Raw genomic sequence first — 57,671 nt, 5'->3', positions numbered from 1 at the left:
CGCGTGCGCCACGGTCGCGGATTCCGCCTCATCCGATCGGGTCGGGCGGACGGACGGCGGTCGGCCGCGGGCGGTGACCAGGGGATTACTGATACCCTGGTAGCCCGTGGAGCGGAGGGCCGGCCGGGCATGTGGCGGCGGCGCTCGCCGAGCGACCCACCTCGATCTGGGGCACCCCGCCACGCACCTCATCAGCGACCACGGGAGCCCCTCTTGGCCATGCCATCCACGACGTCAAAGCACATCTTCGTCACGGGAGGCGTCGCCTCCTCGCTCGGCAAGGGGCTCACCGCCTCCAGCCTGGGTGCCCTGCTCAAGGCGCGCGGGCTGCGGGTCACGATGCAGAAGCTCGACCCGTATCTGAACGTCGACCCCGGCACGATGAACCCCTTCCAGCACGGCGAGGTCTTCGTCACGAACGACGGCGCCGAGACCGACCTCGACATCGGGCACTACGAGCGCTTCCTCGACGTCGACCTCGACGGCTCGGCGAACGTCACCACCGGCCAGGTCTACTCCTCGGTGATCGCCAAGGAGCGCCGCGGCGAGTACCTGGGCGACACGGTGCAGGTGATCCCGCACATCACCAACGAGATCAAGTCCCGGATCCGGCGCATGTCCTCCGACGACGTGGACGTGGTGATCACGGAAGTCGGCGGCACCGTCGGCGACATCGAGTCGCTGCCGTTCCTGGAGGCCGTCCGCCAGGTGCGGCACGAGGTCGGCCGGGACAACGTGTTCGTCGTCCACATCTCGCTGCTGCCGTACATCGGCCCGTCCGGCGAGCTGAAGACCAAGCCGACCCAGCACTCGGTCGCCGCGCTGCGCAGCATCGGCATCCAGCCGGACGCGATCGTGCTGCGCGCGGACCGCGAGGTGCCGGCGGCGATCAAGCGGAAGATCTCGCTCATGTGCGACGTCGACGAGGCCGCCGTCGTCGCCGCCATCGACGCCAAGTCGATCTACGACATCCCCAAGGTGCTGCACGCGGAGGGCCTGGACGCGTACGTCGTCCGCAAGCTGGACCTGCCGTTCCGGGACGTGGACTGGACCGAGTGGGACGACCTGCTGCGCCGCGTGCACGAGCCGGCGCACGAGGTGACGATCGCGCTCGTCGGCAAGTACATCGACCTGCCCGACGCCTATCTGTCGGTCACCGAGGCGATCCGCGCCGGCGGCTTCGCCAACAACGCCCGCGCCAAGATCAAATGGGTCACGTCCGACGACTGCCGCACGCCGCAGGGCGCCCGCAAGCACCTCGCGGACGTGGACGGCATCGTCATCCCCGGCGGCTTCGGCGAGCGCGGTGTGGAGGGCAAGATCGGCGCGGTCACCTACGCCAGGGAGAACCGGGTGCCGCTGCTCGGCATCTGCCTCGGCCTGCACTGCATCGTCATCGAGGCGGCGCGGAACCTCGCGGGCATCGGGGGCGCGAACTCCACGGAGTTCGACCAGGCCGCGACCGACCCGGTGATCTCCACCATGGAGGAGCAGCTCGACATCGTCGCCGGCGAGGGCGACATGGGCGGCACGATGCGCCTGGGACTCTACCCGGCCAAGCTGGCGGAGGGTTCGGTGGTGCGGGAGGCGTACGCGGACCAGCCGTACGTCGAGGAGCGCCACCGGCACCGCTACGAGGTCAACAACTCCTACCGCAGCGAGCTGGAGAAGAAGGCCGGCCTCTCGTTCTCCGGCACCTCCCCGGACAACAAGCTGGTGGAGTACGTGGAGTACCCGCGCGAGGTGCACCCGTACCTGGTCTCCACCCAGGCCCACCCCGAGCTGCGCTCGCGGCCCACCCGGCCGCACCCGCTCTTCGCCGGGCTGCTGAAGGCCGCCGTCGCGAGGCACGAGGCGGCGAAGGAAACGGGAGCACAGCAGCAGGGCGGCGTGCAGCAGCAGGCCGGCCCGCACGGCGCGCACGCGGGTGCGCAGAAGCCGGTGGCCGCCGTGCGCGAGGGGGGCAAGTGATGGCGGAGCAGTTGAAGGACACCGCGGCCGAGTGGAAGATCGTCGCCTCCGAGACGCCGTTCAAGGGCGCCAAGACCTCCGTGCGCACGGACGACGTGGTGATGCCCGACGGCACCGTGGCCCGCCGCGACTACCAGGTCCACCCCGGCTCGGTCGCCATCCTCGCCCTCGACGACGAGGACCGCGTGCTGGTGCTCAACCAGTACCGCCACCCCGTACGGCACAAGCTCTGGGAGATCCCCGCGGGACTCCTCGACGTGCCCGGTGAGAACCCGCTGAGCGCCGCCCAGCGCGAGCTGTACGAGGAGGCGCACGTCAGGGCCGACGACTGGCGCGTGCTGGTCGACGTGTACACCACGCCGGGCGGCTGCGACGAAGCCGTGCGCGTCTTCCTCGCCCGCGGGGTGACCGACGCCGACGGAGAGCGCTACGCCGCCCACGGCGAGGAGCTGGACCTCGTGATCGACCGCGTGCCTGTGGCCGATCTGGTGCGCGGCGCCCTCGCCGGGGACCTGCACAACAACTGCCTGATGCTGGGCGTGCTGGCGCTCCAGGCGGCCCGCGCGGACGGCGGTCTGGACGCGCTGCGCCCGGCGAACGCCCCCTGGCCGGCCCGCCCGTTCACGCCCTGAACAGCGCAGGTGGGGGGCCGCCGGGCGGTTGATCCGATGCGGTGATTTTCGTTCCGGCGTTCGGCCATGTGCCGTCACGTGACCCGGCCTTCACGCTGGGTGAATTACGCTCACCGGCGTGACGGAACAGGCCGCCCCCCACCGGTTCGTCGGCAGGACCCGCGAGCTCGACGCCCTGCGCGCCGACATCGCCCGCGCCGGGCTCGACACCCTCGCCGGCCGCCCCGCCCCGCGCAGCCGGGTGCTGCTCATCGCCGGGCGGCCGGGCTCCGGGCGCAGCGCGCTCGCCGCCGAGCTGGCCCGCGGCGTCGCCGGCGACTACCCGGGCGGGGTGCACACCGCGCGGCTCTCGGGACCGGGCGGCGAGGCGGTCCCGCTGGAGCGGGCCGTACGCGACCTCCTCGACGCCCTCGGCGTCCCGCCGGTCGCCGGGGCGGGCCCCGACCACCTCGCCGGGGAGCTGCGCGCCGCGCTGGCCGAGCGCTCCGCGCTGCTCGTCCTCGACGACGTCACGGCCCCCGAGCAGTTGCTCGAACTGGTCCCCGAGTCCCGTGACTGCCTCGTCGTGGCCGTCGCCGAGGGCCCGCTGAAGGGCGTGCCCGACGTCCGGCCGTGCACCCTGGGCGGGCTGGAGCCCGCGGCGGCGCTGGCGCTGATCGCCTCGTACGCGGGGGAGACACGCATCGCCTGCGACCCCGAGGCCACGCACGTGCTGGCCGAGGAGTGCGCGGGACTCCCCGCGGCGCTGGTGCTCGCCGGCGGCTGGCTCGCCGGGCACCCGCAGGCGTGCGTCGCCGACGCCGTGCGGGAGCTGCGCCGCAAGGGCGACAGCACCGAGGGGTCCGCCGGGCGGCCGTCCGGGCCGAAGGCGCTGGCGCGGGCGTTCCGGCTCGTATACGAATCGCTGCCGCCGTCCGTCGCGCAACTGCTGCGGCTGCTGCCGCTGGCGCCCGCCGGCGCCGTCGACGCCCACTCCGCCTCCGCGCTCGCCGGCTGCACCGTCGCCGCGGCCCGCACCACGCTCGCGGACTGCGCGGGCCAGGGCCTGCTGCGCGAGGTGCCGCAGCAGGACCAGGTGAACCTCACCCAGTACGAGGTGCCCGGCTGTCTGCAGCCGCTGCTGCGCGGGGTGCTGGAGGCGGGCGTGGGCCAGGAGGAGATGCTGCTCGCGCGGGCCCGGATGCTGGAGCGCTACGTACGCCTGCTGCAGTCCTGCCGCGCCGTCACGGAGCCCGCGGGATCCGCGGTGCACACCCGGCTCGCGGGGCTGCCGCGGGCGCTGCGCTTCCCGTCGCCGGAGGCCGCCGCCGCGTGGCTGCGCAGCCGGCTGCCCTCGCTGCTGGCGGCGGCCCGGATCGCGGTCGCCGACGGAGAGCTGGACACGCTGGCGCGGCGGCTGGTGGCCGCGCTGTCGCGGGCGCTGGGCGCGCACCGGGGCGAGGCGGAGGCGGCGCCCGAGCAGTACCGGCTGCACGAGCTGGTGCTGGGCGTCGCCGAGCGGCGCGGGCTGGTGTGGGAGAAGGCGGCGGCGCTGCTCAACCTGGGCGACCTGGACCTGCGCGCGGAGCGGCCCCACGAGGCGCTGGGCCGGTACCGGGGGGCGCTGGCGGCGGCGCGCGAGGCGCGGGACCCGCAGCCGGTGGGGCGGGCGCTGGAGTCGGTGGGGGCGGCGTACCAGGCGCTGCGGGACTGGGGCCGGGCGGCGGACTGGTTCGGGCGGGCGCTGGCGCTGCGGCAGACGCGCGGCGAGCTGGCCGACGAGGCGCGGCTGCGCGCGCGGCTGGGCGCGGTGCACACGTACGCCGGGGCCTGGGGCTGGGCGCTGCGCGAGTGGCGCGCGGCGGCGGCGGCCCACCGCAGGCTCGGGGACGTCGGCGGGCACGCGCGGGCGCTGGGCGAGGTGGCCCGGGTGCAGCAGTACGCGGGGCGCCCGCGGGAGGCCATCAGGACGTGCACGCGCGCGGTGGACGTGGCGCGGCTCTCGGGCGACACCGCCCTGCGGGCGGCGGTGCAGTTGCGGCTGGCGGACCTCGTCGACGGCGTGGGCGATCCGGAGGCCGCGGAGCTGCACCGGGCGGCGGCGGGGCGGCTGGCGGAGCAGGTCCCGGAGGCGGCCGCGATGCGGGCCGCCGCCGTGGCCGTAGCGGAGTCGGAAGCGGAACGTGCGGACGATCCCGGGCCCGCGCCCGCGGGCGGGTCCGCGGGCGGGTCCGCCGCGGAGCCCGTACCGGAGCCCGCCGCCGGGCCGGGGAGCGCGGACGGTGACGCTCCGGACGACGGGGAGCGTGCCCCCGGTACCGGCCCCGCGGCCGTTCCGGAGGACTCCGCGGAACCCGTGCCGCAGCCCGTGGAGGCCGCCGCCGAGACCGTCCCGGCGGAGGGCCCCGAGCCCGCCGCCGGGGAGGGCCCGAAGGCGGGGCCGGCGCCCCGACCGGCCGCCGCGGACCTGTGAATCCATCGACACATCGCAGAAATCTGCCTGTTTCAAAGGCTGGACTCAGAGGATTCCTTCATTAAGAATGACCAAGCCGCGGCGGGCACCCCGACCGCGGCCTGACGAGTTCCCTCACCCCAAGGACCGTGATCCATCGTGAAGGTCGGCATTCCACGCGAGGTCAAGAACAACGAGTTCCGGGTGGCCATCACGCCCGCCGGAGTCCACGAGCTGGTCCGCCACCGCCACGAGGTCGTCGTGGAGCAGGGCGCGGGCGCCGGCTCGTCCATCCCGGACGAGGAGTACGTGGCCGCCGGGGCGGAGATCCTGCCCACGGCAGACGCCGTGTGGGCCGCGGCGGACCTGATGCTGAAGGTCAAGGAACCGATCGCGGAGGAGTACCAACGCCTCCGCAAGGGCCAGGTGCTCTTCACCTACCTCCACCTCGCCGCCTCCCGCCCGTGCACCGACGCGCTGCTGGAGTCCGGCACCACCGCCATCGCGTACGAGACGGTGGAGACGGCCGACCGGCAACTGCCGCTGCTCGCCCCGATGTCGGAGGTCGCCGGCCGGCTCGCGCCCCAGGTCGGCGCGTACCACCTGATGCGCTCGCAGGGCGGCCGCGGCGTGCTGCCGGGCGGCGTGCCCGGCGTGGTGCCGGGGCAGGCGGTCGTGATCGGCGGCGGCGTCTCCGGCTGGAACGCCACGCAGATCGCCGTCGGCATGGGCTTCCACGTCACGCTGCTCGACACCGACGTGCGCAAGCTGCGCGAGGCGGACAAGGTCTTCGGTACGAAGGTGCGCACCCTCGCCTCCAACGCCTACGCCCTCGGGCAGGCGGTCGTGGAAGCCGACCTGGTCATCGGCGCGGTGCTCATCCCGGGCGCGAAGGCGCCCAAGCTCGTCGACAACGAGCTGGTGTCGCGGATGAAGCCGGGAAGTGTCCTTGTCGACATCGCGATCGATCAGGGCGGCTGCTTCGCCGATTCGCGTCCGACCACGCACGCGGAGCCGACTTTCCGGGTGCACGAATCGGTCTTCTACTGCGTCGCCAACATGCCCGGCGCAGTGCCCAACACGTCCACGTACGCGCTGACCAACGCCACGCTCCCGTACATCGTCAAGCTCGCGAACCTCGGCTGGCGGGGCGCGCTGCGCGCCGATCCGGCGCTCGCGCTCGGCCTCAACACCCACGAAGGGCAGGTCGTTTACGGTCCCGTAGCGGAAGCGCACGGTCTTCCGGCGACCGAACTCGCGCGCGTACTTGGCTGATTTCGCGCAGGTGCGCGGCACGTCGACCACATCGGCGACACTGTCAACTCCGGTTCACCAGCCGAACCTTGTCACCAGCGGTTCGGCCGGCCGCCGTACCGCCACGAAGGGCGCCCGAAGTGTTGTTCCACACCCGACACATCGTGCTCTGTCTGCGGGATTGTGTTGCTGCGGGACCCCGACACGCCATAGAGTCGCCAATCGTCGGCATGGTGCCACGCTGACCAATCGAGAAGTGCCCTGGTCACCAAGGAGGTAGGACGACTTGTGAATGAGTCGACATTTGCTCCCGGGGGTGGTCGTCCAGGCACGCCTGCGCGGGGCCACGGCCCCTCGGGGGTGGAGGCGCCTGTCGGCTCCGTCGCCGTCCACACCTTCTCGGCACACGCACACCAGGGCGGAAACGTATACCAGAGCATGGACGGTCATCACGTGAACGCCATGACCGGCAGCCAGAGCGGCGGCGAGGACACCACACGTCTCGCCGCATCCGCCACCTCCGACTTCGAGGACCTGTCAGAAGGTCACTTCTACGATCCGGACGCGGACTACGAGCCGGATCCCGAGTACGCCGCGACGCTCGCCCCGGACGCCGCCCGGCAGCGCCGGGAGCGCATCGGTCCCACGGGCCGCCCGCTGCCGTACTTCCCCATCCCGGGCCCGGTCACCGACCACGGCCCGGCGAAGGTCATCGCCATGTGCAACCAGAAGGGCGGCGTCGGCAAGACCACGTCGGCCATCAACCTGGGCGCGGCGCTGGCCGAGTACGGCCGCCGCGTGCTGCTCGTGGACTTCGACCCGCAGGGCGCGCTCTCCGTCGGCCTCGGGGTCAACCCGATGGAGCTGGACCTCACGGTCTACAACCTGCTCATGGAGCGGGGCATGTCGGCCGACGAGGTGCTGCTCAAGACGGCCGTGCCCAACATGGACCTGCTGCCCAGCAACATCGATCTCTCCGCCGCCGAGGTGCAGTTGGTGAGCGAGGTGGCGCGGGAGCAGACGCTGCAGCGCGCGCTGAAGCCGCTGCTGCCCGAGTACGACTACGTCGTCATCGACTGCCAGCCGTCGCTGGGTCTGCTCACGGTCAACGCGCTGACCGCGGCACACAAGGTGATCGTGCCGCTGGAGTGCGAGTTCTTCGCGCTGCGCGGCGTCGCGCTGCTCACCGAGACGATCGAGAAGGTCCAGGAGCGGCTCAACCCCGACCTGGAGCTGGACGGCATCCTCGCCACGATGTACGACTCGCGGACGGTGCACAGCCGCGAGGTGCTGGCGCGCGTCGTCGAGGCCTTCGACGACCACGTCTACCACACGGTCATCGGGCGCACCGTCCGGTTCCCCGAGACCACCGTGGCCGGCGAGCCCATCACCTCGTACGCCTCGAACTCCGTGGGCGCGGCCGCCTACCGCCAGCTCGCCAGGGAGGTGCTCGCCCGGTGCCACGCCGAGTGAGCCTGCCCGGGGCCGACGAGCTTTTCCGCACCACCGGGGGGACCGCGCTCCAGTCGTCCACGCCGCAGTCGGACCGGCAGCGGGCCAACGGCGAGGCGCCCGGGGGCAGTCCGCGCGTACCCGCGCCGGGCCGCGAGGCCGACGCGGAGGCGGCGGGCCAGCAGGCGGAGTCCGGCGCCGGCGCCGAGGAGGCGGGCCCGGACGACGCGGGCGGCTCCGGCGGTACGGGCGAGGACCCGCGGGCCCGCACGGGCACCGGCGGCAAGGCAGGACCGGCGGCTCCCGGCGGCAAGCGCACCGCGACCACCCCCGCGGCCCGGCGCGACCCCGAGGCGACCGAGCACGGCGGCCGGGAGGCCGGCACCGAGGCCGCCCCCGGCGGCAGGGCCCGGCAGGGCGAGCGGGAGCCCGCGGCCCAGGCGCGGGCGAAGTCCGCGCGGCAGAGCGGCGGTTCGGCCGCGGCGGCCCAGCCTAGGCGCGGCCGGGGCCGCGGCGCGGCGCGCCGGCCCAGCGGCCGGGAGCGGCACGACGAGAAGATCACGGTCTACGTCTCCGCCGAGGAGCTGATGGACCTGGAGCACGCCAGGCTCGTGCTCCGTGGCGACCACGGCCTCGCGGTGGACCGCGGCCGGATCGTCCGCGAGGCCGTCGCGGTGGTGCTGGCCGACCTGGAGTCGCGCGGCGACGCGAGCATCCTCGTACGCCGCCTGCGCGGCCGCTGACGCCCCCGCCCGTACGGTCCGGCCGAGCGAGTCCCGGCGGCCCGTAACGGACGACCTGGGCGCCGCCACGACGTTCCCGGCAACCGGGCGGGCACCGCTCCGAGCGATACGCTGCGAGCGATGGACGACAGGCACGACGACCCGCAGCGCCCCGCGCGTACCGCCCGGCGCTCCCTCGGTCGCGGCCCCGGGGTCGCCGCGACGCCCACCAAGCCCGCACCGCGGCCCGTGGAACCGGATCCGGTGCGGGAGCCGTACCCCGAGCCGATGCCCCTGCCGCAGCCGGAACCGCCGCCCGTGCCGGGGCCTCCGGTGCCCATCCCGGGCCCCGCCCCGCGGCCCGACGAGCCGGGCCCGGCGCCGGACCGGCCCGACCCCGAGCCGGAGACCGAGCCCGCACCGGCGGGACCCGGCGGCGCGGACCCGGCGGAGGAGCCGGCCCCCGAACCCGACCGGGACCCCCAGCCCGAATCCGACGGCGAGCCCGAACCCGGTCCCGCACCCGGCCCCGTACCGGAACCGGACAGCGCCCCGGAGCCCGGCACCGAGCCCGCCGCCGACTCCCGCCCCGCGGCCGACCCGGGGAGCGCCCCCGAACCCGGCACCGAGACCCGCGACGACGAGCCCGACGACGGTGCCTTCCGGGTCCGGCTCGCCAACTTCGAGGGCCCCTTCGACCTCCTCCTCCAGCTCATCTCCAAGCACAAGCTGGACGTCACCGAGGTCTCCCTGCACCGCGTCACCGACGACTTCATGGCCCACATCCGCGCCATGGGCCCCGACTGGGACCTCGACCAGACCACCGAGTTCCTCGTCGTCGCCGCCACCCTCCTCGACCTCAAGGCCGCCCGCCTGCTGCCGTCCGCCGAGGTCGAGGACGAGGAGGACCTCGCGCTGCTGGAGGCCCGCGACCTGCTGTTCGCGCGGCTGCTGCAGTACCGCGCGTACAAGGAGATAGCGGGCATCTTCCACCGCCGGCTGGAGGAGGAGTCGCAGCGGCACCCCCGTACCGTCGGGCTGGAGCCGCACCACGCGGAGCTGCTGCCCGAGGTGGTCATCAGCATCGGCCCGGAAGGCTTCGCCCGGCTCGCGGTCAAGGCGATGCAGCCCAAGCCCGTGCCCCAGGTCTACGTCGACCACATCCACGCCCCGCTCGTCAGCGTCCAGGAACAGGCGCAGATCGTCGTCTCCCGGCTGCGCGAGCACGGTTCGGTCAGCTTCCAGGAACTGATCGCCGACGCCCCCGACCCGCTGACCGTCGTCGCCCGGTTCCTGGCGCTGCTCGAGCTGTACCGGGAGCGGGCCGTGGCCCTCGACCAGGAGGGCGCGCTGGAGCCGCTGACGGTGCGGTGGACGGGGCGGGAGGATGTGGTGCCGGTGGTCACCGACGAGTTCGACACGGCGACCGGCGACGCGGACGCGGCCGGCGGGAACCAAGGCGAAGGCGAGGACGAGCGATGAGCGACGCAGTGGCGGACGTGTCTGAGACGGCCGACGTGTCTGACGCGGCCGGCGCGGCTGACGTGCCGGAGACGGCAGCCGCGGCCGGGCAGCCGGAGAAGGAGGCGAAGGCGGAGGCGGAGAAGGAGGCGGAGGCGAGCCCCACCGCCGGGCTCCCTCTGCGCCCGGCCCTCGAAGCCGTCCTCATGGTCGTCGACGAGCCCGTCACCGCCGAGCACCTGGCCAAGGTCCTCGACCGCCGCCCCCGCGAGATCACCGACGCCCTGCGCGAGCTGTCCGACGAGTACACCGTCCAGGGCCGCGGCTTCGACCTGCGCCACGTCGCCGGCGGCTGGCGCTTCTACACCCGCGCCGCGTACGCCCCCGCCGTCGAGGGCTTCGTCCTCGACGGCCAGCAGTCCCGCCTCACCCAGGCCGCGCTGGAGACCCTCGCGGTCGTCGCGTACCGCCAGCCCGTCTCCCGCTCCCGCGTCTCCGCCGTCCGCGGCGTCAACTGCGACGGTGTCATGCGCACGCTGCTCCAGCGCGGGCTTATCGCGGAGGCGGGCACGGAGGACGGAACAGGTGCGATCCTGTACAGGACGACGAATTACTTCCTGGAGCGGATGGGCCTGCGCGGTCTGGACGAGCTCCCCGAGCTGGCCCCGTTCCTTCCGGACGCGGACGCGGTGGAGGGCGAGTCCCAGGAGGGCGTCCCATCGTTCGACGTGGACGACGAGACCTGACCAACCAACGGACTGACGGTAGATGCGAAGCAGCGGCGGCAGGAACAGCAGGAAGCCCTCGGGCTCCGACCCCCGGGGGGCGGGCGGCAAGCGCGACGCGCAACAGCGCCGGCAGGGCCGTCCCCGCTCCGAGGAGCGGGGACGGCCCCGCCCGGAGGAGCGGCGGTACGAGAAGTCCGGCGTCCCCCAGGGCGAGCGCCCGGGCGGCCCGGGGAAGGGGGGCCGGGGGCGCGGCGGCGCGCCCGCCAGGCCCGCGCGCTCCCGTGAGTACGACGCGCAGTTGGAGGAGCGGGCCAGGGCCCGGCACACCAAGCCGCAGCGCGCGCTGCCGAAGACGTTCGGCGAGCCCGAGGGCGAGCGGCTGCAGAAGGTGCTGGCGCGGGCCGGCATGGGGTCGCGGCGGGCCTGCGAGGAGCTGATCGACCAGGCGCGGGTCGAGGTCAACGGGCGCATCGTCACCGAGCAGGGGCTGCGCGTCGACCCGGAGAAGGACGAGATCAAGGTCGACGGGCTGACCGTGGCCACGCAGTCGTATCTCTTCTTCGCCCTCAACAAGCCCGTCGGCGTGGTCTCCTCCATGGACGACCCGGAGGGTCGGCAGAACCTCGGCGACTACGTGGACAACCGGGAGACCCGGCTCTTCCACGTCGGCCGCCTGGACACCGAGACCGAGGGCATCATCCTGCTCACCAACCACGGCGAGCTGGCCCACCGCCTCACCCACCCCCGCTACGGCGTGAAGAAGACCTACCTCGCCGCGATCCAGGGCCCGCTCCCGCGCGACCTGGGCAAGCGGCTGAAGAACGGCATCCGGCTCGACGACGGCTACGCCAAGGCGGACGACTTCCGGGTGGTGGAGAACACCGGCAAGAACTACCTCGTCGAGGTGGTGCTGCACGAGGGGCGCAAGCACATCGTGCGGCGGATGCTCGCCGAGTCGGGCTTCCCCGTCGACAAGCTGGTGCGGACCCGCTTCGGCCCGATCGCGCTGGGCGACCAGAAGTCGGGCTGGCTGCGCCGGCTGACCAACACCGAGGTCGGGATGCTGATGAAGGAGGTCGGGCTCTGACGGCCCGGCCTGCCCGGTCCGTACGCCCGTAGCACCCGCCCGCCCGCGGCGCCCGTACGGCCGCGGAGCTGCGCCCGGCGGCCTCCCCGCGCCCCGCGGGGCGGCCGCCGCGTATCCTTGCGCCGTGCGTACCGCCCTCGTCATCGGCACCGGCCTCATCGGCACCTCCGCCGCCCTGGCGCTGTCCCGCAGAGGTGTCACGGTCCATCTCCAGGACGAGGACGCCGACCAGGCCCGTACCGCCGCCTCCCTCGGGGCCGGCACCGACCAGCCGCCCGCCGGGCCCGTGGACCTCGCCGTCGTCGCCGTGCCGCCCGCGCTCACCGGCCGCACCCTCGCCGACGCCCAGCGCCGCGGCGCCGCCCGCGGCTACCTCGACGTCGCCAGCGTCAAGGGCGGCCCCCGCCGCACCCTCGAAGAGCTGGGCGGTGACCTCACCAGCTACATCGGCAGCCACCCCATGGCCGGCAGCGAGCGCTCGGGACCGCTGGCCGCCTCCGCGGAGCTGTTCGAGGGCCGCCCCTGGGTGCTGAGCCCGGCGGAGACCACCGACACCGAGGTGCTGAACCTCGCGCTGGAGCTGGTCGCGCTCTGCCGCGCCGTGCCCGTGGTCATGGACGCCGACGCCCACGACCGCGCCGTCGCCCTCGTCTCGCACACCCCGCAGCTCGTCTCCAGCATGGTCGCCGCCCGGCTCCGGGACGCCGAGGAGGCCGCGGTCCGGCTGTGCGGGCAGGGCATCAGGGACGTCACGCGCATCGCGGCCTCGGACCCGGCGATGTGGATCGACATCCTCTCCGCCAACCCGGGCCCGGTCGCCGAGGTGCTGGCCGAGGTCGCCGCCGACCTCGACGAGACGGTACGGGCGCTGCGTGCGCTGCAGGCCGCGGACGACGCCAAGCGCCGCACCGGCGCGGCCGGCATCGAGGACGTGCTGCGCCGCGGCAGCGCCGGCCGCGAGCGGGTGCCCGGCAAGCACGGCGCCGCCCCCGCGGACTACGAGACCGTCACCGTGCTCATCGGCGACCGGCCGGGCGAGCTGGCCAGGATCTTCGCCGACGCGGGCGCGGCCGGGGTCAACATCGAGGACGTCCGCATCGAGCACGCCACCGGCCAGCAGGCGGGGCGGGTGCAGCTCATGGTCGAGCCCCCGGCCGCCCACGCGCTGACCGCCGCGCTGCGCGAGCGCGGGTGGCCGCTGAGGCAGTGACCAAGGCCCGTTCAGGTAGCAGTAACCTAGTGCCGCACACGTTCGGCTTCACCTCGTCGTAGACCTCAGGAAGGGTGTCGTACGCCCCGTGGACAGCGCTGCCAGGGCCCAGCGGGCCCCCGTGATCGTCGCCATCGACGGCCCCGCCGGTACGGGCAAGTCGAGCACGTCCCGGGCCGTCGCCGCCCGGCTCGGGCTGCGCTACCTCGACACCGGCGCCCAGTACCGGGCCGCCGCCTGGTGGATGCTGGGCAACGGGGTGGACGTGGCCGACGCCGCCGCGATCGCCGCCGCCGCGGAGAAGCCGCAGATCGTCTCCGGTACGGACCCGGGGACGCCCACCATCACCGTCGACGGCGCGGACGCCGCGGGCCCGATCCGTACCCAGGAGGTCACGGCCGCGGTCAGCGCCGTCAGCGCGGTCCCGGAGGTGCGATCGCGGATCACCGCCCTGCAGCGGTCGATCGCCGCCGAGTCCGTGAAGAGCGGCGGGATCGTGGTCGAGGGCCGGGACATCGGCACGACGGTGCTGCCGGACGCGGACGTGAAGATCTTCCTCACCGCGTCGGAGGAGGTACGGGCCGCGCGCCGCAGCGGCGAGCTGAAGGGCAAGGAGGCCCGCGACCTGGCCGCCACGCAGGCGTCCCTGGCCCGGCGCGACGCCGCGGACGCCGGCCGCAAGGTCTCGCCGCTCGCCAAGGCCGCGGACGCCATCGAGGTGGACACGACGGAGCTGACCCTGGAGCAGGTCATCCAGTGCGTCGTGACCCTCGTCGAAGAGAAGCAGCAGGGTCGGTGACAGAACCGGCCGGCGCGGTGCCGGAGACACGGGGTGCGCTCGTCGGGCGGCGGATGTCCGCGCCCGTCATGCACGGCTACTTCAAGCCGCGGATACTGGGCGCCTGGCGGATGCCCGCGAGCGGGCCCGTGATCCTGGCCGGGAACCACTCCCACAACGTCGACGGCCCGCTGCTCATGGGCACCTCGCCGCGTCCCGTGCACTTCCTGATCAAGCAGGAGGCGTTCGTCGGGATCGTCGGCTGGTACCTGCGCAACATCGGCCAGGTGGCCATCGACCGCACCACGGTCGACCGGGGCGCGATCACCCGCGCGCTGGGTGTGCTGGACGAGGGCGGGGTGCTCGGGATCTTCCCGGAGGGCAGCAGGGGAGAGGGCGACTTCTCCTCGATCCGCGCGGGCCTCGCGTACTTCGCGGTGCGCTCCGGCGCCCCGGTGGTGCCGGTCGCGGTGCTGGGCACGGCGGAGCGGCGCAGCCGCGTGGTCAAGGCGCTGCCGCCGGTCCGCTCGCACGTGGACATCGTCTTCGGCGAGCCCTTCCAGGCCGGGTCGCCGGACGGGCGGCGTACCCGCAAGGCGATGGACGAGGCGACGCTGCGCATCCAGGACCGGCTGACCGCGCACCTGGCCGCCGCCAGGCGCGACACTGGCCGCTAGAGCAGACTTGAAGGCCGCTGCCCGGCCGACCGGGCCGTACGCGGCCGAGAACGCAAGGACGAGGAACGTGATGAGCGAGACCGGCATCTCCCCGGAGGAGGGCCCGGACGGCGCGGCCCAGGGCGACGAGCACGGGGAGCTGGGCGACGCCGAGTACGCCGAGTTCATGGAGCTGGCCGCCGAGGAGGGCTTCGACCTCGACGAGGTCGAGGGCGACCTCGCGCGGGCCGGGCACGGCCCGCTGCCCGTGGTGGCCGTCGTGGGCCGGCCGAACGTCGGCAAGTCGACTCTGGTGAACCGCATCATCGGCCGCCGCGAGGCCGTCGTGGAGGACCGCCCCGGCGTCACCCGCGACCGGGTGTCGTACGAGGCCGATTGGGCGGGCCGCCAATTCAAGGTCGTCGACACCGGCGGCTGGGAGCAGGACGTCCTCGGCATCCACGCCTCCGTCGCGGCGCAGGCCGAGTACGCGGTGGAGGCCGCGGACGCGGTGGTCTTCGTCGTGGACACGCAGACGGGCGCCACGGACACCGACGAGGCCGTCGTGAAGATGCTGCGCCGGGCCGGCAAGCCGGTGGTGCTCTGCGCCAACAAGGTCGACGGGCAGTCGGGCGAGTCGGAGGCGGCGTACCTGTGGTCGCTCGGCCTCGGCGAGCCCCACCCGGTCTCCGCGCTGCACGGCCGCGGCACCGGCGACATGCTCGACGCCGTGCTCGACGTGCTGCCGGACGCGCCCGCGCAGTCGTTCGCCCGCGGGCTCGGCGGGCCGCGCCGGGTGGCGCTGATCGGGCGGCCGAACGTCGGCAAGTCGTCGATGCTCAACAAGCTTGCCAAGGAGGACCGCGTCGTCGTGGACGACGTCGCGGGCACCACCCGGGACCCGGTGGACGAGCTGATCGAACTGGGCGGGAAGACCTGGCGCTTCGTCGACACCGCGGGCATCCGGCGGCGCGTCCACCTCCAGGAGGGCGCCGACTACTACGCCTCGCTGCGCACCGCCGCCGCGCTGGAGAAGGCGGAGGTCGCGGTCGTCCTCGTGGACGCGGGCGAGACGCTGACGGTGCAGGACACCCGGATCATCTCCATGGCCGTCGACGCCGGGCGGGCGCTGGTCATCGCGTACAACAAGTGGGACCTGCTGGACGAGGAGCGCCGCTTCTACCTGGAGCGCGAGATCGAGCGCGACCTGGTGCAGGTGCAGTGGGCGCCGCGGGTCAACGTCTCGGCCCGTACCGGACGGCACATGGAGAAGCTGGTGCCGGGGCTGGAGACGGCGCTGGCGGGCTGGGAGACGCGGGTGCCGACCGGCAGGCTCAACGCCTTCCTCGGCGAGCTGGTGGCCGGGCAGCCGCACCCGGTGCGCGGCGGCAAGCAGCCGCGGATCCTCTTCGGCACCCAGGCGGGCACCCGGCCGCCGCGGTTCGTGCTCTTCGCCTCGGGGTTCATCGAGGCGAACTACCGGCGCTTCATCGAGCGGCGGCTGCGCGAGGAGTTCGGCTTCGAGGGCAGCCCGATCCGGATCTCGGTACGGGTGCGGGAGAAGCGGGGCCGCAAGAAGTAGCGGCCCCGGCTCCCGGGGGCCGCGGGTGCCGCGTACGCGCAGGGCGGCGCACGCGGCACGGGACGGCGGGCCGGGGGCAGGCTGACCGGCCGTTGGGCTAGTCGTCGGCCGCGCGGTGGCGGTGCACGTGGAAGTGTGGCCGCAAGCCCCCCGTGGGCGGCAGTGACGGGCGGGAGTTCATGATCGCGTCGAAGCGGAGCTGCTCTTCGCCGGAGCGGTCCCCGGGCAGCGCCCGGAAGAGCCGGCGGTACTCGGCGAAGAGGGCGTCGTAGATCGGCGTCCCCGAGGGGCGGGCGGCCGCGCGGGGCTCGTGGGCGGGGCGCATGCCGGGAATCGCGTGGTATCGGTGCACACTTTGTGCAACGAAGGCGCGGTACGGAGGGATGCGGGTACGCGTTGCTCTGATCAGGTACTGGTGCTCCGTTCGGGTTTGGGATCAGGTCCCGGTGAGGGGCATCGTCGCGCCGACGAGCAGCCCGCGCCCGGCGGCCTGCGCCAGCGCCTCGCCGAGCAGGTCCTCGCGCGGCTGCCGCCCGATCGCCCCGGCGGGCGCGGCGTACACCAGCACTTCCTGCTCCTTCGCCGCCGCGGCCCGCCAGCCGTCCGAGACGTGCAGCGGCTGGTGCGCCTGCCACCAGGCGGTCGGCGGCTGACCCGCGGTGCCCGGCTGCATCACGGCGTGCAGTTGGCCGACGACGAGCAGCACGGACCAACCGGTCACCGGCGCCGGGGGCTTGACCATGTCCATCACGGGCAGGAAGCCGCTCTCGATGAGCAGCGGCAGGAAGTCGTCGCCCGGGCCCTCGGAGCCGGGCCGGACGACGGGCGCGGTGGGCTCGACGACCAGCGCGGGGCGGGCGTCGCCGCCGCACATCACCAGCCCGCAGGTGACGCCGAGGACGGCCTGCGCCTCGGTGTGGTCGCCGCCGGACGCCGCCGGGGCGGCGGGCGCCGCGGGTGCCGCGACCGCGGCGGGGGAGACGGGGATCGGGGGCGCGGGGGAGACCGCGGGCGCGAGGGCGGCGGGGGCGTGCGCCTCCGCGGGCGCAGGGGCGTGCGCCGGCGCAGGGCCTTCGTCCGCGGTGATCGAGCGTACGGCGCCCTGGAGTTGGTCCTCGGAGACCGGGACGACCTGCGAGGGGATGCAGGTGGCGTGGGCGAAGGCGAGCACCGCGGTCTCCTCGCCCACGAAGAGCACGGTGCTCGTCTGCTCCTGCGCGGAGTCGCCGGGGGCGCGGCAGGAGGTGCAGTCGTACGTGCCGGGGGCGGACTGGCCGGCGACGAGCCGGTCCGCCTCCTCGTCGCCGATCTCGGCGCGTACGGCGTCGCTCACTTCGAGCATGCGGGGCACGAGTCGCTCCTCGTCGTCGTGGTGCGTGTTCATCTGGGCACAACGGACGATCTGTGTGCGGAGTCACGCCCCGGGCGGCGATTGCCGGAACGGGGTGTACGGACCGTAGGGAGTTGATCGGAAATTCTCACTGTGGGTCAACTGATGCACGAATCACGCTCGTTGGTGCCGTGAGGCGAGCCACAGCGCGACCGAAGATTTGCCAGATAAAGCCGGATTTGACCGGCGCGGTGTCCTGTCCGGTATTGATCGATACCCGCGGTAACCGGCAACTGGCCTCGAATGATGGGGTCTTGGTTGATTACGCCCGACAAGCCTGCCTAGATTCGGCCGCCGCGTGCACCGAGCACCGCCCGGGCAGGGGACCCGGGTCCACCGAGAGGAACGTATGCCTTTCCCGAAGGGCGACATACGCGCCACCCGCAGTGACCGTACGACCAGTGAGGCAGGCACCACCATCAGCGCCAGCAGGACACGCAGCACACGCGGCACGCGCGGCACCCGCCGGAACGCCGCCGTCGTCACCGGAGCCGCCGCGCTCCTCGCCCCCCTCGCCCTCCTCGCCGCCGCCGCGCCCGCGGGCGCCGCGGACAGCGGGGTGTGGGACCGTATCGCGCAGTGCGAGAGCGGCGGCGACTGGGCGATCAACACCGGCAACGGGTACTACGGCGGGCTGCAGTTCGCCGCCTCCACCTGGGACGCGTACGGCGGCACCGCCTATGCCGCCACCGCGGACCGGGCCAGCCGGGAGCAGCAGATCGCCGTCGCCACCAAGGTGCAGGCCGCGCAGGGCTGGGGCGCCTGGCCGCACTGCTCCGTCCAGGCCGGCGCGTCGGGCGGGGCACCCGCGGTCGCGCAGCCGGAGCAGCAGGAGCAGGAACAGCCCGCCGAGCAGCCGCGCACGGAGCCGCGGGCGGACCGCGGCGAGGGGCAGCGGCAGCCGGCGAAGCGCGGCGACGGCAACTACACCGTCAAGTCCGGCGACACGCTGAGCCGCATCGCCGAGGCGCACGGCACGCCGTGGCGCGAGGTCTACGAGGCCAACCGCGACGTCATCGGCGCCGACCCGGACGTCATCCTGCCGGGCCAGCGGCTGCACGTCTGACGGACCCTCCTCAGCGGGCGGCCGTGTGCCACGGTGCCCCGGCTTCGGCGGGCTCGCCGCTGAACACCACGTTGCCGCGACGGAGTTCGTGCACCACCGTCGCCGCGGCCGCAAGGCCGGGCGGCAGGCTCTGCTCCGCGACGACGACGGTGGCGGCGAGCCCGCCGAGCAGTTCGTGCGTACGGGCCGCGACCGCGGCCGACATCCCCTGGCCCGGCTCGTCGAGGAGGACGAGCCGGGCGGGGGACAGCAGCGCGCGGGCGACGGCCAGCATCCGCTGCTCGCCGCCCGAGAGGGTGCCGGCGCGGTGCGCCAGCAGGCGCGCCAGCTCCGGGTACGCGGCGAGCGCGGGGCCGGTGTCGCCGTCGGGGGCGGCGAGCCGCAGGTTCTCCGCGACGGTCAGCGAGCCGAAGACGGCCCGTACCTCGGGGGTCAGCGAAAGGCCGCGGCGGGCGCGGGCATACGCGGGCATCCGCGTGACGTCCGCGCCTTGCCACACCACGCGGCCCGCGGCCAGCGGCACGGTGCCGGCGAGGGCGCGCAGCGCGGTCGTCCGGCCGGAGCCGTTGCGGCCGAGCAGGACGGTGAGCCGGCCGGCGGGCACGGGGAGATCGACGCCGTGCAGGGCCTCCAGCGGGCCGTAGCGGACGCGGGCGCGGTGGAGGGCGATCTCGACGGTCACGGGGCCTCCGCGGGTGCGCCCTGGCCGGGCACCGGTCCTGTGCGGGTCGCCGCGAGCACGTCGGCGGCGGTGCCGGAGGCGACGATGCGGCCGGCGGCCATCGCGTAGACCGTGTCGGCGAGTTCGCCGACGAGTTCGATGTCGTGCTCGACGACGAGCAGGGCCATGCCGTCGGCGGCGAGCGCGCGCAGGATGCGGACGAGCGCGGCGGTCTCGGCGAGGTCGAGTCCCGCGGCGGGCTCGTCGAGGAGCAGCACGCGGGGGCCGCCGGCGAGGGCACGGCCGAGTTCGACGCGGCGGAGGGTGCCGGTGGGCAGGTCCGTGGCGGGCGTGTCGCGCAGGGGCCCGTCGAGGCCGAGGAGCCGCAGCACGCGGTCGGTGGCGGCGGGGTCGCGGACACGGCCCTGCTCGGCGCCGACGGCGACGTTCCCGGCGACGGTGAGGGAGGAGAAGACGGCGGGCTGCTGAAAGGTCCGCGCAAGACCGAGCCGCGACCGCGCATGCGCACTGCGCCGCGTCACGTCCCGCCCCCGCAGCACCACCCGCCCGGCCCGCGGCCGCAGCGTCCCGGCCAGGGTGTGGAACAGGGTGGACTTCCCGGCCCCGTTGGGCCCGACGAGCGCGGTGACCCGCCCGGCCACGACCCGCAGATCGACCCCGGAGAGCACGGCGAAGTCCCCGTACGAAACGGAGACCCCGCGGGCGACGAGCACGTCTTCGCCCGCGGCGGGCGCGCCGGATACGGCGTGGGGACGCCCGTCGAGCGGGGGACGGCCGTGCTGCGGGCGCCGGCGAAGGGTGCGCCCCCGGTCCCCTGCGCCGGCCGGCTCGCGGTCGGCGGCGGACTGGCGCAGCGGGTGCGGTGGCTGCGGGGCTTCGCTCGTACGGGGCCCGGGTACGTCTGCACGGCCGGGGGCCGGCTCTGCGCCCGCAGGCCGCGGGGCTTCGCCCGCGGCGGGCCCGGGTGTGTTCCGCTCGTCCGGGATTCGGGCCTGCCCCGCCGATGCCGGGCGCTCCGCGCCGGCACCGGCCGTTCCGCGCGCCGGAGGCGCTGGGGCTGCGGGTGCGCCCGCGGCTCTTGGCGGGCGTGACCCGGAGTTCGTGGTGCCGCCTGTAGGTGCCCGTGGTGGTCCGGCAGCCGCGGGATCCGCCGGCGCCGTGCCCGCGAATCCCGCCGGAGGCGGTGCCGCACCGGACAGGCTCATGCGTACGCGCAGCCCCAGCGGGGTCAGCCGCGGGGGCCGTAGCCGGCGGGCTGCCGCCGTGTGGAGGGCCTCGTAGAGGCCGCCCGGGAAGCGGCCCAGGAGGACTGCCAGGATGCCGATCACCGCCGCCGCCATGCCGCCGCGGGTGCCCGCGTCCAGGCCGACCAGCAGAGCCGAGGCCAGGAGCGCGCCCAGCATGCTGTCCGCGCCCAGCACCACCACCGCCGCGAACCACAGCAGGCCCCGCACCGGGTCGAAGGCGTTGGGATCGAAGGCGCGGGCGCCCATGGCCAGCATGCCGCCGCCCAGGGCGGCCAGCGCCGCGCCCGCGGCGAAGGCGGTGACCTTCAGCGCCGGCACCGGGACGCCCGCCGCCGCGGCGCCGGACTCGTGGTCCCGTATCGCCGCCAGCGCGCGGCCCTGGCGGCCGCGGCGCAGGGCCCAGGCCGCCGTCACCGCGGCGGCGAGCAGCAGGAGTTCGAGTAGGTAGTACGCCCGGTCCCCGGTGAAGCCCGCGGGGCGGCCCAGCGTCAGGCCCGCCGTCGCGTACGGCTGCGCGAAGACGAAGCGGCTCACCGCCACCCCCACCGCCAGCGTGACCAGCGCCAGCGCCAGGCCCCGCCGCCGGATCGCCGGGTACCCGGTGAGGAGTCCCACCGGCGCCACCAGCAGCACCGCGACGCCGAGCGCCACCAGCTCCGGCAGCTCGGGCAGCCCCGGGAACCGTCCCGCCGCCAGCAGCGCCGTGAACAGCGCCCCCAGCCCCGCGTACGCCGCCTGCCCCAGCGAGACCTGGCCCCCTCGCCCCGTGACGACCACCAGCGACAGCAGCACCACCGCCAGCGCAGGCACCTGGACCGACGTCGTCAGGTCGGAGCCCGCGAAGCCCAGCGGCAGCAGGAACAGCACCCCGGCGACCAGCCACGTCCGCCCGTCGCCCGCCGCCGAGTCCAGTGTGTCGGCCGGCACCCGCAGGAAACCGTCGCCCGAGCCGGCCCGGAGCCGCGGCAGCGCCAGCGCCGCGACCAGCAGCAGCACCGCGAAGAGGTTCGCGCCCAGCGCCTGCACCAACTGCTCGCCCCGGCCCGCCGGATGGAGCCGGGTGAGTTGCGCCTGCCCCACGCCGACCGCCAGCGCCACCGCCACGACCGCCGGCAGGCTCCGCAGCCCGGCCGCGACCGCGACGCCGATGACGGCCATCACCAGCAGCGGCAGCCCGTACGGGTCCAGCCGGTACTCCGGCGCCAGCAGCACGCCCGTGACGCCCGCCGTGAACGTGCCGAACGCCCAGCCGGCGTCCGCGACCCGGTCGGCGTCGATGCCGCTGAGCGCGGCGAGCCGCCGGTTGTCGACCACCGCGCGCAGCTCCCGCCCGAACCGGGTCCACCGCGTGACCGCCGCGACCGCGCCGGCCAGCGCCACCGCCGTACCGAGCTGCACCCACGGGTCGGACGGCAGCAGTTCGGGCGCGTCGGTGCGCGCACCCGTACCCCACAGCAGCCCCGCCGCGCCCATCAGCAGCACGAACACCCCGAGCGACGCCACCAGCGCCTGCGCGCCGCCCGACTGCAGCACCGACAGCGGCCGGAAGACGAACCGCCCCATGAGCAGCCCGATGCCGGGCGCGACGACGAGCAGGCTGACGGCCGCCGCCGCCCACAGCGGCCAGTTCCAGCCGACGGCGAGCTGGCGCACGACGTACGCGGTGACCATCGCGACCGCGCCGTGCGCCAGGTTGAGCACGCCGGTGGCGCGGTACGTGACGACGACGCCGATGCCCGAGAGCGCCGCGGCGCTGCCCACCGCGAGCCCGGCGAGCGTCAGTTCGTACGTGAGCGACACCTCACGCCTCCGGCGCGGCGGCCGTCCCGGGGTCCGGCTCGCAGACCGGGCACGGTGTCAACGACCGCCCCTCACCACCGGCTTCCGCCGGATCCGCGACCGGTACGGCGCCGGGCTTGCCGTCGACGAGGGGGCAGCCGGGCCGGTGGTAGAGCGTCCCGCCGGGCACCGCCAGGTACGGGCCGGCCGCACCCGGCTCCGCGAGAGCCGGCGCGGGTCCTGCGGAGGCGCCCGCACCTTCCCCGTCCGCCGCCACCAGCAGCCCGTACAACTCCTCGACCCGCGCCGCCGCGAGCCCCTGGTCGCCGCGCGACAGCAGCACCGCCCCGGCGACGATCAGCGCCGCCCCCGGGATCGTGCATGACGCCAGGTACGGGATCTGCCGCTCGGCGAACCGCTCTCCCGACACCCCGTACCAGCCGACGGCGCACAGCACGGCCCCCGCGGCGAGCGCGGCCCAACTGCCCCACTGCAGGGCCATGGCCTTCAGCGAGTGCCCGCGCGCCGGGCCGGTTTGCCGCATTCTGCCCCCTGTGCATCGCCGCCGCTTGGGATGCACTATGCCGTGTGTGGTTCTACTCCGCAGTAGAGCCGACCGATCGGCGGGACACTCGACGCATGACGACGTTCAGGGGTGAGGACGGATGACCCGAGGGGCACGCACGCGCAGCGCCGCGTGGCTGGCCGCGGCGGTACTGCTCACGGGGCTGGGTGCGGCCGGCTGCGGGGACGACGGCGGGGGCGCCGGCACACCGGAGAAGACGCCGAGCGCGCAGGCGTCGGAGGGCAGCCCGGCCGCGGAGGCGAGCGAGGGCGCGGACGACGGCGCGGGCGGCGCGGAACCGGCTGATCCGGCGGCGGCGGAGAAGGAGATCGAGGAGAACTGGACGACGTTCTTCTCGCCGGACTCCGACGCCGACGCGAAGCTGGCGGTGCTGGAGGACGGCGAGGAGATGCGGCCGCTGATGACGGCGTTCTCCGACGACAAGCGGTGGAAGCAGGTCGGCGCCGAGGTCACGGGGGTGGAGTTCGACTCCGCGGAGGAGGCGGAGGTGACGTACGACATCGCGCTCAAGGGCGAGACGGTGGTGCCTGGCGCCACGGGCATCTCGGTGCTGCAGGACGGCTCGTGGAAGGTGTCGAAGCGGGCCATCTGCACCCTGGTCGAGATGAGCGGATCGCCGGGCCCCGGATGCTGAGTTGAAGAGGCCGGGGTGAGGAGGCCGGGGTGAGGAGGCCGGGGGGTGCCGCGCTGGCGGTGGCCGCGCTGGTGCTGCTGACCGCGGCGTGCGGCAGCAGGGTGCCCGAGAGCGAGTTCACCCAGCGGCCCGCGGAGCGGGGCGGCGGCGCCGCGCCGTCGGGCGAGGCGCGCGGGGAGCCGGTCAGGGTCGGCGTCATCGCCAGCGAGACGAGCCCGGTGGGCGACGCGTTCAGCGGGCCGCAGGACGGCGCGCTGGCGTACTTCGAGGCGCTGAACGCGCGCGGGGGCGTGGGCGGCCGCCCCGTCGAGGCCGTCACCTGCGACGACGGCGGCAGCGGCCTGGGCAACAGCGACTGCGTACGCGAACTGGTGCTGAAGGAGAAGGTGTTCGCGCTCGTCGCCACCACCTCGCTGAACTACGCCGGCGCCCCGCAGGTCAGCGACGCCGGCGTGCCGGACATCGGCGGCCAGCCGATCGGGGCCGCGTACGAGACGTATCCGCACCTGTACGGCATCTACGGCAGCCGCGCCCCGCGCACCGGCGGCAAGCCCGGCTGGGGCGGCGACCTGTACGGCGGCACCGAGGTCTACCGCTACTTCAAGCGGGAGCACGGCGCCCGCACCGCGGCGGTCGTCTCGTACAACCAGGCGGCCTCGGCCTCGTACGCCCGCAGCGTGACCAGCGGTCTGGAGGCCGAGGACTACGACGTCGTCACCGAGCAGGTCGACTTCTCGCTGCCGAACTTCGACGCGGTCGCCGCCGACCTGCGCGCCCGCGGTGTCGACCTCGTGTTCGACGCCGTCGACACCGGCGGCAACGCCAAGCTGTGCCGGGCGCTCGACGAGGCCGGCGTGGAGCTGACCGCGAAGGTCACCAACGTGCAGAACTGGAACTCAAGCGTCCAGGAGGACTACGCCGACGCCGAGCGCTGCCGCAACTCCCTCTGGGTCACCGGCTCCAGCCGCAACTACGAGGACACGGACGACCCGGCGGTCAAGGCGTTCCGCGAGGGCATGGACCGCTACGCGGACACCGACACGCGCTCGCAGTGGCAACTGGAGGGCTGGGCCGCCGCGATGTGGTTCGCGGACGCGGCGAAGTCGTGCGGCGAGGACCTGACGCGCGCGTGCGTCGAGGACTTCATGAACCGCGCCGAGCCCTACGACGCCGGCGGGCTGCTGCTGCCCGCCCGCTTCGAGCAGGTGCCGGAGCCGCCGAAGACCCGGCTCACGTGCGTGTCGGCGGCCCGCTGGCAGGACGACGCGGACGGCGGCGCCGGCGGGTGGGTCAGCCGGGGCGAGATGACGGAGGACTGCTTCACGGTGCCGCAGCTCCCGTACCGGCCCTGACCGGCCAGTACTACCGGCCTGTACCGCCTCTGACCTGCCGTGATGCCGGGTCGCCGCGGCTGTGCGACGCTGATGCGGGGGACTGCCCGCACACGTCCCGAGGTACACCATGCGGATCTCCTTCCTGATCAGCAACGCGTACGCCGTCGGGGGCACCGTCCGTACCACCTTCACCCTTGCCCGCACACTGGCCGAGCACCACGACGTGGAGATCGTCTCGGTCTTCCGCCACAAGGACGGGCCGGTCTTCGACGCCGGGCCGCACGTGCCCGTACGCGCCCTCGTCGACGAGCGCCCCGACAGCCCCGGCTACGCGGGCGACCACCCGGACTACGCCCGCCCCGCGCGCCACTACCCGCGCGCGGACGGCCGCTACCACCAGTACAGCGCGCTCACCGACCGCCTCCTGGCCGAGCATCTGCGGAAGCTCGACGCCGACGCGGTCATCGGCACCCGCCCCGGGCTCAACGTCGTCGTCGCCCGGCACACCCGCCGCGGGGTGCTGCGCGTCGGCCAGGAGCACCTGACGTTCACCACCCACCCGCGGGAGCTGCGGGTGGCACTGAGCGCCGCGTACCCGCGGCTGCACGCCGTCGTCACCATGACGGAGGCCGACGCCCGCGCGTACCGCGAGCAACTGCGGCTGCCGGGCGTGGTGGTGACCGCCATCCCCAACGGCGTCCCGGCGCCGGCCGTGCCGCCGTCCGACAACACCGCCCGGTCTGTCATGGCCGCCGGCCGGCTCGCGCCCCTCAAGCACTTCAACCACCTCGTCAAGGCGTTCGCCCGGGTCGTCAAGGCGCGCCCCGACTGGCAGTTGCGCATCTACGGCAACGGCCCCCGCCACGACGCGCTGCGCGCCCAGATCGACCGGCTCGGCCTCTACAACCACGTCCTCCTCATGGGCACCGTGCACCCGCTGGAGCCGGAGTGGCCGAAGAGTTCGATCGCCGCGCACACCTCGACGCTGGAGTCGTTCGGGCTGACCATCGCCGAGGCCATGCGCGGCGGCCTGCCGGTCGTCGCGGCGGACTGCCCACTCGGGCCGCGGGAGATCATCCAGGACGGCGAGGACGGGCTGCTCGTGCCGCCGGGTGAGCCGGCGGCCGTGGCCCGCGGGCTGCTGCGGCTCATCGGCGACGAGGACCTGCGTCAGGAGATGGGCACCGCGGCGCTGGCGAACGCCGCGCGCTTCGATCCGGCGCGCGCCGCCGAGCGCTATGACGACCTCTTCGCCCGCCTGCGCGTCCACCGCCCGACGCTGCCGCTGACCGGCACGGTGCTCGGCGGTCTTTACGCCCACCGCACCCGTGAGGACGCGCCGGCCGCCTGAGGGCCGCCCGCCGGAGCCCGTGCGCCCTCGCCCGCGCTACGGCTCCCGCGCCCCCTGCTCGTCCCGCTGCGCGCGCTGCTCAGGCTCGTCCCGCGGCTCCGTGGCGATGGCGTAGGGGTGGTGCAGGTCGAAGGCCGGGGACTCGGAGCGGATCGGCGGCAGGGTTGTGAAGTTGTGCCGCGGTGGCGGGCAGGAGGTGGCCCACTCCAGGGAGCGGCCGAAGCCCCACGGGTCGTCCACGTCGACCTTCTCGCCCTCCTTGGCCGTGTGCCACAGGTTGTACAGGAACGGCAGCGTGGAGGCGCCGAGCAGGAAGGCGCCGATGGTGGAGATCGTGTTGAGCGTGGTGAAGCCGTCGGCGTCGAGGTAGTCCGCGTACCGCCGCGGCATGCCCTCCACGCCCAGCCAGTGGTGCACGAGGAACGTGGCGTGGAAGCCGACGAAGAGAGTCCAGAAGTGGATCTTCCCCAGCCGCTCGTCCAGCATCTTTCCGGTGAACTTCGGCCACCAGAAGTAGAAGCCCGCGAAGGTCGCGAACACCACCGTCCCGAAGACCACGTAGTGGAAGTGGCCGACGACGAAGTACGTGTCCGTCACGTGGAAGTCCAGCGGCGGCGAGGCAAGCAGCACGCCCGTGAGACCGCCGAAGAGGAAGCTGACCAGGAACCCGATCGCCCACAGCATCGGCGTCTCGAACGACAGCGAGCCGTTGACCATCGTGCCGATCCAGTTGAAGAACTTCACCCCCGTCGGCACCGCGATCAGGAACGACGCGAGGGAGAAGAACGGCAGCAGCACCGCCCCGGTGGCGAACATGTGGTGCGCCCAGACCATGATCGACAGACCCGTGATCGCGATGGTGGCGGCGACCAGCATCACGTAGCCGAAGATCGGCTTGCGGGAGAAGACCGGGATGATCTCGCTGATGATGCCGAAGAATGGCAGCGCGATGATGTAGACCTCCGGGTGGCCGAAGAACCAGAACAGGTGCTGCCACAGCAACGCTCCGCCCACGGACCCGTCGAAGACGACCGAGCCGAACCGCCGGTCCGACTCCAGCACCAGCAGCGCCGCGGCCAGCACCGGGAAGGCCATCAGCACGAGGATCGAGGTGAACAGGGTGTTCCAGGTGAAGATCGGCATCCGGAACATCGTCATGCCGGGCGCGCGCATCGTGACGATCGTGGTGAGGAAGTTGACCGAGCCCAGGATGGTGCCGAAGCCCGCCAGCGCCAGCCCCATGATCCACAGGTCCGCGCCCACGCCGGGGGAGTGCACCGGGCCGTTCAGCGGCGCGTACGCGAACCAGCCGAAGTCCGCGGGCCCGCTCGGTGTCAGATAGCTGCTCAGCACGATCAGCCCGCCGAAGAGGAACAGCCAGTACGACAGCATGTTCAGCCGCGGGAACGCCACGTCGGGCGCGCCGATCTGCAGCGGCATGATCTCGTTGGCGAACCCGGCGAACGTGGGGGTGGCGAAGAGCAGCAGCATGATCGTGCCGTGGATCGTGAACGACTGGTTGAACTGCTCGTGGCTGAGGATCTGCATCCCCGGCCTGGCCAGCTCCGCCCGCATCACCATCGCGAGCAGGCCGGCGAAGAGGAAGAAGGCGAACGAGGTGATCAGGTAGAGATGCCCGATCTTCTTGTGGTCCGTGGTGGTCAGCCAGTCCACGACCACCGAGCCGTGGCGTCGCACGCGCGGGGGAGCAGGTGCCGGTGCCGGTGCCGCCTCTGTCGTCCCCATCGCCTCTGCACCTTCCGCTCGTAGGTCACGTGTGACGGCGCGCGCGTCCACGGCACGACGGTGCCACCGGTGTACGGATCCGGCGCGCTACGCGCGTTCGCCCGGTGTGTCGCGAAGGGGCCGCCCGAGGGTTTATGCGGAGCTGACACGGGGTGCCGCCATCCGGGGGAATTCGATGAATTCCAGGGGGCCCGGCGGGTAAACGGCAGGTGCGATTAGCGGCGCTGACAGCAATTCCCGATAGCCCGTCAGGAGGGGCCTCTCGGACGCCTGTACGGGCCTCCCGGAGGGCCGCGGGCGCTGTGACAGAAGTGTGACCCGCGGTGAACAGGGCCGGGACATCCCCGTGGTCCGCCGATCTACCGCGGCCGTGACCAGAGGCATAGCGTGGGCGCCATGGCGACTCCACCGAACCTGCCGACACCGTCCCCGAACCCCGACGACGACCCCGAGAACTACGTCGGCCTGGCCGCCGCCGACGCCGAGGAGCGGGCCAGGGACCGCGGCTGGACCACGGTCCGCTCGCTGCCCCCGGGGGCCATCATCACCATGGAGTTCATGGGCGGACGGCTCAACTTCACCGTCCAGGACGGCCGGGTCACGCGCTCCTGGGTCGGCTAGTACGGGTCAGCCGCCCGCGCGCGCCTGCGGCCGGCCGCCGGGGCGGTCCGACTGCGGCGGGCGGCGGTGGCCGGCCGGGGTGACGGGAGGGCGCTCGTGCCGCGTCGTGTGCGGGCGCGGCGCCAGGTGCGGCCAGGTGTCGGGGCGGGCGGCGGTGCCGGAGCCCGAACTGACCCGGGCCATCTCCCTGGTGCTCGGCGCGCCGGTGCCCGTGGGGCGCTGCGAGACGATCGACACGCGCGTGGCCAGCGGCGACAGCGAGGCCGGCGCGGGCGGTCCGGCGGCCGGGGAACCGCGCAGCCGGTCGCGCAGGTGCAGCAGCCACGCCTCCGCGCGGGCCACGCCGGGCTCGAACCAGGGCAGGGCCAGCAGCACGAGCAGGCCGGCGACCCAGCCGAGGAGCACGTCGCTCAGCCAGTGCGTGCCGAGGTAGACGGTCGTGCCGCCGACGCCCAGCGCCACCATCGCGCAGACCACCGAGGCGGTCCTGCGAGCCCGCGGCGTCGTCGCCAGATAGGCCACGACACCCCAGGTCACGACGGCGTTCGCGGTGTGACCCGAAGGGAATATATCGCCGCCAGCCCACATCTCGTTCGAGCCGATCTGGGTGGCGTAGTGCGGGCCGAGCCGGCCCATGCCGATCTTCGCCGCGCCGACCGTGAGGTTCAGCAGGAGCAGCGAGCCTGCCAGCATGAACAGCGGGCGCAGGGAGTGCTGCCGCCAGGCGCGCCAGCCGAGCCAGGCCAGCACGGCGACGGCGGTGGGGGCGCGCTGCCCGAGCACGACGAAGTAGTCCAGGAAGGCGTGGAACTCCGGCCACTGCTTGTACGGCCGGAAGAGCATCAGTTGCCAGTCGAGGTGCACCAGCCACGACGTGGTCACGACGGCCGCGACGATCCCCGCGTAGACGGCCAGCGACGACCAGAACAGCCACAGCCGGGTCCTGGTCATACGCGGCTGCCAGCCGCCGTGTGTGGTCGGACGCTCCGCTCCCTGCGGACGTCTCTCTTCGGTTCGCACGGAATCGACGCTACATCGCCGACTGCCGTGGATTGACCAATCCCCCGGATTTGTAACGCCTATGTGATGTGGACTGTGTCGTCAACGGCGGTTACCCCACTGTCATTTCAGGACTCATGTCTTCCGCTTTCTGGGAATATCTGAGTGCGGCCAATCGGTCAATTGTTTTTCGCGCTCCTCCGTTTATCGGAGATTCGCCGTGCCGTTGCGGACCGTTCGCCTGGCGGACGGTCCGGGCGTGGTGTGACGGGCGTCACGCATCGTGCGCAATGCCCTCAACCAGTGACTTCCCGGACCGGGGGCGCGCAATCATGGCACGTCAGCGGACCCGTTCCGGCACGAGGGGGACCGGACCCGGCGCGAGGGGACCGGAGGGGACGGCGGGTGCGGGGGCGGGCCGGGCTCGGGAAGGGGTCGGGCTCCGACGCACCCCGTGGCGCCGTCACCTCAACGGGTAGTGCCGCCACCTGCATCCGGAGGACTCGCGTACGCTGTCGACTCGCGCGAGTCCGGGAGGTGCGTAGATGTCAGGGACGGCCACGGCCACGAGCCCGCCGCGGGACGTTCCCGGCGCCCACGGCGGCGGTGCCGGACGCTGGACCGTGCTGGCCGTCCTCTGCTCCAGCCTGCTCCTCGTCGCCCTCGACGCGACCGTCCTGCACGTCGCCGTCCCCGCGCTCACGGAAGACCTCAAGCCCGGCGCCGTCGACCTGCTGTGGATCGTCGACGCCTACCCCCTCGTCGCCGCCTCCCTGCTGATCCTCTTCGGCACCCTCGGCGACCGCGTCGGCCGCCGCCGCGTGCTGCTCCTCGGCTACGCGATCTTCGGCCTGGCCTCCGCGCTCGCCGCCGCGGCGAGCGACCCGCACGTGCTGATCGCCGCCCGCGCCCTCCTCGGCGTCGGCGGCGCCATGATCATGCCGGCCACGCTGTCGATCCTGCGCCAGGTCTTCCCCGACCGCCGCGAGCGCGCCGCGGCCATCGGGCTGTGGAGCGCCACCGCGGCCGTGGGGGCGGCCATCGGGCCGCTGCTCGGCGGCTTCCTGCTGGAGCACTTCTGGTGGGGCTCGGTCTTCCTGATCAACATCCCGCTGATGGTGATCGCCGTGCCCGTGGGCCGCTGGCTGCTGCCGGAGTCCACCGCCGACCGGGCGGGACCCTGGGACGTCCTCGGCGCGCTGATCGCCGCCCTCGGCCTCTTCGGCGTCGTCCTCGCGCTCAAGCAGGCGGGCGCGGGCGACGGGCCGCTGCACCCGGCCGTCGTCGCGCCGCTGCTCCTCGGCGGCGCCCTGCTCGTCCTCTTCGCCCGCAGGCAGCGCCGCCGCGCCCACCCCCTCGTCGACTTCGACGTCATCTCCTGCCGGTCCTTCGGCACCGCCGTCGGCTGCATCGTGCTCGCGCTGCTGGCCCTCGTGGGGCTGCAGCTCGTCGCCGTGCAGTACATGCAGCTCGTCCTCGGCCTCAGCCCGCTGGAGACCGGACTGCGGCTGATCCCGCTGACGGTCGCCGCCGTGGCCGCGGGCCTCGCCGGCTCCCGGATGGTCGCCAGGCTCGGCCCGCGCGCCATGGTCGCCCTCGGCTTCCTGGTCACCGCCGTCGCCGTCACCGGGCTGATCAGCCTGGGCGAGGAGGACCGGCCGCTGGTGCTGGGCGCGGGCTTCGTGCTGCTGGGGTACGGGCTGGAGACGACCATCTTCGGCGCGTACGAGTCGATGCTCAGCGAGACGCCCGCGGAGCAGGCCGGCGGGGTCGCGGCCATCGGCGAGACCTCGTACCAGCTCGGCGCGGGCATCGGGATAGCGCTTCTCGGCAGCGTCATGAACGCCGTTTACCGCCCCGCGCTCGGCACCGTGCCCGGCGTGCCGTCGAGCGCCACCGACGCGGCGGGCAACTCGCTCGGCGAGGCGTACGAGACCGCGGCCGGGCTGGGCGGCGCGGCGGGGGCCACGCTGCGGGACGCCGCGCGGGACGCGTTCGTGCAGGGCATGCACGTCACGCTGGCCGTCAGCGCCGGGCTGCTGCTGCTCGGCGCGCTCACGGCGCTGCGGCTGCCGCGGTCGATGGAGTGCGGTGAGCCCGGCGAGGAGGGCGGTGGTCCGGCGAAGGGGGCCGTCGAGGCGGCGGTCGCCGGTTCCGCGGCCCCGCTCGGGGTGCGCCCGGAGCGGGGTGCGGCGGACGGCGTGCGGGACGGCGGCGGCCGGGCCCGGGAGCGGGGTGCGCGGCCCGGGCGCGTACGGCGTGTGCAAGACGTCACGCCGCGCGCGGAGAGGCTGGACGATGCCGAATACGCGCAAGTAGCGTCGGGCCGTGACCCCGAGGGACCGCCGGAGGACGACAGCCATGGGCTCAAGCACTACGCCGCCGTTCAACCCCGCCGATCCGCTCGGAGTTGACGACCTCCTCGGCCCCGAGGACATCGCCGTCCGCGACACCGTGCGCGGCTGGGCCGCCGACCGCGTGCTGCCGCACATCGCCGACTGGTACGAGCGCGGCGAACTGCCCGGCATCCGCGAACTGGCCCGCGAGCTGGGCGCGATGGGCGCCCTGGGCATGTCGCTCACGGGTTACGGCTGCGCCGGCGCCTCCGCCGTGCAGTACGGGCTGGCCTGCCTGGAGCTGGAGGCCGCCGACTCCGGCATCCGCTCGCTGGTCTCCGTGCAGGGCTCGCTCGCGATGTACGCCATCTGGCGGTTCGGCTCCGAGGAGCAGAAGCAGCGGTGGCTGCCGCGGATGGCCACCGGCGAGATCATCGGCTGCTTCGGCCTGACCGAGCCGGACCACGGCTCCGACCCGGCCGGGATGCGCACGTACGCGAAGCGCGACGGCTCCGACTGGGTGCTGACCGGACGCAAGATGTGGATCACGAACGGCTCGGTGGCCGGCGTCGCCGTCGTGTGGGCCCGTACCGATGAGGGCATCCGCGGCTTCGCCGTGCCCACGGACGCGCCCGGCTTCAGCGCGCCCGAGATCAGGCACAAGTGGTCACTGCGCGCGTCGGTCACCGCCGAGCTGGTCCTCGACGAGGTGCGGCTGCCCGCCGACGCGTTGCTGCCGGAGGCCACCGGGCTGCGCGGCCCGCTCAGCTGCCTGACGCACGCCCGCTACGGGATCGTCTGGGGCGCCATGGGCGCGGCGCGCGCCTCCTTCGACGCGGCGCTCGACTACGCCCGTACCCGCGAGCAGTTCGGCAAGCCCATCGGCGGCTTCCAGCTCACCCAGGCCAAGCTCGCCGACATGGCCGTGGAACTGCACAAGGGCGTGCTGCTCGCGCACCACCTCGGTATGCGGATGGACGCCGGCACGCTGCGGCCGGAACAGGTCAGCTTCGGCAAGCTCAACAACGTGCGCGAGGCGATCGAGATCTGCCGGACGGCCCGCACGATCCTCGGGGCGAACGGCATCTCGCTGGAGTACCCGGTGATGCGGCACGCCACGAACCTGGAGTCGGTGCTGACGTACGAGGGCACGGTGGAGATGCACCAGCTCGTGCTGGGCAAGGCGCTGACGGGGCTGGACGCGTTCCGGGGCTGAGCCGTACGGCCCAGCCCCGGTCTTCCACGGTCGTCTTCTTCTGCGGTGGACTTCTGCTACGGCCGCCCCGTCAGCTCTGGTTGAAGAACCCGCCCTGCGTGGAGCGGGGCACCTCGCCCGGGACGATCGCGTACTCCGCGGGGGTCAGCAGGAACACCCGCGTCGCCACCCGCTCGATCGAGCCGCGCAGCCCGAAGGTCAGCCCCGCCGCGAAGTCGACGACGCGCTTGGCGTCGGCGGCCTCCAGCATCGTGAGGTTCACGATGACGGGAACGCCCTCGCGGAAGAGCTCGCCGATTCCGCGCGCGTCCCGGAACCCGTCCGGCGACACGGTGGCGATACGGCGACCCTTCTCCTGGGCGACCTGGGACGCCACGCGCACGCGCGGGTCCGTCGTCCAGGCGGCGTCTGCCTGGGGGGTGTCCGCGCTGTCGTCTTCGTACCCGTCGTAGTAGCGCTCGTCTTCGTTGTCGTCGACGAGGCCGAGCCAGGCACTAGCCCTGCGTACCGATCCCATGACGCCTCCTCTCTCTCCCGCGGCGTGGGCTTTCCCCGGAGTCCGGGGATGTCTGTCCGCTCACCTATGGTCATCCATGATGCGGATGATGTGCCAATCAGATAGAGGGCCCGGGCCGGGTTCGTGACAGTACTGGCACAGAAACGGCTGTCGGTTCGTCAGAGTTCCCCCAGCGCAGGGGGCCTGACGGGGTGACAGGAGATTTCCGCGGGGCCGGACGGGTGTTTCGGCCTCCGCTCGGGTGGTTCCCGTGTTGTTCGAGTGGTCGGTGGCCCGGCCTGGCCGGTCGGGCTGGGCCGGGGGCGTGATTACGCCAACATGTGCCAGTGCCTACTTGTGCACACCTGTCAACGTCTGAATACTCTCAGCAGCGCTTGTCAGGGGCACGACGAAAATAAGGGGCCCGCACCCCAACGGCCGGCGACCGATGCCGGCCGGGCGAGCCCTTCCGTGTTTTCTCCGCCCCGTGGCTGCGCCTCACGGACCTGCCCGCCGGCGGGTCCCCGAGCACACTCGGAGGATTGAGTGAGGATCAAGCGCACACCCCCACCGAGCGGCACCAAGAAGCGACTGCGGCTGGTCGCCGCGCTGACCGCCGCCCTGGCCGGCGCCGCGCTTGCGGTACCGGCGTCGGGCGCCGCCCAGCAGCCCGAGGGCTTCGGTGCCGCGACCCTGGCCAGAGCCGACGACGCGGTGCTCGCCGCCGATGTCGGCGGCACCGCGTGGGGCGTCGACAAGAAGACCGGCACCCTCGTCGTCAGCATCGACGAGACGGTGACCAACGCCGAGGTGGCCCGCATCAAGCGGACCGCGGGCGCCGACGCCGACGCCCTGCGGATCGAGCGGATGAAGGGCAAGCTCCAGAGCTACATCAACGGCGGCCAGGCGATCTACGCCTCAAGCTGGCGGTGCTCGCTGGGCTTCAACGTCCGCAGCGGCGACACGTACTACTTCGTCACCGCCGGCCACTGCACCGACGGCGCGGGCACCTGGTACAGCAACTCCGCCCGCACCACGACCATCGGCCCGACCGCAGGGTCGAGCTTCCCGACGAACGACTACGGGCTGGTCCGGTACAGCAACACCTCGCAGACCCACCCGGGCACCGTGAACCTGTACAACGGCAGCAGCCAGGACATCACCCGCGCCGCCAACGCGACCGTGGGCCAGTCCGTGCAGCGCAGCGGCTCCACCACCGGCCTCCACGGCGGCAGCGTCACGGCGCTGAACCAGACCGTGAACTACGGCGGCGGCGACATCGTCTACGGCATGATCCGCACCAACGTGTGCGCAGAGCCCGGCGACTCCGGCGGCGCGCTGTTCTCCGGCACGACGGCCCTCGGCCTGACGTCCGGCGGCAGCGGCAACTGCTCCACCGGCGGCACGACCTTCTTCCAGCCGGTCGTGGAGGCGCTGAACGCCTACGGGGTGAGCGTCTACTGACGCCAGGGCGTCTGCCGAACCCGACGCACGGGGCCTGAGCGCCCCGGCCGCCGCCCCCGCCCGGACCCCCACCGGGCGGGGGCGGTGCGGGTCTCCGGGCCGGACGGGCACACCCGGCCACGGAAACCGGAGGAAGCCTCCGAAAACTGTCTCTGATGCGGCGGTGCGGCTACCGTTGACGGAGATCGGCCGACTCGCACGCAACGCAGGGAGCCGTGATGATCGAGGCACTGATCGCAGTGGTGGTGACCATCGTCTGCCTCGGGGCCGTCTACGCGATGGCCGGGTCCCGGGTGGTGAAGCAGTACGAGCGGGGGCTCGTCTTCCGGCTCGGGCGACTCAGGCCCGGGCTGCGCGGCCCGGGCTTTGTGATGATCGTTCCGTTCGTCGACCGGATGCGTAAGGTCAGCATGCAGATCGTGACCCTGCCCATCCCCGCGCAGGAGGGCATCACCCGTGACAACGTGACGGTCCGGGTCGATGCGGTCGTCTACTTCAAGGTCGTGGCCCCGGCCGACGCCGTCATCCAAGTCGAGGACTACCGCTTCGCGGTCTCCCAGATGGCTCAGACCTCGCTGCGGTCGATCATCGGCAAGAGCGAACTGGACGACCTGCTCTCCAACCGCGAGAAGCTCAACCAGGGGCTGGAGCTGATGATCGACAGCCCGGCCGTGGAGTGGGGCGTGACCATCGACCGGGTCGAGATCAAGGACGTGTCACTGCCCGAGACCATGAAGCGCTCCATGGCCCGGCAGGCGGAAGCGGCGCGCGACCGCCGCGCGCGGGTCATCAACGCCGACGCGGAGCTGCAGGCGTCCCGGAAGCTGGCGCAGGCGGCGGAGCAGATGTCGGACCACCCGTCGGCGCTGCAGTTGCGGCTGCTGCAGACGGTGGGCGCGGTGGCGGCGGAGAAGAACTCGACCCTGGTGCTGCCGTTCCCGGTGGAGCTGCTGCGGTTCCTGGAGCGGGCGCAGTCGGGCATGGCCCCTCAGGCACCGGCCGGCGGCCCCGCCCCCGAGGCGCCGTCCGGGGCGGTGGACGGCGCGGGGGCCGCGGCGGAAGCGGGCGAGGACGAGGACGTGCCGGCGCCGGTGGACCCGATCGACCCGCTGGGTGCGGTGGAGCAGATGGAGCTGGGGGATTCGGTGGTTCCGGCGGACGGGCCGGAGGCGGTGGACCCGGGCGACACCGCGTCGCCCGAGGAACTGGAGCCGCCGCGGCCGGACCGGCCGGACCCGGAGAGCTGACGCGCGCGGTTGCGCTTCGTACGGGCCCGGTGGCCGGTACGTGCGGGCCCGGAGGCGCGGCGCCGGGTGGCCTCGGGAGCGGCCGGCGGGCGCGTTCGACGGTCCGCGCCTCGCGGGTCAGGCGCTGAAGGCCGCGAGTGCGTCCTCGGCGGAGTTGCGTGCCCACACGTATGCGTCCGCCCACGCCGCCGCCTCCGCGTAGCCGGACTCCGCCGCGATGCGGGCGCAGGCCGCCCCGTAGTCGTACGCCGTACGCCGCAGCGCCGCGCCGCCCGGGCCGAGCAGCGCCCAGTGGGCGCCGGAGCGGCCGTACGGCATGCCGACACTGCCCGGGTTGACCACGAGCCGGCCGTGGGTGAGCCGGGCGAACGGCATGTGCGTGTGCCCGAGCACCACGGTCTCCACCTCCGGCCCGAGGCCGCCCAGCACCTCCGCCCAGCGCCCCGCCGCCGAGTCCACGAGGACCCGTTCGTCGTCGGCGCGCGGGGTGGCGTGGCAGAAGTACACCTGCCCGAGGCCGCCGACCGGCAGCGTCGCGCTCGCCGGCAGCGCCGCCAGCAGCTCGACCTGCTCCGCGCGCAACTGCTCCGCCGCCCACGGCGCGATCGGATCGGGGATGCCGGCGCGGGCGCCGCGGCGGTACTCGACCAGCTCCCGGTCGGCGTTGCCGCCCACCCACACGGCGCGGTCGCCGAGCGCGGTCAGGGCGTCGAGGGTGCGGTCCGGGAGCGGGCCTGCGGCGAGGTCGCCGGTCAGCACGACGGCGTCGGCGGCGCGTACGTCGGGTTCGGCGAGCACGGCTTCGAGGGCCGGCAGCACGCCGTGGATGTCGGAGAGTACGGCGACGGTCTCGGGCATGCGACCAGGGTGCCGGGCGGTGCGGCGGCGCGCGGGTGATTCGCTGAGAGCAGGGCGGCGCGGCAGCCGGGGAGGGGCCGCCCGTACGGCAGGTGCCGGCGCTCGACGCGGGCCTCCTGCCAGGCGCGGGCCAGGATCTCGTCCGCCGTCTCCGCCGGCGTCTGGTCCGAGGTGTCCAGCCACAGCCCGAGGCGCGGGGTCTCGTCGCGCAGCACGCCGTCCAGCTCCTGTACGCCCCACGCGGCGCCGTACGCCGTCTTCGCCCGCCCTGCCTCGTGGGCCGCCACCGCCGCCGGGCGCGGCGCCAGGACGACGACGAGCAGCGGTTCCGTACGGAACAGGGCCGCGGTCCGCGGCAGCTCGGCGCCCAGCACCACGTCCTGGGCCACCGCCGTGAACCCCGCCGCCGCGTACGCGTCCGCGGTGCGGGCCATCAGCCCGTACCTCCGCCGCCCCCACAGCGCGCTGCGCGCGCGTGGGCGGTGCCCCCGTGCCGCAGCGCCTCCGGCGACCCCTCCGGCGTCATCTCGGCGCGTCCGCCGACGACCATCCGGCGGAACACGTCGCCGCGCACGTGCGCCGAGCGCGGCAGCCGTTCGGCGATCAACTGGGCGACGGTGGACTTGCCGGCGGCCTGGATGCCGGTCAGCAGCAGGACCGCCGGGATGCCGGGGAAAATGGCGGCTCCTCGGAATGCGGCAGGGACGTCCGGCGTTGACGTCCGCGTCAACGTCGCGACTATCCCTACCACAGCAGGGAGATGGCCCATGGCGGCTGCCGCCGGTGAAAAGCCCAAGGTCGACTTCTACTTCGACCCCGCCTGTCCGTTCGCGTGGATCACCTCGCGCTGGATCATCGAAGTGGAACGGCAGCGGGACATCGACCTGCGCTTCCGGGTGATGAGCCTGTCCGTGCTCAACGAGGGCCGCGACCTGCCGGAGTGGTACCGGGAACTGCTCGACAAGGCGTGGGGCCCGGTGCGGGTCTGCATCGCCGCCGCGCAGCAGCACGGCGAGGACGTCCTGCGCGACCTCTACACCGCGCTCGGCACCCGCATCCACAACGGGGGCGAGAAGGACTACGAGACCGTCGTCAGGGACGCCCTGGCCGAGGTGGGCCTGCCGGCCGAGCTGGCCGAGGCGGCGGAGAGCGACAAGTACGACGAGGCGCTGCGCAAGAGCCACCACGAGGGCATGGACCCGGTCGGCGAGGACGTCGGCACGCCGACCATCCACATCGACGGCGTGGCGTTCTTCGGGCCCGTGATGACCGCCATCCCGCGGGGCGAGGAAGCGGTGCGGATCTTCGACGGGGCGCTGGCGATGGCGTCGTTCCCGAACTTCTTCGAGCTGAAGCGGACGCGCACGGGCGACCTGAACTTCGACTGAGCGGTCCGTCGGCAGAGCGGACGAGCCGGTAAGGACCGGGTGCCATGGGCACCCGGTCCTTACCTGTGTGCCGGCGGACCGGCCCCCGTCGCCGGCCGGCGGCGTCTTGTGTAGAGCCAGGCCGCCGCCGTCACCGCCAGCGGCCACAGCAGGTACGGCCCCGAGGCCACCAGCAGCGCCGCGACCGCGACCAGCGCCGGCACCGCCGCCTTCCGCCCTCCGCTGCCGCGCGGCAGCAGCCGGAACGCGGCGGCCACGCCCACCGCGTACACCGTGGTGAACGAGCCCGTGGTCAGCAGCACCAGCGGCTTCGTGCCGGTGTCCGTCAGCGTCACCGCGGCCAGCGCCGCGAACGCCAGCGCCGAGATCACCGCCAGGCTGCGCCGCGGCACCTCCCCGGCCTCGCTGCCCCGCGCCAGCTTCGCCGGCAGCGCGCCGTCGCGGCCGAGGGCGGCGCCGAGCTTGGCGGCGCCCGCGTAGTAGACGTTCATGACGCCGAGGGTGAGGAGCAGCGCGGCGCCCGCGGCCAGATGGCGGGCGGGACCGCCGAGGCCGCGGACCATGAGGTCGCCGAGCGGCGCGTCCGAGTCCGCCGCGGCCGGGCCGAGCACCGCGACGACGGCGAAGGCGACGGACAGGTACAGCACGCCGACCAGCGCGACGGCCGCGCCCGTCGCACGCGGCAGGTCGCGGGCCGGCCGGCGGAACTCGCCCGCCAGGTGCGTGATCGCCTCCCAGCCCGCGAAGCTCCACACCAGCAGCGCCGCGGCCGGCGCGACGGCGGTCCAGCCGTGCGGCGCGAAGGGCCGCAGATGGTCCGCACGGGCATGGGGGAGCGACAGCAGCACCGCGGTCAGCAGCAGGACGACGAGCAGCACCGCGAGCGCCAGTTGCAGCCGGCCGGTCACCTTCAGCCCCGCGGCGTTGGCGGCCGTGACGGCGGCCATCAGCCCGGCCGCGGTCGCGATGGTGGTCGCCGTGCCGCCGCCCACGGCGGCGGAGACGTACGCGCCGCCGAAGAGCGCGGCGGCCGCGGCGCCGGGCGGTATCGCGAGGAAGAAGCACCAGCCGACGACCGTCGCGGCGCGCTCGCCGAAGGCGAGCCTGGCGTACGTCGAGACACCGCCGGAGTCCGGGTGGCGGGCGCCGAGGGCGGCGAAGGTGGCGGCCAGCGGCACGGAGACCAGGACGAGCGCGGCCCACGCGACGAGGGAGGCGGGGCCCGCGGTGTCGGCGGCGAGCGCGGGCAGGGTGATGACGCCGGTGCCGAGGACGGCGCCGACGTACATCGCGGTGCCCTGCACCGCGGTGAGGCCGCCGGGGGAGTGCGCACGGCCCTGAGACGCGGGATGCGGGCCGCGGCCCGCCGGGCGTCCCGGGGTACGCCCCGGGCGTACCGGCGCAGCGGCATGCGGCGGCTCGGCGCCGGCCGCGGGGGCGGCGCCGCTGGTCGTGTCGGCCATGACCGGAGCCTCGCCCGTCCGCACCCCGCGCGGCCATGGGCAGAAATGCCTCCCTGCGCTAAATTCCTGCCATGCCTACACCGCCGCCCAAGCCTCCGGTTCCCCGCCACGTCGTCGGGGTCGCCATCACGGACGGCGTACCCGCCTACGAACTCGCCGTCCCCTGCGAGGTCTTCGGCCTCGACCGGAGCGACCTCGTCGACCCCTGGTACGAGCTGCGCCTGTGCGCCGCCCAGCCCGGGCCGCTGACCACCGCCCCCGGGCTGCTCCTGCAGAGCCCGTACGGTCTCGCCGACCTGGCGGAGGCCGACACCGTGCTCATCCCCGGGCTGACCCGCAGCCTCCAGCTCGACCCGCCGCCCGGCCTCGTCGCCGCGGTGCGGAAGGCGTACGAGGCGGGAAAGCGGATCGTCACGCTGTGCGCGGGCGCGTACGTACCGGCGGCGGCCGGCGTGCTGGACGGGCGTCGCGCGACGACGCACTGGATGAACGCCGCCGACTTCACCCACCGCTTCCCCGCCGTCCGCGTCGAAGCCGACGCCCTGTACTGCGAGGACGGCCCCGTCTTCACCTCCGCCGGCACCGGCGCCGCCGTCGACCTCTGCCTCCACCTCGTCCGCCGCGACCACGGCGCCGCCGTCGCCAACGAGGTCGCCCGGCGCATGGTCGTACCCCCGCACCGCGAGGGCGGCCAGGCCCAGTACGCCAAGCTGCCGCCGGCCCCGGCCCGCCCCGCGGCGCCCGACCACGGGCTGGCACCCGTACTCGACTGGGCCCGCGCCCGGCTCCACGAACCGCTGACCGTGGCCGCGCTCGCCCGCACCGCGCACCTCGCCGAGCGGACCTTCGCCCGCCGGTTCCGCGACACCCTCGGCGTCACGCCGCTGCAGTGGCTGCTGCAGGAACGGGTCCGGCTGGCCCAGGAGCTGCTGGAGACCACGGACGTGCCGGTGGAGGCGGTGGCGCGGCGCGCGGGGCTGGGGAGCGCGGCGAACCTGCGGCACCAGTTCGCCCGGCAGACGGGGGTGTCGCCGCGGACGTACCGGCACGTGTTCCGCGACCGGGCGCGGTGACGGGAGCGCGGGGCCCGGGAGCGCGGTGACCGGGACGGCCCGGCCCGCGGCCCGTCAGTGGGCCCCGGTCACCGCCAGGTGCGTGCGGCTGTGGCGGGGCGACTCCGCCTCGTCCAGCAGGGCGACCGCGAAGTCCGGGTACGAGATGCGTGCCCCGGCGTCGCCGTGGGGGTGGACGCGGTAGCCGCCCTCCGTGCGGCCGGCGTCGTGGTCGAAGTCGCCGGCGGGACTGACGTAGAGCCAGTCCAACTCGGGCGGCGCCGTACGGAGGATGTCCAGGCCCGCCGCGTGCGCCTCGCAGAAGGGGCGGAACTCCGCCGGGGACGCTGGATCGTCGAGCATCCGGCGGCCCGTCGCGTCCGGCAGCAGCGCCGCGAGGCCGACCAGCACCAGCCTCGGCACCTCCGCCCGGCCGAGACCGGCCACCAGCGCCTTCGCCGAGGCGCGGAAGAAGGCGTCCGGGTCCGTGCCCTCCCCGTACACCGCCGCCGCGGCGATCGCCGCGGTGCAGCCGGCCGCCGTGGCGGCCACCGCCTCCACGTCCGCCGCGTCGCCGGCCACCAGCCGTATGCCCTCGCCCGCGACGCCCGCGTGCTTCGCCGGGTCCCGCACCACGGCCACCACCTCGTGCCCGCGCCGCCGCGCCTCCGCCACCGCCCGGCGGCCGGCCCTGCCGCCCGCCCCGTACACCACGATCCTGCCCATCGGCTGCCTCCCACTGCTCGGCCGTCGTCGTCCGCCGCACGCTAACCGGGCCCCCGGTTTCCTCCGGGATACCGGGAGCGCCGCCTACGCTGGCGGGATGAGCGAGCCGTTGCGCCCCGACATGTTCGACGAGCTGTGCCCGTCGTCGGTGCTGCCGTTCCGCTTCGGCGACAAGTGGGGCGGCCTGGTCCTCGCGTGCCTGGAGGACGGGCCGCGCCGCTTCTCGGAACTCCGCGTGCCGCTGCGGCGGGTGACGCCCAAGATGATGACGCGGTCGCTGCGGTCGCTGGAGCGCGACGGGCTGGTGGCGCGGACGGTGTACGAGGGGCCGCCGCAGCGGGTGGAGTACGCGCTGACGCCGCTGGGGCGGAGCATGCTGGAGCCGCTGCGGGCGGCGTGCGCGTGGGCGGCGGAGCACTGGGACGAACTGCTGGACGCCAGGGAGGCGTACGAGCGGCGGGAGGAGACCGCGGGGGCTTCGGGGGCCGCCGGGGCTTGAGCATCGGGGCGGTCCCGTACGTCCTCGGCATACGCCCCTAGTACTACAGGGCTAGATTTTGATCATCTGGAGTGGCAATCGCCTCCGAAAATGATGGCGACGAGCTTCGGCCTGATGCTCACGACGCCAGATCGACCAGCGAAGCCCGAGGTCAACCAGGGTGCGAGCGGAACCGATCAAGTTGAACAACCGTCGAACCTCGGCGATGGTCAAGGCTGCGAGTCGGCGTGCGTGCACTCGTGGCCTCCTGGGCTCGTCCGGTCTTGCGGAGCCCTTTTTTCGCGACCCGCGCCATCGCCGCCAAGAATGCCAACGCCAGCATGGACATGGTGATGTGGCGATACCAGGCGTCGTACTTGCGCACCTGGTAGTTGTCCAGCCCGGCCTGCTGTTTCGCGGCCTCAAAGCACTCCTCGACCGGCCAGCGCAGTCCGATGACCGCGACCAATTCCGACAGCGATTCCTGGCGCGGGTTGTGGCAGTGGAAGTAGGAGATCTCTCCGTTGTCGATGTTGCGCCGGATCACATACAGGTGTCTCTCGCGCCCGGCGATCACGGCCCAGTCGTAGGTCCGAAACCCCTTCGCGCCGATACCGCAGGCGCGGCGCGTGAAGTCCCCCGGCCGCAAGCCGGCCGCCAGGACGTCCAAGCGGGTCGGGCAATCAGGGTTGGTGGTGACGCCCCCGGTGTTGATGTCGGTGGACTTCGGAACGGCCATGCAGTACGCGGTGCCGCCTTCTTCCAGGAATCTGCGCAGCCCGCGGTTCTGACCGAACTCCTCGTCCGCCGTGAACCACGAGAACGGCACCCCAGCCGCCACCGCGCGCTCGATCATGGCCTGGACCTGCTGCGGACGGGTACGGAAGACCACCTCGTCATCGATTCCCGCCTCGCGGCGGCGCTCGAAGTCAGCGCACCAGGACTCCTGCGGCAAATACAGCTCCCGATCGATCAGGACGCGGTCGCCGCTGCGGTTTGCGTAGGCCAGGAATGTCCCGATCTGGCAGTTATCGATACGCCCGAGGGAGCCGGAGTACTGGCGCTGGACCCCGGCCGACTTCCTCCCTTTCTTGGCGAATCCGGTGGGATCGGCGATGAGCACGCCCCGGGGGTCCGCGAAATGTTCCATGGCGTAGTCGCGGGTCAGGTCCCGCAGCAGGTCCGCGCTCCAGGGGGTGAGATTCAAGAACCGCTGGAGCGCCTTGGGTTCCTTGGCGCCAGCGAACTCGGCAATGGTCCAGCCGTTCTTCCGCTGGAGCGGCGAAAGGAGCCCACGCAGGTACTGGTGGGCGTGCTCGCGGGATTCAGGGCGGTAGAACAGCGGACTGATCCGCTCGCGCAGCGCAGTGAACTCGCGCTTCCACACGGCTAATTCAGCACGGGTTACCGCGCCTTGCGGGAGATCTTGATCACGGGCTTGCGTCGCTGCCATGGACGAAGTCTCTCCCAACCCCATGATCAAGATCTAGCCCTGTAGTACTAGCCGCTGTGCCCCGCCTGCTGCCCGCCCAGCGGGAAGCGCAGCCACTCCCGCCACCGCCGCCCGTCGTACGCCACCAGGTCCACCGCCCGTACCCGCGCCGCGGCCGGCAGCCGGGGCGCGAGGTCCGCCTCGATCGCCGCGTGCACCGCGTCGCCGCCGCTGTTGGCGACGGTCAGGTGCGGGTCGAGGTCGCCGAAGAGGCCGCCGTACGGCGGATGGTCCGGCCACTCCTCGACGACCGCCTTCGTCAGCGCCCGCAGCGGGTCGTCCGGCTCGGGGACGAGGTACAGCACCCCGGGGAAGCGGGCGCAGCGCGTGAACGTCACCGGGAACGGCTCGTGGGCGGCGAACAGCCGCCGCAGCGCGGTGCGTACGGGCGCGTCGACGCGGTCGCGGCGGAGGAACGGGTAGAGGACGGTGACGTGGGCGGTGCCGCCGTGGGCGGCGGCGGTGTCGTAGCGGGCGCGCCAGTTCCGTACGACGGGATCCACCTCGGGCAGCGACACGCTGAGCGCGGTCGTGCCGGGTGCGGTGGGCCAGCCCTCGGCTTCGGCGTCCCCTTCGGATTCGGTGCGCGCGCGTGGCATGGGGGGATCGTACGGCCGTGGCGCCCGGGGCTCCCGGGGCGGTTCCGGTGCCGGGGCGGCGCGTGGAAAACGTCTGCCCGGCGTCTTCGCGCACGGCGTACCGTACCGATCATGACTACGGACCACGAGCTGCACCGGCGGCGCGCCTCCTCCTTCGGCGGCCAGGCCGCGGCCTACGCCGAGTTCCGCCCCGACTACCCCGCGGCCGCGGTCCGTTGGGCCCTGGCACCGGTCGCGGACCGCGAAGGACTGCACGTCCTCGACCTCGCGGCCGGCACCGGCAAGCTGACCGCCGCGCTGGTCGCGGAGGGCGTGCCGACCACGGCCGTCGAGCCGGACGCGGCGATGCGGGCGGAGTTGCAGCGCGCGCTGCCGGACGTGCCGGCGCACGAGGGGACGGCGGAACGGATCCCGCTGCCGGCCGCCTCGGTGGACGCGGTGCTGGTGGGGCAGGCGTTCCACTGGTTCGACCCGGAGCGGGCGCTGCCGGAGATCGCCCGGGTGCTGCGGCCGGGCGGTGTGGTCGCCGGGCTGTGGAACGGGGGCGACCGCGAGGTGGACTGGATCATCGGCCTCGACGAGGTCACGCGCGGCGAGGCGTGCTTCGCCGACCTGGCGGACGAGGTGGAGGTGCCGGCCCACGAGCGGTACGAGCCGGTGCAGCGGCAGCGCTTCCCCAACCGGCTGCGGTACACGCGCGATTCGCTGACCGCGATGGTCGCCACCCACTCGCGGCTGCTGCTGCTCCCGGAGGACGAGCGGGCGCAGTTGCTCGCGCGGGTACGGGGCTACCTGGCGGCGCGGCCTGAAACGCAGCGCGCGGAGTTCGAGGTGCCGCTGGTCACGCTGGTCGACCGGGCGGTGCTGCGGGGCTGAGCGGGGACGCCCGCGCGCTGCCCGTACCCGTCATACCTGAGAGCTACCCGCCAGGTGGGCTCTCCGGCGGGACGCCGACGAGGCCCGCTGGTTCATAGCTTTCTCACCGGATCACACCCCGGTGAGAGGACCCGCTATGGCACGGCCCCGACCTTGCGAACCGGACGTGCGCGGTGCGGGGTTGAGACGGCGGTCAGTAGTCCGCGGGGGTCGGCCGCGGGGCGCGGGTGACCGCGGCGCGGGGCGGCCGGAGGGCCGGCCGCGGGCCGGGGGCCGCCCCGGCGCCCGGCTCTTCGGCTCCCGGTCTCGCGGACGCGGTGCTTCCGACGCTGGGTCCCCGCGCACCGCGGGTCGCCCCCGCGGCGCGCGGTTGCGGCGGGCGCTGCTGGCCGCGGTGGTCGCCGCCTCCGTGGCGTTGCCCGTGGCCGCCGCGGCGCGGCCCGCCGCCGTGCCGGCGCCGGTGCCGGACGTGCCGTTCGACGTGGGCGCCGCCACTCCCGCCGCCCTCGCGCAGCGGTATGCCGCCAACCGCGACGGCATCCGCGCCGCCGCGCGGATGGCCGCCGCCCACGGCGACCGGCGGCGCGCCGGCTCGCTGCGCGCCATGGCGGCGCCCGGGCGGCGGTTCGTCTCGTTCGACGGCCGCGACGGCGGGCGCAGCGCCGAGGTGTTCGGCGACCTGGCGCACGCCGGGCGGATCGCCGTCCTCGTCCCGGGTTCCGACACCGGCCTCGACGCGTACGGGCGCTTCCGCGCCGGCGCCGAGGCACTGCGCGGCGAACTGCGCGCGGACGCGACAGGCGACGGGCCGGGCGCCGTCGTCGCCTGGCTCGGCTACGCGACGCCGAGCACGGTCAGCCCCGAGTCGCTGACCGCCGACCGCGCCGAGGCCGCCGCACCCCGGCTCCGCGACTTCGTCCGCTCGCTGACCGCCGCCCGCCCGGGCGCCCGGATCTCGCTGCTCTGCCACTCGTACGGCTCGGTGGTCTGCGGCCGCGCGGCCGCCGGGCTGCGGCTCGCGGACATCGTGCTGTACGCCAGCCCGGGGGTCGGCGCGGACACCGCCGCCGACCTGCGCACGCCCGCCACGGTGTGGGCGGGCCGGGGCGCGGACGACTGGGTGGGCGAGGTGCCGCACGTACGGATCCCGCTGCTCGTGACGACCCTCGGCTTCGGCCGGGACCCGGTCTCTCCCGCCTTCGGCGCCTGCTCCTTCCCCGCGGGCGCGGGCGGCCACAGCGACTATCTGACTCCCGGCTCCGTACCGCTGCGGAGCATGGCCGGGATCGTGAAGGGGGAGGCAGCCTGCGCACGTCCGGGCGCGGCGCGCCCGCAGAGGCCACGCTCGCCCTTCCCGTACGCCCAAGCCCCCGCTCTCCAGACCCACGGCCGCGCCCATGCGTGACGTCCTCCTCCGTATCGACGCCGCCACCCCCGCCACCCGCGACCGCGGGATCGACGCCCTCCGGGCCCTCGCCATCCTCGGCGTCGTGCTCGGGCACTGGCTGGTCACCGCCCTCGTCGTCGACAGCGGCACCCTGCGCGCCGCCAGCCCGCTGCACTACATGCCCGCACTGGCACCCGTCTCCTGGGCCCTGCAGACCCTCGCCGTCTTCTTCTTCGTCGGCGGCTACGTGGCCGCCCGCGGCCACGCCTCCGCCCGCGCCGCCCGTACCCCCCACGCCCGCTGGCTCCGCGCGCGGCTCGACCGGCTCTTCCGGCCCGTCGCCGCCGTGCTCGCGGTGTGGGCGGCGGTCCTCGGCGTGCTGCTGGCGTCGGGCGCCGGGTACGTGACCGTACGGGCCCTCGGCAAGCTGGCGCTGTCGCCGCTGTGGTTCCTGCTGGTGTTCGCCGTGCTGACCGCCGCGACCCCGCTGGCCGCCCGGCTGCACCCGCTCTGGCCGCTGGCCGTGACCGGCTGCGTCGACCTGTGGCGGCTGCGGTTCGACGGGCCCGCCGCGCTGGGGTGGGTGAACGTCGCCGCGGGGTGGCTCGTCCCGTACGCCCTGGGCGCGCGCGGCGCCCGCCGCGGCCTGCCGGGGCGGCGGACGGCGTGCGTCCTGCTCGGCGGCGGCGGCGCCGCGGCGACGGCGGGGCTGGTGCTGGCCGCCGGCTACCCCGCCGCCATGGTCGGCGTGCCCGGTGCCGCGGTCTCCAACCTCGATCCGCCGACCCTCGCCGCCGTGACCTTCGGCCTCGCCCAGTGCGGCGCCGCGCTGCTGCTGCTCGGGCCGCTGCGCCGGGCGCTGCGGCGGCCGGCCGCGTGGGCGGCGGTGGCGCTGCTCAATCTGTCGGCGATGACGGTCTTCCTCTGGCACCAGACGGCGATGATGGCGGTCTCGGCTCTCGGCCTGCTGGCGGGCGGGGCGCTGCCGGGGCTGCACACGCTGCCGGACGGGGGCGGCTGGGTGGCTGCCCGGCTGCTGTGGCTGCCGCTGTTCGCGGCGGTGCTGCTGGTGTGCCGGGCCGCTTTCCAAACGTACGAGAGGGGCCGGACCCGGCAGGCGAGGTACCTAGGGTGGGGCGAGTGAAGGAGGGGACGATGGCACAGCGAGCTGCCGCGTGGCTTCGCACGGCCCTGCGGGTGCTGCGCGCGGACCTGTGGACGACGGCCGTCAGCCCGCCGCCTAGTACGGCACCGGCTGTCACCGCCGAGCGCTCCCGGCTGCGCGAGTGGCTGCCGGCGCTGGTCGTGCCGGTCGTGCTGGGGCTGGCGGCGCTGCAGATCGCCGCCACCAACCAGTACGCCTTCGGCTACGGCATGGGCATGCGCATCGCCGCCCTGCTCACCGCGCTGCAGACGGCGGCGTTTCTGATCGCGCTGGTCCGGCCGGTGCTCGCGTGGTGGATCATGACGGTGGCCATGGTGGTGGTCGCGCGGTACGCGATCGTCTCCTCCGGCTCGGATTCGGGCGCGATGTTCCCGTGGACCGGCACCGGGCTCGTGCTCCAGGCCACGGTGCTGTTCGCGGTGGCGCTGCGGTGCCGGCCGCGGGTCGCGGTCGAGACGCTGGTGATCAGCGTGCTGGTCGGCCTCGGCTACGGCTTCCTCGGCGATACGGAGGGCGTGCCGTTCGCCGTCCTGGTCCTCACCCTCCCCGTCGGTGCCGGCGTCGCGCTGCGCGGGCGCCGGGTGGCCCGTACCGAACTGGCGGCGCAGGAGGAGCTGACCGCGGAGGAGCGCGCCCGGCGCGTGCTGCTCCAGGAGCGCACCAGGATCGCGCGCGAACTGCACGACGTGGTCGCACACCACATGTCGGTGATCTCCATCCAGGCGCAGGTCGCGCCGCACCTCGTGCGGGACCCGCCGGCGGAGCTGAAGGAGAACCTGGCGGGGATCCGCGCGAGCGCCGTCGAGGCGCTGACCGAACTGCGCCGGGTGCTGGGCGTGCTCCGCGCCGACGACCCGTCGCCGGGCGCGGCCGCCCTGCACCCCCACGACGTGCGCCACGCCCCGCAGCCCACCCTCGACCGCCTCGGCGAACTCGCCGCCGCCGTACGCCGCGCGGGGGTCGACGCCGACACCCGGACCACCGGCGGGCCGTACGCGCTGCCGCCGGGCATCGAGCTGTCCGCGTACCGCATCGTGCAGGAAGCGCTCAGCAACGTGGCCCGGCACGCGCCCGGGGCCCGCGCCCTGGTCGAGATCGGCTACCACCCGGCGGGGCTCACGGTCCGCGTCACCAACACCGCGCCCGAGCGCGCCGCGCCGCCCTGGGCGGGGGCGGGGCACGGGCTGCTCGGGATGCGGGAGCGCGCCGCGATGCTGGGCGGCGAACTGGCCACCGGCACCACCCCCGACGGCGGCTACGAGGTCACCGCGATACTGCCGGTGGCCCGTGCCACCCCTGCCGTACCCGCCACACCTGAGGACGCCCCGTGACGAACATCCGCGTGCTGATCGCCGACGACCAGGTCATGGTGCGCCAGGGCTTCACCGTGCTGCTCGACGCCGAGCCCGGCATCGAGGTCGTCGGCCAGGCGGTGGACGGCGCCGACGCCGTCGCGAAGACCGCAGAACTGCGCCCGGACGTCGTGCTGATGGACATCCGGATGCCCGGTCTCGGCGGCATCGAGGCCACCCGCCGCCTCACGGAGCCGCCGTCCGCCGCCGTCCGGGTGCTGATCCTGACGACCTTCGACCTCGACGAGTACGTGTACGAGGCGCTGCGCGCGGGCGCGTCCGGCTTCCTCCTGAAGGACGCCTCGGCCGCGGAACTGGCCCACGCCGTACGGGTCGTCGCCACCGGCGACGCCCTGCTCGCCCCCGCGGTGACGCGCCGCCTCATCACCGAGTTCGCCCGCCTGACCCGCACCCCGCGCACCCCGCTCAAGGACCGCGTCGGCGGCCTGACGGATCGCGAGACGGAGGTCCTGAGCCTGATCGCGCAGGGGCTGTCGAACGCGGAGATCGCCGAGCGGCTGGTGGTGGCGGAGCAGACGGTGAAGACCCACGTGGGCCGCATCCTCACCAAACTGTCCCTGCGCGACCGCACCCAGGCGGCGGTCTTCGCCTACGAAACGGGCCTCATCCGCCCCACGGGCCGCTAGGACCGTACCCCGGCGAAAATCCGAGGAGAAGGGCGCCGTCTCGCTGCGATACTGCCCCGGTGATCAACCTGCCTGCCGCCGTGCTGGATTCGCTGCACGGGCTCGCCTTCGGTGACGCCTTCGGCGACCGCTGGTTCGGCATCCTGCGCCGGGAAGGACCGGCGGCCCTGGAGGCGCGGACGCCGCCCCCGGAAGAGGTGTGGCGGTGGAGCGACGACACCGCCCAGGCGCTCGTTCTCGTACGGGAACTCGCCGAGGGCGGCGGTACCGTCGACCAGGACCGCCTCGCCCTGCGCCTGGCGGCCGCGTACGCCGACGACACGCACCGCGGCTACGGGGCCTCGATGCACGACGTGCTCCGCCGGATCGGCGCGGGCGAGCCCTGGCGGGAGGTGGTCGCCGGACAGTTCGGCGGCCTGGGTTCCTGGGGCAACGGCGCGGCCATGCGCGCCGCCCCGCTCGGCGCCTGGCACGCCGCCGACCTCGACGCGGTCGCCGAGCAGGCCGCCCGCCAGGGCGCCGTCTCGCACCACCACCCGGAGGCGGTCGCGGGGGCGGTGGCGGTCGCCCTCGCCGCGGCGCTGTCGACCCGCAGCCGGGGCGGGCACGCCCCGGCCCGGCCGGACTTCCTCCGGGCGGTCGCGGAACGGCTCCCGGAAAGCGACGTGCGATCGGGAGTGCGGATCGCGGCCCGGATGCCGGAGAGCACCTCGGTCCGGCATGCCGCGGAGGTCCTGGGCTCCGGCTACCGGATGTCCGGGCCGGACACCGTCCCCTACGCCCTGTGGTGCGCGGCGGGGCACCTCGACGACCTGCACGAGGGCCTGTGGTTCACGGTCGCCGGGCGCGGCGACATCGACACCACCTGCGCCATGGCGGGCGGCGTGATCGCTGCCCGTACGGGCGTCGCCGCCCTCCCCTCCGCCTGGCACGCGGCCCGCGAACCGCTGCCCCCGGTCGTGCCGGAGTAGCACCGGTTACGGGGCCCGCCGGCGCCCCCGTCGGGCGCCGGCGGGCCGGAGGCGGTGTCAGCCGTGGGTGGCGGTGAAGTGGGTGGTCGTTTCGGCGGTCGGGGTGGTGATGTGGACGGTGCCCCGGTAGGTGCCGCGGCGGGCGTAACGGTGGTCGGCCTCGATGCGGTAGACGCCGTTGATCTGGCGGTCGCCCGGGGCGTCGCCCGTGACCGTGGCCGGGCCCGTGGTGCCGTCGCCCCACTCGACCGTCGCCGTGATCCCGGCCGGCGCCACCCCGGGCAGCGCCAGCCGCGCCACCGCGCCGCTCACGGTGCCGTCTTGGTCGGTGCGCAGGTCGGCGCCGACGGCCGCGGGCTCCCAGCGCACTCCCGGGTCCGCCCAGAAGTTCCGGCCGGCGAACAGCCAGCGCGCGCCCTGCACTCCGGTCCTGGCCACCACGCCCTCGGCGTCCTCGGTGGCCTCGGCGGGGGACCAGGCTTTCTCCAGGATCGCCGGGAGCCTGGGGAACACCTGGTACTGCACGTCGGGCAGGCCGCGCAGCATCCGCTCGCCCCAGATCGGTGCCTCGATGCCGATGATGTCGTCGTTGTTGAGCCCGTAGTCGCGCTGCACCTTGGCGCCCGTCCAGCCGTCGGTGAGGTCGGACGGGTTCCACGAGTACGCGCGCCGGGTGTCGTACGTGGGGTAGGGGTAATCCAGGTACGTCTGCTGGGTCGGGGAGAGCAGCACCGGGCGGCGCGGGTTGAACCACTCCCGTGACATCTCCCGGCTCTGGTCCTGCCAGTAGTGGTGGACCGTCCCGGTGTCCAGGCCGACCCCGCAGCTCGGCGACCAGCCGATCATGGTCTTCCCGTGGCCGCGGGCGATGCCCTCGGCCCGGCGCAGGAACCGTACGTACTGGTCGTGCGGCATGTCCGACTCGTCGGCGCCCAGGTGGACGTACGCGGAGGGGAAGAGCGCGGCGACCTCGCGGAGCACGTCGTCGACGAACGCGTAGGTGGTCTCCCGGTCCGCCAGATAGCCGCCGGCGCCGCTCAGTTGCGGGTACGCGGTCCTGGCCGCCGTCGTGTGCGAGGGCATCTCGATCTCGGGGATGATCTGCACGTGCCGGTCCGCGGCGTACCGTACGACGTCCCGGATCTGGTCCTTGGTGTAGAAGCCGGTCCGCCCGCCGGGCATGGACATCCCGCCGCCGACCTCGGTGAGCCGGGGCCAGGAGTCGATCTCGACCCGCCAGCCCTGGTCGTCGGTCAGGTGCCAGTGCAGCACGTTCCCCTTGGACTGGACGAGCCCGTCGATGAGTTCCTTGACCTCGCGGACCTCCAGGAAGTTGCGGGCCGGGTCGATCATCAGGCCGCGGTGGCCGAACCGGGGGTGGTCGCGGATCTCGGTCGCCTCGACGGTCCACGGGCCGGGCACCGCCGTGTCGCTCTCGATCCACGGGGGCAGCAGTTGCCGGAGCGTCTGCACGCCGTTGAGCAGGCCGTGCGGGGTCGCCGCCGCGATCCGCACCCCGCGCTCGCCGGCGGCCAGGGTGTAGCCCTCGGCGACGGCCAGCCGCGCCCGGGACGGGGCGTGGGAGCGGCCGAGCAGCAGCGTGATGTCGCCGTCCCGGCCCGGGCCGCCGACCACGGGCAGCGGGTAGCCGGTCGCCGGGCGCAGGTATCCGGCGAGGAGCCCGGCCACGGCACGGGCTTTCCAGTCGGTGGCGACGATCCGGCTGCCTCCGCCCAGCACGAAGGGGCGGGCGTCCGGTCGCGAGGTCTGCGCGACCGGGACCGGGATCACCCGGCCCGCGGGGAGGCCGACGCCGGGGCGCGGGCCGTTCCAGACCTCCATGGCGAAGATCGAATAGCCCCAGCCGGTGGCCACGGCGACGCCCTGCATGCGCACGTAGCGGACGGCGGTGGTGAGGCCGAGTTCGAGGACTTCCCGGCCGCCCGGGGCGTCGGGGACGTCGCGGGCGGTACGCCAGGTCTCGCCGTCGTCGGAGACGTGGATCTGGTAGTGCGCGGCGCGCGCGGTCTCCCAGTGGATCACCACGTGGTGCACCGGGCTCGGCTCGGCGAGTTCGATCTGCACCCATTCGCGGCTGGGGTCGGGATAGCCGTTCTCGGGCGAGTTGGAGCCCCACCGGGTGCTCAGGTCGCCGTCGTTGACGTGCGCGGCGGCGAACCTCGCCGGGTCGAGGTCGTAGACGCTGGACGCGGTCGCGGTGCCGTCCCTGGCGACGTCGCGCGCGGGGTCGGGCCAGGCGGCGTCGGCGTCAGCGGCGTCAGCGGCGGCAGCGGCGGCAGGGGCCGCGGGTGCCGGTGCGGACAGGGCCGGGGTGGCGGAGGCCGCGACGAGGGCGGCGGACCCGGCGGCGGCGAGGACGGTTCTGCGGCGGACGGTCTGCTCTTCGGACGGTGCGGACATCGTCTACTCCCGGAGATGGGTGGGTGGGCAGCGGTCGGTCCTAGGCATGGCGGTGCACGGGCGGCCGGCTGTGGGGTCCGGGGGCGGGGGGATCGACCGGAACGTAGGTGCGCGCGCACTCAAGGGTCAAGAGGTCTACACCAATTAAATCGAAAATCCCTGGTGAGAGGGCTGAGGAGAAGATTGAAACGTTCCTATTGGTCTAGTCCAATACGAATGTCGCCGGATGGGGGCGGGGTGGTGGTCGCGCCGGGCGAGTGACGCATTTCATGTGCGGGCCCCTGTGCGCCCAACTGGCCTGCCCCGCCGCGGAGATGGCGGAAAGTGCGGCGCCGGCGGCCTTCGCGGTGCCTCCGAGCTGGGAGATTGCGCGATCCGGAGCGTTCGCCGGGCGGGCTTGCGGGAGCTAAGGTATTCGAACGAACGTACGAGAGAACCGGTCGGGATAAAAGTCCGAAATGGGGTGGAGCGATGGAGGTGCGGCATGGTGGGCTTCGCCCACGTGCACGTCGCGTCCGGTTACTCCGCCCGCTACGGCGCCGCCCATCCCGAACACCTCGTCCGGCGCGCCGCCGAGCGCGGCATGGGAGCCCTCGCGCTGACCGACCGGGACACCGTCACCGGTGCCGTCCGGTTCGTACGGGCCTGCGCAGAGGCCGGGGTCAGGCCGGTGCTGGGGGTCGATCTGGCGGTGGCGGGCGTGGCGCCGCCGCCGCCCGCGCTGCGGCGGCGTACCCCGGCGCGGGGCGGTGGCCACGTGGTCGAGCCGCCGCTGCGGTTCGTGCTGCTCGCACGGGGCAGGGCGGGGTGGGCGCGGCTGTGCCGCATCGTGTCCGCCGCCCACGCGGGTGCGACCGGCGGCAGCCCGCCGGTGGTGCCGTGGCAGGCGCTGCGCGAGCACGGCGGCCCCGGCCTGGTCGCCCTGCTCGGGCCGCTCTCGGAGCCGGTGCGGGCGCTGGCGGTGGGGCGGGAGGACGTCGCGGCGAGGCTGCTGGCGCCGTGGCGGGAGGTCTTCGGGGCCGGGCTCCGGCTGGAGGCCGTCGCCCACAAGCGCGCGGGGCTCGGCCCCGGGTCGCTGCGCCTCGCCGCCCGCACCCTGGCGCTGGGCGACCGCACGGACACCACCGTCGTGCTCTCCAACGCCGTCCGCTACGCCGACCCCGGCCAGCACCGGCTCGCGGACGTCCTGGACGCCGCGCGGCTGCTGCGGCCGATCGACTGGCGCCGGCTGGACAGCGGGCAGCGCTGGCTCAAGGACGAGCGGGCGATGGCGGCGGTCGCGCGGCTGGTCGCCGAGTGCGCGGGAGCGGATGTACGGCGCGCACGCCGCCTGATGGCGGACACCGCCGCGACGGCCGCCGCGTGCACGATCGACCCCGGGGCGGACCTCGGACTGGGGCGGCCGCACTTCCCGGAGCCGGCGCTCTTCGGCGCCGGACCCGGGGCGGACGGCGCCGCGCGGCTGCTGCGCCGGCAGTGCGAGGCAGGCATGGCCCGGCGCGGCCTCGACCGCGACCCCGAGGCCCGTACCCGACTGGACGAGGAGCTGAAAGCGATCTCCACGCTCCGCTACGACTCGTACTTCCTCGCCGTCGGCCAGGTCGTGGCCGACATCCGGGCCAAGGGCATCCGGGTCGCGGCCCGCGGTTCCGGCGCCGGCTCGCTGGTCTGCCACGTCCTGGACATCGCCACGGCCAACCCCCTCGACCACCGGCTGCTGTTCGAGCGCTTCCTGAGCGTACGGCGCAAGTCGCTGCCCGACATCGACATCGACGTGGAGTCGGCCCGCCGGCTGGAGTGCTACGACGTGATCTTCGACCGGTTCGGCAAGGAACGGGTGGCGGTCACCGCGATGCCCGAGACCTACCGGGCCCGCAGGGCGCTGCGGGACGCCGGTCTCGCCCTCGGCATCGCGCCCGCCGACGTCGACCGGATCGCCAAGAGCTTCCCGCACCTGCGGGCCGCCGACATCACCGGCGCCCTCGCCGAACTGCCCGAGCTGCGGCAACTGGCCGCCGAGGCGCACCGGTACGGCCCGCTGTGGGAGCTCGCGGAAGGTCTCGACGCCCTCGTCCACGGCATGGCCATGCACCCGTGCGGCGTGGTCATCAGCGACGCCACCCTCCTGGACCGGCTGCCGGTGCAGCCCACCCCGCAGGGCGACTACCCCATGGCCATGGCCGCGAAGGAGGAGATCGAGGACCTCGGCAACATCAAACTCGACGTCCTGGGCGTACGCATGCAGTCCGCGATGGCCCACGCCGTCGCCGAGATCGCCCAGGCCACGGGCAGCCACATCGACCTGGACGACCCCGAGCAGGTGCCGCTCGACGACGTCTTCGCGTTCAAGCTCATCCAGGACAGCGAGACCCTGGGCCTGTTCCAACTGGAGTCCCCCGGCCAGCAGGACCTGCTCTCCCGGCTCAAGCCCCGCGACCCGCAGGACGTCATCGCGGACATCAGCCTCTTCCGTCCGGGACCGGTCGCCGGCGGCATGCCCGAGCGCTACGTCGCCGCCCGCCACGGCGGCGCACCCGAGTACGCCCATCCGGACCTCGAACCGGTGCTCTCCGACACGTACGGCGTGACCATCTGGCACGAGCAGATCATCGAGACCTTCCGGGTGATGACCGGATGCGACCGGGCCCTGGGGGAGATCGCCCGGCGCGCGCTCGGGGACGAGGACCGGCTGCCCGGGATCAGGGACTGGTTCCACCGGCAGGCGCGGGCGCGCGGCTACACCACGGCCGTACGGGACGAGGTCTGGAAGACCGTCGCGGCCTTCGGCGCCTACGGCTTCTGCCGGGCCCACGCGGTCGCGTTCGCCGTCCCCGCGCTGCAGAGCGCCTGGCTCAAGGCGCACTACCCGGCGTTCCTGCTGGCCGGCCTCCTCGAACACGACCCCGGCATGTGGCCCAAGCGCGTCCTCGTCTCCGACGCCCGCCGGCGCGGCGTCCCCCTCCTGCCCGTCGACATCAACCGCTCCAAGGTGAAGCACACCGTGGAGAAGAGCGACACGGACCGGTGGGGGGTGCGGCTCGCGCTGGCCGCGGTGCACGGCATCAGCGAGGACGAGGGCGTACGGATCGAGGAGGGGCAGCCCTACGCGTCGCTGTCGGACTTCTGGCAGCGGGCCCGGCCCAGCAGGCCGGTCGCCGAGCGACTGGCCCGGATCGGAGCCCTCGACGGCCTCGACGGCCTCGGCGGTCCCGGCGGCCCCGATGACGGCCGCGCCACCCGCCGCGACCTCCTCCTCCAGATCGACGAGCTGCACCGGCAGTCCCGGGCCCGCTTCGCGGCTGACGGCCAACTGCCCCTCGGCGCGGACGCGGTCGGCGGTACGGAGCCGAGCGGACTGCCGGAGATGACCGGCCGCGAGACCCTGAGCGCCGAACTCGACACCCTCGGCATCGACGTCTCCAAGCACCTGATGGAACACCACCACCGGCTGCTGCGCGAGATCGGCGCGACCGACGCGGCCCACCTCGCCGGCCTGCGCCCCGGGCAGCAGGTGCTCGTCGCCGGCGTGCGGGCCTCCACCCAGACCCCGCCGATCGCCAGCGGCAAGCGCGTCATCTTCGTCACCCTGGAGGACGGCTCCGGCCTGGTCGACCTGGCGTTCTTCGAGGACTCCCACCCGGCCTGCGCGCACACCGTCTTCCACAGCGGTCTGCTGCTGGTCCGCGGCACGGTCCAGGTGCGCGGCACCCGCCGCACCGTCGTCGGCACCATGGCCTGGGACCTGGACCGGATCGCCGCCGCCCGCCGCGACGAAGGACCCGAGGCCGCGCTCGCCCTCCTCGGCGAGGACCGGCCGCACCCGACGCCCGCCCAGCCCGGCCGCACCCTGACCGACGGCACCGCGGGCGCCCGGCTGCACCCGTACGCCGACCTGCAGCCCGCCGGCAGCCGGTCGGCCGACCTGAAGAAGTTCGGCCACCGCAGCCCGGGGAGCGCGGGATGACCGCCCGCCGACGGCACATCGCGCACCTCCACCTGCACGTCTTGCCGAGCGAGGAGCAGTACGCGGACATCGTCGAGCTGATGGGCGGCGTCACGCCCCACGTCCAGGAGATGCCGCCGAACGCCGTACAGCTCGATCTGACGTCCGCGCTCCGGTACTTCGACCTGTCGGCCTACGACGCGGTCCAGCTCGTGAAGATGAGGCTGAAGGCCCTCTACGGCATCGACAGCAGCGCCGGACTCGCGGGCAACCGCATGCTCGCGGCCATGGCGGCCGACGCGTCCGCGCCCGGGGAGACCACCAGCGTGCCCACGGGGAGGGCGGCGGAGTGGCTGTACCCGCGCCCGGTCGCCGCCCTGCCCGGGGTCGGCCGCGCGACGGCGGAGAAGCTCGGCCGGTACGGCCTGCACACCGTCGGGCAGATCGCCGACCTGCCCGCGGTGACCCTGCAGCGGCTCCTCGGTGTCAGCCAGGCCCGCCTGCTCGGCGACCGCGCCCGCGGCTACGACCCGCGCCCGGTCACCCCCGCGGAACCGGCGGCGTCCCTGTCGGCGGAGCTGGTGCTGGACGCCGACTGCCTCGATCCCGTACGCCACCACAGAGCCGTTCTGGGACTCGCCGAGCGGATCGGCCAGCGGCTGCGCGGGGAGGGGCAGGTCGCCGGCCGCGTCACC

The 57,671-nt window shown here is 74.2% G+C and carries 47 protein-coding genes and 1 pseudogene (1 of these 48 cut by a window edge); 33 read left to right on the top strand and 15 right to left on the bottom strand.

All coding sequences use genetic code 11. The annotated features are described in order from the left end of the window. Window positions 1-219: 219 nt before the first annotated feature. The 13 genes from OG946_RS06190 to der all read left to right on the top strand — a co-directional run bounded on the left by OG946_RS06190 (window position 220) and on the right by der (window position 15,964). Window positions 220-1,971, top strand: coding sequence for a CTP synthase (locus OG946_RS06190; RefSeq protein ID WP_326795137.1), 1,752 nt, complete (start codon window positions 220-222; stop codon window positions 1,969-1,971). Next, window positions 1,971-2,603, top strand: coding sequence for an NUDIX hydrolase (locus OG946_RS06185; protein WP_326795136.1), 633 nt, complete (start codon window positions 1,971-1,973; stop codon window positions 2,601-2,603). Before OG946_RS06190 ends, OG946_RS06185 begins: the two co-directional genes overlap by 1 nt. Window positions 2,604-2,721: 118 nt before the next feature. After that, window positions 2,722-5,055 (top strand): tetratricopeptide repeat protein, encoded by a 2,334-nt coding sequence (locus tag OG946_RS06180; RefSeq protein ID WP_326795135.1) that lies wholly within the window; start codon window positions 2,722-2,724, stop codon window positions 5,053-5,055. A gap of 138 nt (window positions 5,056-5,193) precedes the next feature. Then, window positions 5,194-6,309 carry an alanine dehydrogenase gene (ald, locus tag OG946_RS06175; RefSeq protein WP_326795134.1) on the top strand — a complete coding sequence of 372 codons (1,116 nt, stop codon included), beginning with the start codon at window positions 5,194-5,196 and terminating at the stop codon, window positions 6,307-6,309. A gap of 267 nt (window positions 6,310-6,576) precedes the next feature. Next, complete coding sequence (locus OG946_RS06170) at window positions 6,577-7,761, top strand: ParA family protein (RefSeq protein ID WP_101425278.1); 1,185 nt, start codon at window positions 6,577-6,579, stop codon at window positions 7,759-7,761. Further along, window positions 7,758-8,483: a hypothetical protein gene (locus OG946_RS06165; RefSeq protein WP_442814587.1), complete on the top strand. Its 726-nt coding sequence runs from the start codon at window positions 7,758-7,760 to the stop codon at window positions 8,481-8,483. The genes OG946_RS06170 and OG946_RS06165 overlap by 4 nt, the downstream gene beginning before the upstream one ends. 120 nt (window positions 8,484-8,603) lie before the next feature. Continuing rightward, window positions 8,604-9,944, top strand: a complete 1,341-nt coding sequence (locus OG946_RS06160; protein ID WP_326795132.1) for a segregation and condensation protein A — start codon at window positions 8,604-8,606, stop codon at window positions 9,942-9,944. Further along, complete coding sequence (gene scpB, locus OG946_RS06155) at window positions 9,941-10,669, top strand: SMC-Scp complex subunit ScpB (protein ID WP_326795131.1); 729 nt, start codon at window positions 9,941-9,943, stop codon at window positions 10,667-10,669. The genes OG946_RS06160 and scpB overlap by 4 nt, the downstream gene beginning before the upstream one ends. Before the next feature lie 22 nt (window positions 10,670-10,691). Beyond that, on the top strand, window positions 10,692-11,738 hold the full coding sequence (locus OG946_RS06150) for a pseudouridine synthase (RefSeq protein ID WP_047014999.1): 1,047 nt from the start codon (window positions 10,692-10,694) through the stop codon (window positions 11,736-11,738). Between the two features lie 124 nt (window positions 11,739-11,862). Beyond that, the gene (locus OG946_RS06145; protein WP_326795130.1) at window positions 11,863-12,948 is read left to right on the top strand and encodes a prephenate dehydrogenase; all 1,086 of its coding nucleotides are present in this window, start codon (window positions 11,863-11,865) and stop codon (window positions 12,946-12,948) included. A gap of 88 nt (window positions 12,949-13,036) precedes the next feature. Next, window positions 13,037-13,747 carry a (d)CMP kinase gene (gene cmk, locus OG946_RS06140; RefSeq protein ID WP_326795129.1) on the top strand — a complete coding sequence of 237 codons (711 nt, stop codon included), beginning with the start codon at window positions 13,037-13,039 and terminating at the stop codon, window positions 13,745-13,747. A gap of 53 nt (window positions 13,748-13,800) precedes the next feature. Beyond that, window positions 13,801-14,403, top strand: a complete 603-nt coding sequence (locus OG946_RS06135) for a lysophospholipid acyltransferase family protein (protein ID WP_047019788.1) — start codon at window positions 13,801-13,803, stop codon at window positions 14,401-14,403. 70 nt (window positions 14,404-14,473) lie between these two features. Then, window positions 14,474-15,964 carry a ribosome biogenesis GTPase Der gene (gene der / locus OG946_RS06130; RefSeq protein WP_326795128.1) on the top strand — a complete coding sequence of 497 codons (1,491 nt, stop codon included), beginning with the start codon at window positions 14,474-14,476 and terminating at the stop codon, window positions 15,962-15,964. 97 nt (window positions 15,965-16,061) lie between these two features. Here der and OG946_RS06125 read toward each other — a convergent pair whose 3' ends face one another. Both OG946_RS06125 and OG946_RS06120 read right to left on the bottom strand, forming a co-directional pair. Next, on the bottom strand, window positions 16,062-16,289 hold the full coding sequence (locus OG946_RS06125; RefSeq protein WP_326800476.1) for a hypothetical protein: 228 nt from the start codon (window positions 16,287-16,289) through the stop codon (window positions 16,062-16,064). Window positions 16,290-16,400: 111 nt separating this feature from the next. Beyond that, window positions 16,401-17,348 carry a hypothetical protein gene (locus OG946_RS06120; RefSeq protein ID WP_326795127.1) on the bottom strand — a complete coding sequence of 316 codons (948 nt, stop codon included), beginning with the start codon at window positions 17,346-17,348 and terminating at the stop codon, window positions 16,401-16,403. Between the two features lie 355 nt (window positions 17,349-17,703). On the opposite strand from OG946_RS06120, the gene OG946_RS06115 reads away from it, so the two are divergent. After that, window positions 17,704-18,420, top strand: coding sequence for a LysM peptidoglycan-binding domain-containing protein (locus OG946_RS06115; RefSeq protein WP_326795126.1), 717 nt, complete (start codon window positions 17,704-17,706; stop codon window positions 18,418-18,420). A gap of 10 nt (window positions 18,421-18,430) precedes the next feature. On the opposite strand, the gene OG946_RS06110 is transcribed toward OG946_RS06115, so the two are convergent. The 3 genes from OG946_RS06110 to OG946_RS06100 are packed head-to-tail and all read right to left on the bottom strand — an operon-like array spanning window position 18,431 to window position 22,585. Next, window positions 18,431-19,102, bottom strand: coding sequence for an ABC transporter ATP-binding protein (locus OG946_RS06110; RefSeq protein WP_326795125.1), 672 nt, complete (start codon window positions 19,100-19,102; stop codon window positions 18,431-18,433). Next, window positions 19,099-22,149, bottom strand: coding sequence for an ABC transporter permease subunit (locus OG946_RS06105; protein ID WP_326795124.1), 3,051 nt, complete (start codon window positions 22,147-22,149; stop codon window positions 19,099-19,101). Before OG946_RS06105 ends, OG946_RS06110 begins: the two co-directional genes overlap by 4 nt. A gap of 1 nt (window position 22,150) precedes the next feature. Then, entirely contained in the window at window positions 22,151-22,585 is a 435-nt protein-coding gene (locus OG946_RS06100) for a hypothetical protein (protein ID WP_326800157.1), read from the bottom strand. Window positions 22,586-22,793: 208 nt separating this feature from the next. Here OG946_RS06100 and OG946_RS06095 point away from each other — a divergent pair, with 208 nt between their 5' ends. The 3 genes from OG946_RS06095 (at window position 22,794) to OG946_RS06085 (ending at window position 26,033) form a co-directional block, all read left to right on the top strand. Then, entirely contained in the window at window positions 22,794-23,348 is a 555-nt protein-coding gene (locus OG946_RS06095; RefSeq protein ID WP_326795123.1) for a hypothetical protein, read from the top strand. A gap of 29 nt (window positions 23,349-23,377) precedes the next feature. After that, window positions 23,378-24,700: an ABC transporter substrate-binding protein gene (locus OG946_RS06090; protein ID WP_326795122.1), complete on the top strand. Its 1,323-nt coding sequence runs from the start codon at window positions 23,378-23,380 to the stop codon at window positions 24,698-24,700. Between the two features lie 109 nt (window positions 24,701-24,809). Beyond that, on the top strand, window positions 24,810-26,033 hold the full coding sequence (locus tag OG946_RS06085; RefSeq protein WP_326795121.1) for a glycosyltransferase family 4 protein: 1,224 nt from the start codon (window positions 24,810-24,812) through the stop codon (window positions 26,031-26,033). Between the two features lie 36 nt (window positions 26,034-26,069). Here the strand turns inward: OG946_RS06085 and ctaD are convergent, their stop codons facing one another. Continuing rightward, the gene (ctaD, locus tag OG946_RS06080; protein WP_326795120.1) at window positions 26,070-27,779 is read right to left on the bottom strand and encodes an aa3-type cytochrome oxidase subunit I; all 1,710 of its coding nucleotides are present in this window, start codon (window positions 27,777-27,779) and stop codon (window positions 26,070-26,072) included. Between the two features lie 396 nt (window positions 27,780-28,175). Between ctaD and OG946_RS06075 the strand changes: the two genes are divergently transcribed. Then, window positions 28,176-28,400, top strand: coding sequence for an I78 family peptidase inhibitor (locus tag OG946_RS06075; RefSeq protein ID WP_199850555.1), 225 nt, complete (start codon window positions 28,176-28,178; stop codon window positions 28,398-28,400). 6 nt (window positions 28,401-28,406) lie between these two features. Here OG946_RS06075 and OG946_RS06070 read toward each other — a convergent pair whose 3' ends face one another. Next, entirely contained in the window at window positions 28,407-29,351 is a 945-nt protein-coding gene (locus tag OG946_RS06070; RefSeq protein ID WP_442814273.1) for a phosphatase PAP2 family protein, read from the bottom strand. A gap of 593 nt (window positions 29,352-29,944) precedes the next feature. Here OG946_RS06070 and OG946_RS06065 point away from each other — a divergent pair. Both OG946_RS06065 and OG946_RS06060 read left to right on the top strand, forming a co-directional pair. Further along, a complete protein-coding gene (locus OG946_RS06065) occupies window positions 29,945-31,813 on the top strand; it encodes an MFS transporter (RefSeq protein WP_326795118.1) in 1,869 nt (622 codons plus the stop codon). Then, a complete protein-coding gene (locus OG946_RS06060; protein WP_326795117.1) occupies window positions 31,761-32,951 on the top strand; it encodes an acyl-CoA dehydrogenase family protein in 1,191 nt (396 codons plus the stop codon). Before OG946_RS06065 ends, OG946_RS06060 begins: the two co-directional genes overlap by 53 nt. Window positions 32,952-33,021: 70 nt before the next feature. On the opposite strand, the gene OG946_RS06055 is transcribed toward OG946_RS06060, so the two are convergent. Continuing rightward, a complete protein-coding gene (locus tag OG946_RS06055; protein ID WP_326795116.1) occupies window positions 33,022-33,468 on the bottom strand; it encodes a cell division protein SepF in 447 nt (148 codons plus the stop codon). A 525-nt stretch (window positions 33,469-33,993) separates the two neighbouring features. Between OG946_RS06055 and OG946_RS06050 the strand changes: the two genes are divergently transcribed. Continuing rightward, window positions 33,994-34,911, top strand: a complete 918-nt coding sequence (locus tag OG946_RS06050; RefSeq protein ID WP_326795115.1) for a S1 family peptidase — start codon at window positions 33,994-33,996, stop codon at window positions 34,909-34,911. A 218-nt stretch (window positions 34,912-35,129) separates the two neighbouring features. Continuing rightward, window positions 35,130-36,158, top strand: coding sequence for a slipin family protein (locus tag OG946_RS06045; protein ID WP_326795114.1), 1,029 nt, complete (start codon window positions 35,130-35,132; stop codon window positions 36,156-36,158). A 117-nt stretch (window positions 36,159-36,275) separates the two neighbouring features. Here the strand turns inward: OG946_RS06045 and OG946_RS06040 are convergent, their stop codons facing one another. Both OG946_RS06040 and OG946_RS06035 read right to left on the bottom strand, forming a co-directional pair. Beyond that, window positions 36,276-37,016, bottom strand: a complete 741-nt coding sequence (locus OG946_RS06040) for a metallophosphoesterase family protein (protein WP_326795113.1) — start codon at window positions 37,014-37,016, stop codon at window positions 36,276-36,278. Window positions 37,017-37,114: 98 nt separating this feature from the next. Then, window positions 37,115-37,590, bottom strand: a pseudogene (locus OG946_RS06035) (phosphotransferase); the annotation flags it as partial. A 193-nt stretch (window positions 37,591-37,783) separates the two neighbouring features. Between OG946_RS06035 and OG946_RS06030 the strand changes: the two are divergent. After that, a complete protein-coding gene (locus OG946_RS06030; protein ID WP_326795112.1) occupies window positions 37,784-38,404 on the top strand; it encodes a mycothiol-dependent nitroreductase Rv2466c family protein in 621 nt (206 codons plus the stop codon). Between the two features lie 59 nt (window positions 38,405-38,463). Here the strand turns inward: OG946_RS06030 and OG946_RS06025 are convergent, their stop codons facing one another. Next, entirely contained in the window at window positions 38,464-39,867 is a 1,404-nt protein-coding gene (locus tag OG946_RS06025) for an APC family permease (RefSeq protein WP_326795111.1), read from the bottom strand. Window positions 39,868-39,938: 71 nt separating this feature from the next. Between OG946_RS06025 and OG946_RS06020 the strand changes: the two genes are divergently transcribed. Further along, window positions 39,939-40,940, top strand: a complete 1,002-nt coding sequence (locus tag OG946_RS06020; protein WP_326795110.1) for a GlxA family transcriptional regulator — start codon at window positions 39,939-39,941, stop codon at window positions 40,938-40,940. 54 nt (window positions 40,941-40,994) lie between these two features. Here OG946_RS06020 and OG946_RS06015 read toward each other — a convergent pair whose 3' ends face one another. Continuing rightward, window positions 40,995-41,645, bottom strand: a complete 651-nt coding sequence (locus tag OG946_RS06015) for an NAD(P)-dependent oxidoreductase (RefSeq protein WP_326795109.1) — start codon at window positions 41,643-41,645, stop codon at window positions 40,995-40,997. 97 nt (window positions 41,646-41,742) lie between these two features. On the opposite strand from OG946_RS06015, the gene OG946_RS06010 reads away from it, so the two are divergent. Continuing rightward, a complete protein-coding gene (locus tag OG946_RS06010; RefSeq protein ID WP_326795108.1) occupies window positions 41,743-42,144 on the top strand; it encodes a winged helix-turn-helix transcriptional regulator in 402 nt (133 codons plus the stop codon). A 151-nt stretch (window positions 42,145-42,295) separates the two neighbouring features. Here the strand turns inward: OG946_RS06010 and OG946_RS06005 are convergent, their stop codons facing one another. After that, on the bottom strand, window positions 42,296-43,576 hold the full coding sequence (locus tag OG946_RS06005) for an IS701 family transposase (RefSeq protein WP_442814244.1): 1,281 nt from the start codon (window positions 43,574-43,576) through the stop codon (window positions 42,296-42,298). Between the two features lie 47 nt (window positions 43,577-43,623). Continuing rightward, a complete protein-coding gene (locus OG946_RS06000) occupies window positions 43,624-44,214 on the bottom strand; it encodes a 2'-5' RNA ligase family protein (protein ID WP_326795107.1) in 591 nt (196 codons plus the stop codon). A gap of 111 nt (window positions 44,215-44,325) precedes the next feature. Here OG946_RS06000 and OG946_RS05995 point away from each other — a divergent pair, with 111 nt between their 5' ends. The 6 genes from OG946_RS05995 (at window position 44,326) to OG946_RS05970 (ending at window position 50,612) form a co-directional block, all read left to right on the top strand. Then, window positions 44,326-45,090: a class I SAM-dependent methyltransferase gene (locus OG946_RS05995; protein WP_326795106.1), complete on the top strand. Its 765-nt coding sequence runs from the start codon at window positions 44,326-44,328 to the stop codon at window positions 45,088-45,090. 382 nt (window positions 45,091-45,472) lie between these two features. Then, window positions 45,473-46,495: an alpha/beta hydrolase gene (locus OG946_RS05990; RefSeq protein WP_326800156.1), complete on the top strand. Its 1,023-nt coding sequence runs from the start codon at window positions 45,473-45,475 to the stop codon at window positions 46,493-46,495. Continuing rightward, the gene (locus tag OG946_RS05985) at window positions 46,488-47,621 is read left to right on the top strand and encodes an acyltransferase family protein (protein ID WP_326795105.1); all 1,134 of its coding nucleotides are present in this window, start codon (window positions 46,488-46,490) and stop codon (window positions 47,619-47,621) included. Before OG946_RS05990 ends, OG946_RS05985 begins: the two co-directional genes overlap by 8 nt. Before the next feature lie 11 nt (window positions 47,622-47,632). Continuing rightward, window positions 47,633-48,973 carry a sensor histidine kinase gene (locus tag OG946_RS05980; protein ID WP_326795104.1) on the top strand — a complete coding sequence of 447 codons (1,341 nt, stop codon included), beginning with the start codon at window positions 47,633-47,635 and terminating at the stop codon, window positions 48,971-48,973. After that, the gene (locus OG946_RS05975; RefSeq protein WP_326795103.1) at window positions 48,970-49,641 is read left to right on the top strand and encodes a response regulator transcription factor; all 672 of its coding nucleotides are present in this window, start codon (window positions 48,970-48,972) and stop codon (window positions 49,639-49,641) included. The genes OG946_RS05980 and OG946_RS05975 overlap by 4 nt, the downstream gene beginning before the upstream one ends. A 59-nt stretch (window positions 49,642-49,700) precedes the next feature. Beyond that, window positions 49,701-50,612, top strand: a complete 912-nt coding sequence (locus OG946_RS05970) for an ADP-ribosylglycohydrolase family protein (RefSeq protein WP_326795102.1) — start codon at window positions 49,701-49,703, stop codon at window positions 50,610-50,612. 57 nt (window positions 50,613-50,669) lie between these two features. Here the strand turns inward: OG946_RS05970 and OG946_RS05965 are convergent, their stop codons facing one another. Then, the gene (locus OG946_RS05965) at window positions 50,670-53,033 is read right to left on the bottom strand and encodes a family 20 glycosylhydrolase (RefSeq protein ID WP_326795101.1); all 2,364 of its coding nucleotides are present in this window, start codon (window positions 53,031-53,033) and stop codon (window positions 50,670-50,672) included. A gap of 484 nt (window positions 53,034-53,517) precedes the next feature. Here OG946_RS05965 and OG946_RS05960 point away from each other — a divergent pair, with 484 nt between their 5' ends. Next, the gene (locus OG946_RS05960; RefSeq protein ID WP_326795100.1) at window positions 53,518-56,997 is read left to right on the top strand and encodes a DNA polymerase III subunit alpha; all 3,480 of its coding nucleotides are present in this window, start codon (window positions 53,518-53,520) and stop codon (window positions 56,995-56,997) included. Next, window positions 56,994-57,671: the 5' portion of a DNA polymerase Y family protein gene (locus OG946_RS05955; RefSeq protein WP_326795099.1), read on the top strand. The gene runs 348 nt beyond the window's last position; only the first 678 of its 1,026 coding nucleotides appear in the window; it begins with the start codon at window positions 56,994-56,996; its stop codon lies beyond the right edge, outside the window. The genes OG946_RS05960 and OG946_RS05955 overlap by 4 nt, the downstream gene beginning before the upstream one ends.

This window comes from Streptomyces sp. NBC_01808 (assembly GCF_035917395.1).
In the GTDB taxonomy this organism is placed as follows: domain Bacteria; phylum Actinomycetota; class Actinomycetes; order Streptomycetales; family Streptomycetaceae; genus Streptomyces.
This window is presented reverse-complemented; position numbering and strand designations above follow the sequence as displayed.

Coding starts and splice junctions, on each gene's coding strand:
- OG946_RS06190 (WP_326795137.1), top strand. CDS start 220: ATGCCATCCACGACGTCAAAGCACATCTTCGTCACGGGAGGCGTCGCC.
- OG946_RS06185 (WP_326795136.1), top strand. CDS start 1,971: ATGGCGGAGCAGTTGAAGGACACCGCGGCCGAGTGGAAGATCGTCGCC.
- OG946_RS06160 (WP_326795132.1), top strand. CDS start 8,604: ATGGACGACAGGCACGACGACCCGCAGCGCCCCGCGCGTACCGCCCGG.
- scpB (WP_326795131.1), top strand. CDS start 9,941: ATGAGCGACGCAGTGGCGGACGTGTCTGAGACGGCCGACGTGTCTGAC.
- OG946_RS06150 (WP_047014999.1), top strand. CDS start 10,692: ATGCGAAGCAGCGGCGGCAGGAACAGCAGGAAGCCCTCGGGCTCCGAC.
- OG946_RS06135 (WP_047019788.1), top strand. CDS start 13,801: ATGTCCGCGCCCGTCATGCACGGCTACTTCAAGCCGCGGATACTGGGC.
- der (WP_326795128.1), top strand. CDS start 14,474: ATGAGCGAGACCGGCATCTCCCCGGAGGAGGGCCCGGACGGCGCGGCC.
- OG946_RS06125 (WP_326800476.1), bottom strand. CDS start 16,289: ATGCGCCCCGCCCACGAGCCCCGCGCGGCCGCCCGCCCCTCGGGGACG.
- OG946_RS06120 (WP_326795127.1), bottom strand. CDS start 17,348: ATGAACACGCACCACGACGACGAGGAGCGACTCGTGCCCCGCATGCTC.
- OG946_RS06115 (WP_326795126.1), top strand. CDS start 17,704: ATGCCTTTCCCGAAGGGCGACATACGCGCCACCCGCAGTGACCGTACG.
- OG946_RS06095 (WP_326795123.1), top strand. CDS start 22,794: ATGACCCGAGGGGCACGCACGCGCAGCGCCGCGTGGCTGGCCGCGGCG.
- OG946_RS06085 (WP_326795121.1), top strand. CDS start 24,810: ATGCGGATCTCCTTCCTGATCAGCAACGCGTACGCCGTCGGGGGCACC.
- ctaD (WP_326795120.1), bottom strand. CDS start 27,779: ATGGGGACGACAGAGGCGGCACCGGCACCGGCACCTGCTCCCCCGCGC.
- OG946_RS06075 (WP_199850555.1), top strand. CDS start 28,176: ATGGCGACTCCACCGAACCTGCCGACACCGTCCCCGAACCCCGACGAC.
- OG946_RS06070 (WP_442814273.1), bottom strand. CDS start 29,351: ATGACCAGGACCCGGCTGTGGCTGTTCTGGTCGTCGCTGGCCGTCTAC.
- OG946_RS06065 (WP_326795118.1), top strand. CDS start 29,945: ATGTCAGGGACGGCCACGGCCACGAGCCCGCCGCGGGACGTTCCCGGC.
- OG946_RS06060 (WP_326795117.1), top strand. CDS start 31,761: ATGGGCTCAAGCACTACGCCGCCGTTCAACCCCGCCGATCCGCTCGGA.
- OG946_RS06055 (WP_326795116.1), bottom strand. CDS start 33,468: ATGGGATCGGTACGCAGGGCTAGTGCCTGGCTCGGCCTCGTCGACGAC.
- OG946_RS06045 (WP_326795114.1), top strand. CDS start 35,130: ATGATCGAGGCACTGATCGCAGTGGTGGTGACCATCGTCTGCCTCGGG.
- OG946_RS06040 (WP_326795113.1), bottom strand. CDS start 37,016: ATGCCCGAGACCGTCGCCGTACTCTCCGACATCCACGGCGTGCTGCCG.
- OG946_RS06030 (WP_326795112.1), top strand. CDS start 37,784: ATGGCGGCTGCCGCCGGTGAAAAGCCCAAGGTCGACTTCTACTTCGAC.
- OG946_RS06025 (WP_326795111.1), bottom strand. CDS start 39,867: ATGGCCGACACGACCAGCGGCGCCGCCCCCGCGGCCGGCGCCGAGCCG.
- OG946_RS06020 (WP_326795110.1), top strand. CDS start 39,939: ATGCCTACACCGCCGCCCAAGCCTCCGGTTCCCCGCCACGTCGTCGGG.
- OG946_RS06015 (WP_326795109.1), bottom strand. CDS start 41,645: ATGGGCAGGATCGTGGTGTACGGGGCGGGCGGCAGGGCCGGCCGCCGG.
- OG946_RS06010 (WP_326795108.1), top strand. CDS start 41,743: ATGAGCGAGCCGTTGCGCCCCGACATGTTCGACGAGCTGTGCCCGTCG.
- OG946_RS06005 (WP_442814244.1), bottom strand. CDS start 43,576: ATGGCAGCGACGCAAGCCCGTGATCAAGATCTCCCGCAAGGCGCGGTA.
- OG946_RS06000 (WP_326795107.1), bottom strand. CDS start 44,214: ATGCCACGCGCGCGCACCGAATCCGAAGGGGACGCCGAAGCCGAGGGC.
- OG946_RS05995 (WP_326795106.1), top strand. CDS start 44,326: ATGACTACGGACCACGAGCTGCACCGGCGGCGCGCCTCCTCCTTCGGC.
- OG946_RS05985 (WP_326795105.1), top strand. CDS start 46,488: ATGCGTGACGTCCTCCTCCGTATCGACGCCGCCACCCCCGCCACCCGC.
- OG946_RS05980 (WP_326795104.1), top strand. CDS start 47,633: ATGGCACAGCGAGCTGCCGCGTGGCTTCGCACGGCCCTGCGGGTGCTG.
- OG946_RS05965 (WP_326795101.1), bottom strand. CDS start 53,033: ATGTCCGCACCGTCCGAAGAGCAGACCGTCCGCCGCAGAACCGTCCTC.
- OG946_RS05960 (WP_326795100.1), top strand. CDS start 53,518: ATGGTGGGCTTCGCCCACGTGCACGTCGCGTCCGGTTACTCCGCCCGC.